42 protein-coding genes and 3 tRNA genes are annotated in these 45,967 nt (G+C 44.1%); 36 read left to right on the top strand and 9 right to left on the bottom strand.

Annotated features, from left to right (window positions below):
• Positions 1-8: 8 nt before the first annotated feature.
• From AB4375_RS16430 to AB4375_RS16420, 3 genes are all read left to right on the top strand, one after another.
• A tRNA-Gly gene (locus AB4375_RS16430) sits at positions 9-84 on the top strand.
• A gap of 51 nt (positions 85-135) precedes the next feature.
• Positions 136-212: transfer RNA gene (locus AB4375_RS16425), tRNA-Met, on the top strand.
• A 33-nt stretch (positions 213-245) separates the two neighbouring features.
• Positions 246-321 (top strand) — tRNA-Gly (locus AB4375_RS16420).
• Between the two features lie 632 nt (positions 322-953).
• Here the strand turns inward: AB4375_RS16420 and queG are convergent.
• A complete protein-coding gene (gene queG, locus AB4375_RS16415; RefSeq protein WP_372052028.1) occupies positions 954-2,132 on the bottom strand; it encodes a tRNA epoxyqueuosine(34) reductase QueG in 1,179 nt (392 codons plus the stop codon).
• A gap of 240 nt (positions 2,133-2,372) precedes the next feature.
• Between queG and tsaE the strand changes: the two genes are divergently transcribed.
• The 8 genes from tsaE (at position 2,373) to hflC (ending at position 11,884) form a co-directional block, all read left to right on the top strand.
• The gene (gene tsaE / locus AB4375_RS16410; protein WP_004735870.1) at positions 2,373-2,837 is read left to right on the top strand and encodes a tRNA (adenosine(37)-N6)-threonylcarbamoyltransferase complex ATPase subunit type 1 TsaE; all 465 of its coding nucleotides are present in this window, start codon (positions 2,373-2,375) and stop codon (positions 2,835-2,837) included.
• On the top strand, positions 2,831-4,546 hold the full coding sequence (locus AB4375_RS16405) for an N-acetylmuramoyl-L-alanine amidase (protein WP_372052027.1): 1,716 nt from the start codon (positions 2,831-2,833) through the stop codon (positions 4,544-4,546). The genes tsaE and AB4375_RS16405 overlap by 7 nt, the downstream gene beginning before the upstream one ends.
• A 102-nt stretch (positions 4,547-4,648) precedes the next feature.
• Positions 4,649-6,835 carry a DNA mismatch repair endonuclease MutL gene (gene mutL, locus AB4375_RS16400; protein WP_372052026.1) on the top strand — a complete coding sequence of 729 codons (2,187 nt, stop codon included), beginning with the start codon at positions 4,649-4,651 and terminating at the stop codon, positions 6,833-6,835.
• A 97-nt stretch (positions 6,836-6,932) separates the two neighbouring features.
• Complete coding sequence (gene miaA / locus AB4375_RS16395) at positions 6,933-7,865, top strand: tRNA (adenosine(37)-N6)-dimethylallyltransferase MiaA (RefSeq protein WP_017059926.1); 933 nt, start codon at positions 6,933-6,935, stop codon at positions 7,863-7,865.
• 193 nt (positions 7,866-8,058) lie between these two features.
• A complete protein-coding gene (gene hfq, locus AB4375_RS16390; protein WP_017059927.1) occupies positions 8,059-8,322 on the top strand; it encodes an RNA chaperone Hfq in 264 nt (87 codons plus the stop codon).
• Between the two features lie 44 nt (positions 8,323-8,366).
• Complete coding sequence (hflX, locus tag AB4375_RS16385) at positions 8,367-9,674, top strand: ribosome rescue GTPase HflX (protein ID WP_017059928.1); 1,308 nt, start codon at positions 8,367-8,369, stop codon at positions 9,672-9,674.
• 27 nt (positions 9,675-9,701) lie between these two features.
• Complete coding sequence (gene hflK / locus AB4375_RS16380; RefSeq protein ID WP_372052024.1) at positions 9,702-10,904, top strand: FtsH protease activity modulator HflK; 1,203 nt, start codon at positions 9,702-9,704, stop codon at positions 10,902-10,904.
• 2 nt (positions 10,905-10,906) lie between these two features.
• Positions 10,907-11,884, top strand: coding sequence for a protease modulator HflC (gene hflC, locus AB4375_RS16375; RefSeq protein ID WP_017059930.1), 978 nt, complete (start codon positions 10,907-10,909; stop codon positions 11,882-11,884).
• Between the two features lie 189 nt (positions 11,885-12,073).
• Here the strand turns inward: hflC and AB4375_RS16370 are convergent, their stop codons facing one another.
• Positions 12,074-12,262 (bottom strand): DUF2065 domain-containing protein, encoded by a 189-nt coding sequence (locus tag AB4375_RS16370; protein ID WP_010434105.1) that lies wholly within the window; start codon positions 12,260-12,262, stop codon positions 12,074-12,076.
• A 172-nt stretch (positions 12,263-12,434) separates the two neighbouring features.
• On the opposite strand from AB4375_RS16370, the gene AB4375_RS16365 reads away from it, so the two are divergent.
• Together AB4375_RS16365 and motX are read left to right on the top strand one after the other, a co-directional pair.
• Positions 12,435-13,751, top strand: coding sequence for an adenylosuccinate synthase (locus AB4375_RS16365; RefSeq protein ID WP_010434108.1), 1,317 nt, complete (start codon positions 12,435-12,437; stop codon positions 13,749-13,751).
• A gap of 298 nt (positions 13,752-14,049) precedes the next feature.
• Entirely contained in the window at positions 14,050-14,685 is a 636-nt protein-coding gene (gene motX / locus AB4375_RS16360; RefSeq protein WP_017063177.1) for a flagellar protein MotX, read from the top strand.
• A 143-nt stretch (positions 14,686-14,828) separates the two neighbouring features.
• Here motX and AB4375_RS16355 read toward each other — a convergent pair whose 3' ends face one another.
• Positions 14,829-16,238 (bottom strand): amidohydrolase, encoded by a 1,410-nt coding sequence (locus AB4375_RS16355; RefSeq protein WP_136979333.1) that lies wholly within the window; start codon positions 16,236-16,238, stop codon positions 14,829-14,831.
• A gap of 247 nt (positions 16,239-16,485) precedes the next feature.
• On the opposite strand from AB4375_RS16355, the gene rnr reads away from it, so the two are divergent.
• From rnr to rplI, 5 genes are all read left to right on the top strand, one after another.
• Positions 16,486-18,987 (top strand): ribonuclease R, encoded by a 2,502-nt coding sequence (gene rnr, locus AB4375_RS16350; RefSeq protein WP_017063179.1) that lies wholly within the window; start codon positions 16,486-16,488, stop codon positions 18,985-18,987.
• 186 nt (positions 18,988-19,173) lie between these two features.
• Positions 19,174-19,914: a 23S rRNA (guanosine(2251)-2'-O)-methyltransferase RlmB gene (rlmB, locus tag AB4375_RS16345; protein WP_017063180.1), complete on the top strand. Its 741-nt coding sequence runs from the start codon at positions 19,174-19,176 to the stop codon at positions 19,912-19,914.
• Between the two features lie 277 nt (positions 19,915-20,191).
• Positions 20,192-20,581: a 30S ribosomal protein S6 gene (gene rpsF, locus AB4375_RS16340; protein ID WP_004741278.1), complete on the top strand. Its 390-nt coding sequence runs from the start codon at positions 20,192-20,194 to the stop codon at positions 20,579-20,581.
• 112 nt (positions 20,582-20,693) lie between these two features.
• Positions 20,694-20,921 carry a 30S ribosomal protein S18 gene (rpsR, locus tag AB4375_RS16335; protein WP_000090472.1) on the top strand — a complete coding sequence of 76 codons (228 nt, stop codon included), beginning with the start codon at positions 20,694-20,696 and terminating at the stop codon, positions 20,919-20,921.
• Between the two features lie 38 nt (positions 20,922-20,959).
• Positions 20,960-21,412: a 50S ribosomal protein L9 gene (gene rplI / locus AB4375_RS16330; RefSeq protein ID WP_372052023.1), complete on the top strand. Its 453-nt coding sequence runs from the start codon at positions 20,960-20,962 to the stop codon at positions 21,410-21,412.
• 179 nt (positions 21,413-21,591) lie between these two features.
• Here rplI and AB4375_RS16325 read toward each other — a convergent pair whose 3' ends face one another.
• Positions 21,592-22,494: a DUF481 domain-containing protein gene (locus AB4375_RS16325; protein ID WP_372052022.1), complete on the bottom strand. Its 903-nt coding sequence runs from the start codon at positions 22,492-22,494 to the stop codon at positions 21,592-21,594.
• A gap of 176 nt (positions 22,495-22,670) precedes the next feature.
• Here AB4375_RS16325 and AB4375_RS16320 point away from each other — a divergent pair, with 176 nt between their 5' ends.
• Genes AB4375_RS16320 through AB4375_RS16310 form a run of 3 tightly spaced genes read left to right on the top strand, consistent with a single transcriptional unit; the run spans position 22,671 to position 26,383 of the window.
• Positions 22,671-24,062: a replicative DNA helicase gene (locus AB4375_RS16320; protein ID WP_372052021.1), complete on the top strand. Its 1,392-nt coding sequence runs from the start codon at positions 22,671-22,673 to the stop codon at positions 24,060-24,062.
• 6 nt (positions 24,063-24,068) lie between these two features.
• Positions 24,069-25,154 carry an alanine racemase gene (gene alr, locus AB4375_RS16315; protein ID WP_017069039.1) on the top strand — a complete coding sequence of 362 codons (1,086 nt, stop codon included), beginning with the start codon at positions 24,069-24,071 and terminating at the stop codon, positions 25,152-25,154.
• A gap of 23 nt (positions 25,155-25,177) precedes the next feature.
• Entirely contained in the window at positions 25,178-26,383 is a 1,206-nt protein-coding gene (locus AB4375_RS16310; RefSeq protein ID WP_372052019.1) for a BamA/TamA family outer membrane protein, read from the top strand.
• A gap of 117 nt (positions 26,384-26,500) precedes the next feature.
• Here the strand turns inward: AB4375_RS16310 and AB4375_RS16305 are convergent, their stop codons facing one another.
• Complete coding sequence (locus AB4375_RS16305) at positions 26,501-26,920, bottom strand: secondary thiamine-phosphate synthase enzyme YjbQ (protein WP_017059938.1); 420 nt, start codon at positions 26,918-26,920, stop codon at positions 26,501-26,503.
• A 326-nt stretch (positions 26,921-27,246) separates the two neighbouring features.
• On the opposite strand from AB4375_RS16305, the gene pgi reads away from it, so the two are divergent.
• Complete coding sequence (gene pgi, locus AB4375_RS16300) at positions 27,247-28,899, top strand: glucose-6-phosphate isomerase (RefSeq protein WP_017065622.1); 1,653 nt, start codon at positions 27,247-27,249, stop codon at positions 28,897-28,899.
• A 153-nt stretch (positions 28,900-29,052) separates the two neighbouring features.
• Here the strand turns inward: pgi and AB4375_RS16295 are convergent, their stop codons facing one another.
• On the bottom strand, positions 29,053-29,514 hold the full coding sequence (locus AB4375_RS16295) for a chemotaxis protein CheX (protein WP_017059940.1): 462 nt from the start codon (positions 29,512-29,514) through the stop codon (positions 29,053-29,055).
• A 17-nt stretch (positions 29,515-29,531) separates the two neighbouring features.
• Entirely contained in the window at positions 29,532-29,990 is a 459-nt protein-coding gene (gene zur, locus AB4375_RS16290) for a zinc uptake transcriptional repressor Zur (protein ID WP_017059941.1), read from the bottom strand.
• A 433-nt stretch (positions 29,991-30,423) separates the two neighbouring features.
• Between zur and AB4375_RS16285 the strand changes: the two genes are divergently transcribed.
• From AB4375_RS16285 to AB4375_RS16255, 7 genes are all read left to right on the top strand, one after another.
• Positions 30,424-30,633 (top strand): hypothetical protein, encoded by a 210-nt coding sequence (locus AB4375_RS16285; RefSeq protein ID WP_017059942.1) that lies wholly within the window; start codon positions 30,424-30,426, stop codon positions 30,631-30,633.
• A 24-nt stretch (positions 30,634-30,657) separates the two neighbouring features.
• Positions 30,658-31,812, top strand: a complete 1,155-nt coding sequence (locus AB4375_RS16280) for a hypothetical protein (RefSeq protein ID WP_102394619.1) — start codon at positions 30,658-30,660, stop codon at positions 31,810-31,812.
• Positions 31,813-32,028: 216 nt separating this feature from the next.
• Complete coding sequence (locus tag AB4375_RS16275; RefSeq protein WP_372052018.1) at positions 32,029-33,504, top strand: glycerophosphodiester phosphodiesterase; 1,476 nt, start codon at positions 32,029-32,031, stop codon at positions 33,502-33,504.
• A 43-nt stretch (positions 33,505-33,547) separates the two neighbouring features.
• Positions 33,548-35,911, top strand: coding sequence for a hypothetical protein (locus AB4375_RS16270; RefSeq protein ID WP_372052017.1), 2,364 nt, complete (start codon positions 33,548-33,550; stop codon positions 35,909-35,911).
• A gap of 85 nt (positions 35,912-35,996) precedes the next feature.
• Entirely contained in the window at positions 35,997-36,128 is a 132-nt protein-coding gene (locus tag AB4375_RS16265) for a hypothetical protein (protein WP_017059946.1), read from the top strand.
• Positions 36,128-36,289 carry a hypothetical protein gene (locus AB4375_RS16260; RefSeq protein WP_372052015.1) on the top strand — a complete coding sequence of 54 codons (162 nt, stop codon included), beginning with the start codon at positions 36,128-36,130 and terminating at the stop codon, positions 36,287-36,289. Before AB4375_RS16265 ends, AB4375_RS16260 begins: the two co-directional genes overlap by 1 nt.
• Positions 36,290-36,443: 154 nt before the next feature.
• Positions 36,444-37,427 (top strand): hypothetical protein, encoded by a 984-nt coding sequence (locus AB4375_RS16255; protein ID WP_372052014.1) that lies wholly within the window; start codon positions 36,444-36,446, stop codon positions 37,425-37,427.
• 3 nt (positions 37,428-37,430) lie between these two features.
• On the opposite strand, the gene AB4375_RS16250 is transcribed toward AB4375_RS16255, so the two are convergent.
• Positions 37,431-38,498 (bottom strand): tyrosine-type recombinase/integrase, encoded by a 1,068-nt coding sequence (locus AB4375_RS16250; RefSeq protein WP_372052013.1) that lies wholly within the window; start codon positions 38,496-38,498, stop codon positions 37,431-37,433.
• A 104-nt stretch (positions 38,499-38,602) separates the two neighbouring features.
• Between AB4375_RS16250 and dusA the strand changes: the two genes are divergently transcribed.
• The 7 genes from dusA to AB4375_RS16215 all read left to right on the top strand — a co-directional run bounded on the left by dusA (position 38,603) and on the right by AB4375_RS16215 (position 45,747).
• The gene (gene dusA / locus AB4375_RS16245) at positions 38,603-39,607 is read left to right on the top strand and encodes a tRNA dihydrouridine(20/20a) synthase DusA (protein WP_019822275.1); all 1,005 of its coding nucleotides are present in this window, start codon (positions 38,603-38,605) and stop codon (positions 39,605-39,607) included.
• A 206-nt stretch (positions 39,608-39,813) separates the two neighbouring features.
• Positions 39,814-40,035, top strand: coding sequence for an envelope stress response protein PspG (gene pspG, locus AB4375_RS16240; RefSeq protein WP_372052011.1), 222 nt, complete (start codon positions 39,814-39,816; stop codon positions 40,033-40,035).
• A 135-nt stretch (positions 40,036-40,170) separates the two neighbouring features.
• A complete protein-coding gene (locus AB4375_RS16235) occupies positions 40,171-40,839 on the top strand; it encodes a TIGR04219 family outer membrane beta-barrel protein (protein WP_136974911.1) in 669 nt (222 codons plus the stop codon).
• Between the two features lie 192 nt (positions 40,840-41,031).
• Positions 41,032-41,262, top strand: a complete 231-nt coding sequence (locus tag AB4375_RS16230; RefSeq protein WP_004735813.1) for a hypothetical protein — start codon at positions 41,032-41,034, stop codon at positions 41,260-41,262.
• Positions 41,263-41,385: 123 nt separating this feature from the next.
• Entirely contained in the window at positions 41,386-43,251 is a 1,866-nt protein-coding gene (locus AB4375_RS16225; RefSeq protein WP_372052010.1) for an assimilatory sulfite reductase (NADPH) flavoprotein subunit, read from the top strand.
• On the top strand, positions 43,251-44,978 hold the full coding sequence (gene cysI, locus AB4375_RS16220; protein WP_372052008.1) for an assimilatory sulfite reductase (NADPH) hemoprotein subunit: 1,728 nt from the start codon (positions 43,251-43,253) through the stop codon (positions 44,976-44,978). The genes AB4375_RS16225 and cysI overlap by 1 nt, the downstream gene beginning before the upstream one ends.
• The gene (locus AB4375_RS16215; protein WP_372052006.1) at positions 44,971-45,747 is read left to right on the top strand and encodes a phosphoadenylyl-sulfate reductase; all 777 of its coding nucleotides are present in this window, start codon (positions 44,971-44,973) and stop codon (positions 45,745-45,747) included. Before cysI ends, AB4375_RS16215 begins: the two co-directional genes overlap by 8 nt.
• A 12-nt stretch (positions 45,748-45,759) precedes the next feature.
• On the opposite strand, the gene AB4375_RS16210 is transcribed toward AB4375_RS16215, so the two are convergent.
• The coding region (locus tag AB4375_RS16210) for a hypothetical protein (RefSeq protein WP_206361182.1) at positions 45,760-45,967 on the bottom strand (208 nt) is incomplete at its 5' end.

Here is a 45,967-nt window from a genome sequence, read left to right as displayed (position 1 = left end):
TAACTAATGCGATACTAGCTCAGTTGGTAGAGCGCAACCTTGCCAAGGTTGAGGTCATCGGTTCGAACCCGATGTATCGCTCCAAATTCTCTCTTTTTAGAGAACAGAGTCATTAACTTAAATAATGCATCCGGACGCGGGATGGAGCAGTTTGGTAGCTCGTCGGGCTCATAACCCGAAGGTCGTCGGTTCAAATCCGGCTCCCGCAACCACATTACAGTTAAGCGCGATAGCGGTTAACTAATGCGATACTAGCTCAGTTGGTAGAGCGCAACCTTGCCAAGGTTGAGGTCATCGGTTCGAACCCGATGTATCGCTCCACTTTCTTCTAAAAAAGCTATTAAGACTCTTTAAACCACCGTGTTTTTCTTTAGATCACAGAGTTTAAAGGCGACCACAAAGGTCACGCTCTTTCTTTAATGCTGCGAAGCATAATCCCCCAAAAAAGCAAATGATCCTCCATCATGGTGGATATTTTTTTGTCTTAAATTTTTCTTAGCAACTGAAATGCTAGTAAATATCAGGTCTCTGAAGCAGACACTTGAGGTTTTTCACATCTATAAACAGACTTATCCACAAAATGTTAGGTGTGGATAACTTGGTTGATAAAGTTGTTTCAGGCTTAATTCTTTACCTATCCCTAAAAGATCTTTCTTGTTTTCAATATATTATATGAATTGCAGCGATCGTAACTTGTTGTTTTTTATCAAGTTAGATGCCTATCTTGGGTTTAATAAAAGATCGTTAACTTGTTGTTTTTTGATCTTAATCATTTATCGGTACTGTGTTTAACTTTGCTCGGGTGTCGGAAGTTTACGAGAGTTCTGAATTTTTTCCACATTGTTAGAATTGAGAACAAGGTCAAACATTGTTCTAAAATTATGTGCAACGAGTTGTCTTAAATATTGGACTATCGATGTGGGTGTCGCTGTCAATCGTTGATACCAAAAGGGCTAGGCGTCTCTTGGTAGTCCTTTCTCTACTATACGTATCAGTCTGTGCTTTTTGGTGGAGATTTTGCTGTTACTTTTTTGCACACAGCTATTTTTCTGCGTAGAGCTATCTTCTTGCACACTGCTAGCGTTGGGTAACTGCTGTAGTTGTTTATTCAAAGCCCACTCAATATGCACATCAAGCATTTCGTTTTTGCCTTGATGAGACTCCAGGGTTTCAATAATGCGTTGTTGAAATGGTGCATTGCCCATCGCAACAAAGATATTGCGTAACCACTGGGTGTGGCCGATACGTCTGATTGCTGAGCCTTCCATTTTCTTTAGGAAGGTTGCTTCGTCCCAACTTGAAAGTGAAACCAGATCGGCTTCTTGGAAATCTTCTCTGCGGTGAAAGTCTGTTTGCTCTGTGAGTTCGGCATGACGATTCCACGGGCAAACTAACTGACAATCATCGCAACCGTAGATACGGTTACCAATGGCATCTCTATACTCTTCAGGGATCACACCATCATATTCAATGGTTAAGTACGAAATACATTTGCGCGCATCAACCACGCCATCAGCAATAATGGCACCCGTTGGGCAAGAAGTGATACATGCGGTGCATTTGCCGCACTCATCAACATTGGGTTCATCCGTGGGAAGAGGGATGTTAACTAACAGCTCCCCTAGAAAGAACCAAGAGCCAGCGTCTTTATCAAGAATTAATGAGTGTTTACCTGTCCAGCCCAACCCTGCTTTTTGAGCGAGTGGTCTTTCCAAAATGGGCGCTGAATCGACGAAAGGGCGTGAGTCTAAACCCTCGACCTCTTTTTCAATTCTTTGTCCTAGCTTTTTCAACTGGTTACGGAACAATTTGTGATAGTCGCGGCCTAAAGAATAGCGGCTGATGTAGGCTTGAGTGGTATCGCTTAGGTTAGAGGCGAACTGAGCTTCTGGTGGTAGGTAGTTCATTCGAGCGCTGATCACTCGAATTGTGCCTGGGTGAAGTTCATCAGGACGTGCACGCATCATCCCATGTCGAGCCATCCAATCCATTTCGCCGTGGTTGCCAGCATCTAGCCATGCTTGAAGAGGGGCTTCGTGTTCACTTAAATCAACATCGCAGATGCCAACTTTTTGAAAGCCCAGCTCTTTTCCCCAGATTTTAATTTTTTCAGCAAGATGGTCTAGATTCATGGCTTATTTCTTATTTTCTCTGTTTTACAATTAGAGATAAGGCTAATTAAAATTAGGTTCGGCAAAAATGGGGGCGGATCTTAACGGATCTTAGTGGTGTTGACCAGAACAGACGCGTTTTGAGCAGTATTTTTCATAGAACTTACACTTGAGTGCTTGTCTCCCAAAAGCATCACGGTTTACTATTCTTGTTCTTTTGATTTTTATATAGTCAACGATCGATTTTTAGAGAACGTATTCATGAGCACGAAACAATTTACTTTGAAAGATGAACAAGCAACGATTCAATTAGGAACGGAGCTTTCTAATCTTTGCTCACAGCAGACGACTATTTATCTGCATGGTGATCTTGGCGCAGGCAAAACGACCTTTAGTCGTGGCTTTGTAAAAGCGCTTGGCCATCAAGGAAATGTAAAGAGCCCAACGTATACTCTAGTTGAACCTTATCAACTTGCAGATTGGCAGGTGTACCACTTTGACCTTTATCGCCTAGCCGATCCTGAAGAGTTAGAGTTTATGGGAATTCGTGACTACTTTACTCCGGATGCTATCTGTTTGGTTGAATGGCCTGAGAAAGGTTATGGGATGCTACCAGAAGCCGATTTGGATATTGATATTCGTTACCAAGACGATCACCGTATTGTTTCTTTAACCGCTAATAGTGAATACGGACAGCGCTTACTTAGTCAGTTGGAGTTATGTTGATTTCTAAACGCCTTATTTCAACAGTGGCCATGATGGCTGCTGTTTTTTCTATACTGTTTTCTTCACTTGTTTCTGCAAACTCACTGAAAAGTTTAAGGGTTTGGCCTTCTCCAGAAGGAACTCGTGTGGTTATCGACTTAAAATCAGAAGCGGACTTTAGCTATTTCACCCTGAGTAGCCCGAGTCGCTTAGTGGTTGATTTAAAAAATACCAGTCTTGCGACTAAGTTACCGGTCGAGGTGAAAGACAGCCCTGTTCTATCTAAGATTCGTAAGAGCTCACCGCCAGACAAAAACACCTATCGCTTGGTTTTTGAGTTAAAGCAGTCGTCTAAAGCAGAATTATTCAAACTGAGCCCGACCCCAGGTGGTCAGTATGGACACCGTTTGGTGATCGACTTACCTCATGGTGAGGCAAGTAAAGCGACATCGACACCGAGTAAGCCAACGGTAAGTAAGAACATTAATCAGGTTAAGCGCCAGAAAGATATTCTAATTGTGATTGATCCTGGCCACGGTGGTGAAGACCCAGGTTCGATTGGTCCTACGCGTAAATACGAAAAAGACGCGACTCTGAGTATTTCTAAGAAGTTAGCAGCTCAACTGAATGCGGTCCCGGGGATCAAAACTCGTATGACTCGTAATGCTGATTACTTTGTGAACCTGAATCGACGTGTTGCGATTGCTCGAGAGAATGAAGCTCACCTGTTGATCTCTATTCACGCCGACGCCTTTACGACGCCTCAACCAAGAGGTGGTTCAGTGTTTGTATTGAACACTCGACGCGCAAATACAGAGATCTCTCGTTGGATTGAGAATAAAGAGAAACAGTCTGAATTGCTTGGTGGTAGCGGTGCAGCGTTCACAAGCAATATTGATGATAAGAACGTAAACCAAACCCTGCTTGATTTGCAGTTTAGCCACTCTCAAAAAGAGGGCTACAAACTGGCAACGGCAATTCTGTCTGAAATGGGTAAGGTTGCGAAACTGCACAATAGCAAGCCGATTAACACCAGCTTAGCAGTATTACGTTCACCACAGATCCCATCAGTACTGGTAGAGACAGGTTTTATTTCGAATCCGACGGAAGAGAAGCTTCTTTTCCAACGTTCGCACCAAGATAAATTGGCACGAGCAGTGACTAAAGCGGTGGTTAAGTATTTGAAGGCTAACCCGCCTGAAGGGATTATCTTGTCTAACGCAACGTCATCAACGGGCAGCGTGAGCCAACATAAAGTCTCTCGTGGTGAGTCTTTGTCTGTGATTGCGAGCAAGTATGGTACGTCGACACAGACGTTGATGAAGTTCAACAATCTGAAATCGAGCAGCCTAGCAATTGGCCAAGTACTTAAGATTCCAGGCAGTGCTTCAACTTCATCATCAAGCAGTGCGGTTAAAACGAAGACCATCACTCACACGGTTAAGTCTGGAGAGTACCTAGGTAAGATCGCCAGCCGCTATAAAGTGTCGGTGGCTGATATTAAACGTGAGAACCGTTTGAAATCAGAGACGGTGAGAGTAGGCCAAAAGTTACGTATTACGGTTGAAGTTAAAGATGTTCCTCTGCGCAAACACAAAGTTGCAAGAGGTGATTACCTTGGCAAGATAGCTTCGAAATATGGCGTGAGCGTCAACAGCATTCGCCAAGCGAATAAGCTAAGATCTGACAGTCTAGCTATCGGCCAAGTGTTGATTATTCCTCACAAGTAGTCTTGGGAATGCTAAACAGCTTCAGGTATATCAATGATAAAAAATAAGAACTAGTGCAAACGTAGCAGCGTTTCCATCAATGGCAGTAAGGTAGCTATAAATATGACGATCAAAATACTGCCAGCTCGGTTAGCTAACCAAATCGCAGCGGGTGAGGTGGTAGAAAGACCCGCTTCTGTTGTAAAAGAGTTGGTTGAGAACAGTTTGGATTCGGGTGCCACTCGTATCGATATTGATATCGAGAAAGGTGGCGCCAAGATGATCCGCGTTCGTGACAATGGTAAAGGCATCGTAAAAGATGAGCTTGCCTTGGCACTGAGTCGTCATGCTACCTCCAAAATCCACACTCTTGATGACCTAGAGGCGATCGTCAGCCTCGGTTTCCGTGGTGAAGCGCTGGCGAGTATTAGCTCGGTTGCGCGCTTGACCATGACTTCACGCCCTGCCACTCAAGATCAAGCTTGGGCAGCACACAGTGAAGGTCGTGATATGCAGGTAAAACTGCAGCCAGCAGCACACCCAATTGGTACTTCGGTTGAGGTGTTGGATCTGTTCTTCAATACGCCAGCACGCCGCAAATTCTTACGCACCGAGAAAACTGAATTCACCCATATTGATGAGTTGCTTAAACGCATCGCATTGAGTCGTTTTGATGTGACGATCAACCTTCGTCATAACGGCAAGATGATTCGTCAGTACCGCGCTGCCAAGACAGAAGTTCAAGCAGAAAAGCGCATCGCTGCGGTATGTGGCAATCCTTTTGTTCGCCATATGCTTAAGATCGAACTTGAGCACCAAGGCTTAAAACTTCATGGCTGGATCACCACGCCAGAAGGAGCAAGACAACAAAGCGACCTACAATACTGCTATGTGAATGGTCGTATGATGCGTGACAAGCTGATCAATCATGCGATTCGTCAAAGCTACGAAACCAGCCTGCGTCCAGACCAATTCGCGACGTATGTGTTGTTCATTGAACTCGACCCACATCAGGTGGACGTGAATGTCCACCCTGCAAAACATGAAGTGCGTTTTCATCAAGCGCGCCTTGTGCATGACTTTATTTACCAAGCATTGAGTGATGGTTTAGCACAGAGCAAGCAGATCGATGCTGCACCAATCAATCAGTCGGCTTTTCATCAGTCAGAAGTGATTCATCATCAGCAAGATAGTACGAGCTCTGCAGTTGATGGTGTTGCAAGTTTCGCTGAGCCAGAAAGCGTAATGCTTAGCCGTTCGGATCAAACCCAAGTTTCGGATAGGGTGCGACACGCTATTGAGCAAACGCCTTCCTACCCGAGAAAAGCAGAATCAGAGCACGCTTTTGATAAGCCTCAACACAGCGTTAATGATGGTGGGCGACACTATGCTCCATCAACCAGCTCAAGTTCATCTGCTGGCCGAAGCTCGGCTACTAGTGACAGCAGTTTTACCGGTTCCTCTCGCCAAGAGTGGATAGAGTCTCGACCTGAACCTAAAAAAGAGAAAGAGCCACACCAACATCATGGTGAACCCGCGCCATCTAAGCGAGAAGTGAAAGCCTATAAAGAGCTTCTGAAAACGCCAGATTTTGATGAGCAAGTTGTACAGCCTTCACTTTCTCAAGAGCATGTGGCACCAGTAGAAACCAGAGACAACTTAGAAAATAAAGAAAATAAAGAAGCTAAGCCTGCTCAACAGAATCCTGTTCATTTAAAGCCAAGAGCACCTGTAACGGACTTGGGCAAAGCGGTCTCGATTGTGGAACGTCAGTATCTGGTAATGGGCAATAAGAACGGCAGTGTGCTGGTTTCCTTGGCTAAGGCTGAGTTATTGCGTGTTGTTGGTCAGCTTGATACTCGAGGTGGTGCGTTAAAAAGCCAACCACTATTGGTGCCTTTATCGATTAAGCTGGGTAGTGAACTTGTCGAAGTTGCTAAGGCGCTGAGTCAAACTCTGGCATTACTGGGGATTGAGCTTAAGGCGCGAAACAGCGAGGCGGTAATGGTGATGGGCGTGCCTTCTCCTTTAAGGCAGCAAAACTTACAAATTTTGATCCCAGATCTGTTATCTTACGCGGCTTCAATAAATGCCCAGGGTGCAGTGAAGCAACCTAATGACATGTTGTCAGCTTTGGTTAACTGGATCGGGATTCAAACCGCACAAGTAAAAAGCGACTACACTTTATCTGAAGCGGTTCAACTAGTTGGGGAACTAGAACAACTTTGGCATGGTCTACTTCCATTAGATGATCCAGAGTTTGTTAATCCTATCGACTTTTCAGCGACTATAGCCGCGTTTACGGTTTAATTTTTTCGCGACGACCTTTGTCTTTTTAGCTGAATACGTCGCGACACAAAGCCCTTTGCTAAAAAGCGCTAAAACAGAGAAGCAAATACAAAATATCATGACTGAAAAATTACCTTTAGCGTTGTTTTTAATGGGCCCAACGGCGTCAGGAAAAACAGATTTAGCTATCCGCTTACGTCAGAAATACCCTGTAGAGATCATCAGCGTCGATTCGGCATTGATCTACAAAGACATGGATATTGGTACCGCTAAACCGGATGCGGAAGAGCTTGAGCTCGCGCCTCATCGCTTGATTGATATTTTGGATCCAAGCGAAGCGTATTCTGCGGCAGATTTTCGTCGTGATGCGATCAATGAAATGAATAAGATTGTAGCGGAAGGCAAAATCCCGTTACTTGTTGGTGGCACAATGCTGTACTACAAAGCATTGTTGGAAGGTTTATCGCCATTACCAGCCGCGGATCAAGAGATTCGTAAGCAGATTGAAGCGGAATCTATCGAACAAGGTTGGCAGGCATTGCACGATCAATTAAGAGAGATAGATCCCGTATCCGCTGAAAGAATACACCCAAATGATCCACAAAGGCTTTCAAGGGCATTGGAAGTTTACCGAATTTCGGGTAAAACATTAACAGAGCTAACTCAAACGAAAGGCGATAGCCTGCCATTTCGTGTAAAACAATTTGCAATAGCTCCCAAGGAAAGGACTGAACTCCATCGCCGCATTGAGCTGCGTTTCGAGAAGATGATAGAAGCTGGGTTTGAAGATGAAATGAAGGCGTTGTACGCCAGAGAAGATCTTCACCCTGAACTGCCATCGATCCGATGCGTTGGTTATAGGCAGATGTGGGATTATTTAGACGGTAATTGTGATTTAGACGAAGCGGTTTTCCGTGGTGTCTGTGCAACCCGTCAGTTGGCCAAGCGACAAATCACCTGGTTGCGCAGTTGGGATGATTTAACTTGGTTAGATAGCGAAAACATTGATCAAGCGTTAGAAACTCTTTCAGATGCAATAGCATCTGATTAGTATTGCTGTGTATAATGTGATCGCTTTTGCGTGAATATACTCTGGAAAGGATCCGTTATTGAGGCTTTTAAAAAATCACAGCCTTTCAATAACAACGGAGTTTTTTTATTCATTTAGCTCAGATGCAAAGGCCGCACCTTTTTGTGCACCACTAGCTAAATAATTACAACAAAATACAAATAAGGAAAATAAAATGGCTAAGGGGCAATCGCTACAAGACCCATTCCTAAATGCACTCCGTCGTGAGCGCATTCCAGTCTCTATCTATCTTGTTAACGGCATTAAGCTGCAAGGTCAGATCGAGTCTTTCGATCAATTCGTGATCTTATTGAAGAACACAGTAAACCAAATGGTTTACAAGCATGCGATTTCTACTGTGGTACCTGCTCGCGCAGTTAGTCACCACAGCGGCGAGCAACGCACGCCATCTGATCGTCCAGAGAAGACTGAAGATTAATCGTTCAATTTGTACAGCTTGCGCTGTAATAAGGAGTTGGTTGCTTGTTTGACCGTTATGAATCCGGCGAGCGAGCCGTACTTGTTCATATCAACTTCACGCAAGAGGGAGAATGGGAAGATCTAAGCGAATGTGAAATGCTGGTCTCCTCAGCGGGGGTAGAAACGCTACAAGTGATTACTGGTAGCCGACAATCCCCACTCCCTAAATACTACGTTGGAGAAGGTAAAGCCCTAGAAATCGCACAAGCTGTTCAGCTAACCGGTGCTGAAATTGTGATTTTTAACCACTCCCTCTCCCCTGCCCAAGAGCGCAACCTCGAGCAATTGTGTAAATGTCGTGTGATTGATCGCACGGGTTTGATCTTAGATATTTTTGCACAACGTGCGCGAACTCATGAAGGTAAGCTACAAGTTGAGCTCGCTCAGCTTCGTCATATCTCTACCCGATTGATTCGTGGTTGGACTCACCTTGAAAGGCAGAAAGGTGGTATTGGTCTTCGTGGTCCAGGTGAAACTCAACTGGAAACCGATCGACGTTTGTTGCGTGACCGTATAAAGGCAATACTACGTCGTTTAGCGAAAGTTGCTAAACAGCGTGAACAAGGACGACGTGCTCGTAATCGAGCTGAAATCCCAACAATTTCTTTGGTTGGTTATACCAACGCAGGGAAATCAACACTTTTCAATCGCATCACAAGTGCTGGTGTTTATGCGGCAGACCAACTGTTTGCAACCCTAGACCCAACACTACGTAAGATTGATTTGGCAGATGTCGGGCCTGCAATTCTCGCAGATACCGTAGGTTTTATCCGTCATCTACCACACGACTTGGTCGCTGCGTTCAAGGCAACATTACAAGAGACGCAGGAAGCTGACATTTTGTTACATGTTGTTGATGCCAGTGATGACCGTTTTCGTGAGAACATTCAGGCTGTTCATGAAGTATTAGAAGAAATCGATGCTCATGAAGTGCCAACCCTTGTAGTCATGAACAAAATTGACTGCATGGAAGACCAAAAACCTCGAATTGAAAGAGACGAAGAGGGCGCACCTCGCGCTGTTTGGGTTTCTGCAATGGAAGGAGAAGGTATTGAACTGCTGTTTGAAGCTTTAACTGAGCGTTTAGCTAGCCAGATGGTTCAATTCCGGTTGTGTATTCCACATCAACATCAGGGCCGTATTCGCAGCTTATTCTTCGAGATGAAATGTATTCAACAGGAAGAGTATGATGAAAATGGTAACTTGTTGATAGATATCCGAATGCAACAAATAGATTGGTCTAAACTTGAAAAAAGAGAAGGGGCGCTCTTAGGTGACTTTATCGTTACCAAAGAGACTGCTACAGTATAACGTCATATCAAATGATGGAGCTTTCTAATGGCGTGGAATGAGCCTGGAAATAACAACAACGGCGATAATAACGGCCGCGATAATGACCCTTGGGGTAATAAAAATAATCGCGGCGGCCGAGATCAAGGACCGCCAGATCTAGACGAAGTGTTTAGTAAACTAAGTCAAAAGTTAGGTGGCAAGTTTGGTAAAAAAGGTGGCAACAGCAACGGACCATCTATTGGTGGTGGCGGTGCAATTGGCTTTGGTGTCATTGCCGTTATTGCTATTGCTATCTGGTTCTTCGCTGGTTTCTACACTGTTGGCGAAGCAGAAAGAGCAGTAGTACTTCGACTGGGTCAGTTCGACCGTATCGAAGAACCTGGTCTTAACTGGCACCCACGCTTCATCGATGAAATCAGTGATGAGCAACTAGTAAACGTTCAAGCGATTCGTTCTCTACGTGCTGCTGGCACGATGCTAACGAAAGATGAAAACGTTGTGACCGTTGAAATGGGTGTTCAATACCGTGTTTCTGACCCATACAAGTACTTGTATCGTGTAACGAATGCAGACGACAGTTTACGCCAAGCAACCGATTCTGCGCTTCGTGCGGTAATTGGTGACTCACTAATGGATAGTATCCTGACAAGTGGTCGTCAGCAGATTCGTCAAAGCACTCAAGAAACGTTGAACCGTATTATTGATAGCTACGATATGGGTATTCTGATTGTTGATGTGAACTTCCAGTCAGCACGTCCACCTGAGCAAGTGAAAGATGCATTTGATGATGCTATCGCGGCTCGTGAGGATGAAGAGCGTTTTGAACGTGAAGCTGAAGCTTACCGAAATGACATTCTTCCAAAAGCAACAGGTCGTGCTGAGCGTTTGAAGAAAGAAGCGGTGGGTTACTCAGAGCGCACAGTTAATGGTGCTCTAGGTCAAGTTGCTCAATTCGAGAAACTGCTACCTGAATACCAAGCTGCTCCTGAAGTAACACGTAACCGTATGTACCTAGATACAATGGAAAAAGTGTACTCAAGCACATCGAAAGTCCTGATTGATTCTGAATCAAGCGGTAACTTGCTATACCTACCAATTGATAAGCTAGGCGCACAAGGTGGTTCTCAGTCGGGCTCTCGCCCTGCAAAAGCATCATCAACTTACGATCAAATTGAGTTAGAAACTCAAGCGGATCCAAAGCCTAGCACTCAAACTCGTTCAGACAGTTCACGCCAAGGGAGATACTAATAATGCGTAAATTAATGATCCCTGTATTAGTTGTGACGATTGCCCTTCTATTGATGTCAGTGTTTGTGATTCAAGAAGGTGAGCGTGGCATGGTAATTCGTTTTGGTCGAGTTCTCGATGACAACGGCGTATCACGAATCTATGAACCAGGTCTGCACTTTAAACTACCGATGTTTGATCGCGTAAAAGTACTTGATGCTCGTATTCAAACGATGGATGGCCGTTCTGACCGTTTCGTAACATCAGAGAAAAAAGACGTTCTAATTGATACTTACGCAAAATGGCGTATTGCTGATTTTGGACGTTTCTATCTGAGTACCGGTGGCGGTAATATCATGACGGCAGAAGCACTTCTTGAGCGTAAAGTGACAGATGTTCTTCGTTCTGAAATTGGTTCTCGTGAAATTAAGCAGATCGTGTCAGGCCCTCGTAACAAGGACATCCTGCCAGACTCTGCTGATAGCGAAGTCGTCACAACGGTAGCGGCTGCAGAAGCACTAGAAGTTGATGGCGAACGCGATAAGATCATGGAAAACGTTTTGTCTGGAACGGCAGAAAGTGCGATGGCTGATTTAGGTGTTGAAGTTGTTGATTTTCGTATGAAGAAGATTAACCTTCCTGACGAAATCAGTGAATCTATCTACCGCCGTATGCGTGCAGAACGTGAATCGGTTGCTCGTAGACACCGTTCTCAAGGTCGTGAGAAAGCGGAAGTTATCCGTGCTCAAGCTGAGCTAGAAGTGGCAACAGTTCTTGCTGAAGCTGACCGTACAGCTCGAATCACTCGTGGTGATGCGGATGCAGAAGCAGCGAAGATCTACTCTGATGCGTTCAGCAAAGATCCTGAGTTCTACGGCTTCATGCGTTCATTGCAAGCTTATGAGACATCATTTAGCGATAAGAGCGACATTCTAGTACTGGATCCGAAGACTGACTTCTTCCAATACATGAATCAAGCAAGCGGCGCTCCAGCAAAATAAGCTGATGCGTTAGCGAATGCTTAGCTTAATAAGCAAAATACGTTAAAACTTAAAAGGCTCCCATTGTGGGAGCCTTTTTGTTTTCTATGACTTCTTTCAGGAGGAGACATGTTTGTGGATTCACTATTGGGGCGCGAGGGAAGGCGCTTAACAGAGTGGTACTTATAAACAGATTAGTACTTATAGAAACTAACGGTAGGTCATGAAAGCGATAACCGCTCCAGCCACCACAAGACAGCCTCCAATGCGGCGCAGTTGCGTGTCTGGTTGCTCGCTCAGTTGCGCGACCATGTTTCTCCAGCCATTGGGTGCAATCAAGGGGCCGAGCCCTTCCACAATAAGTACGAGCCCAATAGCGAGCCAAATTGATTGAGACATGGTTCTGCCTTTTGTCTGTAAAAAAGCAATGATATCAGTATCTTTACACATCTGCCCCCAGTTATGGCGGGTTTATTTTTGTACAGCGTTAACGTTTATGAACAAAAAGTGACTGCAAGAAGTGTGATTCAGTGCTAGAATCCATTTTTAATTAGCAACAGAAATTGGAAAGATGGGAAATAACGTAGTCGTTCTAGGCACCCAATGGGGTGATGAAGGTAAAGGTAAAATCGTTGACCTTTTAACTGAAGATGCAAAATACGTGGTTCGCTACCAAGGCGGTCACAATGCAGGTCACACACTTGTAATTGACGGTGAAAAAACCGTTCTTCACTTAATTCCATCAGGCATCCTACGTAATAACGTTAAATGTGTTATTGGTAACGGTGTAGTATTATCGCCTGACGCACTTCTAAAAGAAATGAAGCCTCTTGAAGATCGCGGTATTCCAGTACGTGAACGTCTTTTCATCTCTGAAGCTTGTCCTCTAATTCTTCCGTACCACATTGCAATCGACAACGCGCGTGAAATCGCTCGTGGCGCTAAAGCTATCGGTACAACGGGTCGTGGTATCGGTCCTGCTTACGAAGATAAAGTTGCTCGTCGCGGTCTACGCGTTGGCGACCTTTTCGATAAAGAAGCATTTGCTGAGAAGCTAAAAGAAGTGATGGAATTCCACAACTTCCAACTAGAGCACTTCTACAAAGCTGAAACAGTAAGCTACGAAGAAGTTCTTGAGCAAGCGATGAGCTACGCAGACATGTTAACTGCGATGGTTATCGACGTAACTGACGAACTAGACGCAGCACGTAAGCGCGGCGACAAGATCATGTTCGAAGGTGCTCAAGGTACGCTACTAGATATCGACCACGGTACTTACCCATACGTAACGTCTTCTAACACGACTGCTGGTGGTGTTGCTGCAGGTTCTGGTTTCGGTCCTCGTCACATCGGTTACATCCTTGGTATTACTAAGGCTTACTGTACTCGTGTTGGTTCAGGTCCATTCCCTACTGAGCTATACGATGGCCTTGAGAAGCAAGACCCAGTTGGTAAACACCTAGGCGATGTTGGTCACGAGTTTGGCGCAACAACTGGTCGTCTACGTCGTACTGGTTGGTTCGATGCTGTTGCTATGCGTCGTGCAATCCAAATCAACTCTCTATCTGGTATGTGTCTAACTAAACTAGACGTTCTAGATGGCCTAGAAGAACTAAAAATCTGTACTGGTTACAAGATGAAAGATGGTTCTATCCTAGAAGTTTCTCCAATGGCTGCTGAGTCATTCGAAGAAGCGACGCCAATCTACGAAACAATGCCTGGTTGGTCTGAAAACACATTTGGTGCTAAATCTATCGACGCGCTTCCACAAGCTGCTCTAGATTACATCAAGCGTATCGAAGACCTAACTGGCGTTCCAATTGATATCGTATCAACTGGCCCAGATCGTAACGAAACTATCATCAAGGTTCACCCATACGGCGCATAATGCCTGCTGAGTGATTACCAGGCACGAACAGTGCTTTGATAATAAAATAGTTTTCTAAAAGCCGACTTTATTAAGTCGGCTTTTTAATACCTGCAATTTAGCCGTTCACTCTTTGATGGTGATCTTTTAAGCGTCATCAGGCAAAATATTGCCCATTAGCGGCAAGTTTTGTCTAAAGCCGTCGGGGTTATTGCCGATACAGATATCATGGAAAGTGAAGTTCACCCTGTTTTGTGCGTGTAGAAATCCTCTGCACCCCTCAATAGATAACTTTAGCGAAAGATAATAGAGTGCAGGTATGAAGCTACGAATTGTGGCAGCTTCATTAATAATGGCGCTGAGCTCACCCTTGAGTCATGCTAATTTGGCTGATGTGGGAGAGCCCGTTCCAATATATACAGAAGCTGAGCTGATTAATTTAATCGAAAATAATCAACATCTAGAGCGAGTGAAAGCTGATAAGTGCCAGTTAGTTGAAGATATCGTTGCTCGTGCAACGCGTATTAGCTTGCCTTCTTATGAGTTTTTATACGGTGATATGTTGGCTTGGGGTGTGTGTGTTCCACAAGATGTAGAGCTTGGCCTTTACTATATGGAAAACGCGGCACATCAAGGTTTACCCGCTGCATTAGAGCAGTTAGGTCGTTATTACTCTCGTGGTACTTTGGTACAACAAGATCAAGAGCGTGCGATTCCGTATCTACGTGAAGCGGCCTCTATGGGCAACTTAAGTGCGAGCATTCACTTAGCGGAACTCTTGTTACGTGACTACGGTAGCCCATTGGATTATGAAGATGCTTACCGTTGGTTGTATAACTCGGTAACCGCAGATCAAAGACAACACAGACGTATCACTGTGCTTCGTAGCGGTCTGGAACAGAGAATGCCAGACAATATTATTGCTCGAGCAAAACGTCGAGACGTGTTCTGGTAAGACAGATTATTGAATGAGCAATGATGATTAATGACTGCACTCGTTAATCATCTAAAAAACTCGTATTAAAAAGGCCTCGCTGAGATTCATCAGCGAGGCCTTTTTTGATCTGAACGGAAAACCGTTTATCTAATTCGGTAGCGTTATTGAACCACCTCACCAGACTCAATCACCGTTTCACGAACAGCCTTGGTGAAATCGAGTGCTTCTTGACGAATCTTATCTTCGTCTACCGTTAGCATGTCGCGATCTTGCATGATGATCTTGCCATCAACGATGGAGTGACGAACATTGCCTGAGTTAGCTGAGTACACCAGTGCTGAGTATGGGTTGTAGACTGGAACCATGTTTGGCGCCTTAGTATCGATCACTATGATGTCGGCGAGTTTACCTGCTTCAAGAGAGCCGATCTTATCTTCCATGTGCAGCGCTTTTGCTGCGCCCATGGTCGCCATGTCGATCACTTTGATCGGCGGCATCGCAGCACGATCTTTGTTAACTAGCTTGTGAACCTTAGCGACTTGGTTGAACTCATCAATGGTGCTCAGTGTGTTACCAGACATTGGGCCATCAGTACCTAAACCGATACGCACGTTCTCGTCATACATCTTAAGGGCAGGTGATACACCTTTTGCTGACTTGATGTTAGCACTCATGTTATGAGCCACACCCATATCCGATTTCTTCACCAGTTCGATATCATGTTCGTCAACGAGGATCATGTGTGCACCCACCAAGTTCTTGTTGAGTGCGCCAATGCTGTCCATGTATTGAACCGGGGACAATCCATCAGAACGCTCTGCGATTTTCTCTTCTTCACGGTGTGATTCTGCAAGGTGAATCATTACTGGAACATCTAATTCTAGGGATAGTTTAGATATTTTCTGAAGGATCTCTGTGGTGTTGGTGTAAGGCGCATGCGGGGCAAACGCTGGTGTGATGCGTGGGTGATCTTTGTATTCTTCAATGAAGTTCAACGCGTACTTAATGCCTTCTTCGGCGTTGGCCGCATCGGCGACTGGGAACTTAATCACCGTTTCACCTAGGATGGCACGCATACCGATCTTATCGACGGTTTTTGCGACTTCATCTTCGAAGTAGTACATGTCGGCGTAAGTGGTCACACCGCCTTTCACCATTTCAACGTTACCTAGGTTGGCACCAATGCGTACCATGTCTCGCGATACTAGCTTCTTCTCTAGCGGGAAGATGTAGCGGTGTAGGCGATCTGGCACATCATCGGCCAACGAACGAAAAACTGTCATTGATACATGAGTATGGGTATTGATGAGACCTGGCATAACGATATCGCCATCAACGTCTAACACTTGCTTAGCTTGGTACTGCTTCTCTAGCGAAGCATCACCAACCGCAATGATTTTGTTGTCTTTGACGACAACAGTACCGCTTTCATAAACCGTTTTGTCTTGGTTCATGGTTAGAACCATCGCATCGGTAATCATCAGGTCAGCCTTTTCCATTGCCGAACTTGCGAATGGGAACAGCGCTAGGCTCGCCATAGCTGAAGCCAATAAAGTGCGTTTTAGTTTCATATCATACCCAGAACAGGAGTTGGTAAAGTGCGTGGATAATAGTGTATTTCATTCATGGCGCAAACGTTTGTTTTATCGTTTGCTTGAAATTTTGATGATAATCCACGTCTATGAAGCGATGTTTCACAAAGTGAAGATATGTATCAATCTGAGGTTATTTGAGTGTTTTCTAAAGCATATCTGTAGCTTACCCCTAGCATCAGATATACTAGGGGTATATACCTTCCTTGCTTAAGCAGGCCCGCCTATGTCAAAAAACACACCAACGTCAGAAAATACGACAGCGACAACCACTGTTGATCCTTTTGCCGACCGAGAGTCGAAAAATTACGATAACCCAGTACCAAGCCGAGAGTTCATTATTTCGTTTCTAACAGACGCGAATATTCCGATGAACCGCAACGATCTATTCGAAGCTTTGGGTCTTGCTGGAGAGGAACAATATGAAGGGCTGCGTCGTCGTTTACGTGCAATGGAGCGTGATGGACAGCTTATCTTTACTCGTCGTCAGTGCTACGCATTGCCTGAGAAGATGGAACTGATCAAAGGCTATGTGATTGGTCATAAAGACGGTCATGGTTGGGTTCGCCCAGACGGCAGTGTAGGTAAAGACAATGATATCGTGCTGCCGCATCATCAGATGAAAACCATCATGCACGGTGATTACGTATTGGTTCAGCCTACTGACAACAGTAAGCGTGGCCGTCGTGAAGGTCGCTTGGTTCGTGTGCTTGAAGAGCGTAAAACGCCACTTGTTGGTCGCTTCTTCCTAGAGTACGGCCATTCTTACGTTGTTGCTGATGATTCGCGTATTAGTCACGACATCCAGATCCCTACTGAGCATAAAGGCGGTGCTCGAATGGGTAATGTGGTTGTGATTGAAATTACGGATCGCGGTGGTCGTTCTCGTAACATGATGGGGAAAGTAACCGAAGTTCTTGGTGAAAACATGGCGCCGGGTATGGAAACGCAGATTGCGATCCGTACTCACCAGATCCCACAAGAGTGGCCTGAAGCGGTAGATAAGCAAATCGAAAACCTAGGTGAGCATGTTCCTGAAGAAGCAAAAGAAGGACGTGTAGACCTGCGTAAACTGCCATTGGTTACCATTGATGGTGAAGATGCGCGTGACTTCGATGATGCGGTTTACTGTGAAGCGAAGAAAGGCGGCGGCTGGCGTCTATGGGTAGCGATTGCTGACGTAAGTTACTACGTTCGCCCAGATACAGCGCTAGACAAAGAAGCGATTAACCGTGGTAACTCGGTATACTTCCCGTCACAAGTCGTGCCAATGCTGCCAGAAGTGCTTTCAAATGGTTTGTGTTCATTGAACCCTCAGGTAGACCGTTTATGTATGGTGTGTGAGATGACTATCTCAGACAAAGGTAAACTGTCAGGCTACAAGCACTACGAAGCGGTAATGAATTCTCATGCTCGTCTTACTTATAACAAAGTAGGCGCGATCTTAGATGGCAATGAAGAATTACGTGAGCGTTACGAACCTGAAGTACCACATCTTGAAGAGCTTCATAAGATGTATAAGGTGCTTAAGAAAACGCGTGACGAACGTGGTGCGATTGAATTTGAAACGGTAGAAACTAAGTTTATCTTCAATGCGGATCGTAAGATCGACCGTATTGAGCCAGTAATTCGTAACGATGCACACAAGATCATCGAAGAGTGTATGATTCTGGCGAACATCGCATCGGCATCTTACGTAGAGAAAGCGAAAGAGCCTGCTCTGTACCGTGTTCACGAAACTCCGGGCGAAGAGCGCTTAATGGGCTTCAAGAGCTTTTTAAGTGAATTAGGTTTAACACTGGAAGGTGGTCTGTCGCCATCACCAGTAGACTATGCACAACTGATGCAACAGATTAATGAACGTGAAGACCGTGAATTAATCCAAACTATGCTGCTACGCTCAATGAAGCAAGCGGTATACAACGCGGATAACGCGGGTCACTTTGGTTTAGCTCTTAAACGCTATGCTCACTTTACCTCGCCAATTCGTCGTTACCCAGATTTGCTATTGCACCGTGCGATTAAGTACCTTATTGCGAAAGAAGAAGGTCGTAACAGCGAACGTTGGACGCCAACTGGTGGTTACCACTACACTTTCGATGATATGGACTTCTACGGTGAGCAGTGTTCAATGACTGAACGTCGTGCTGATGACGCAACGCGTGAAGTAAACGACTGGTTGAAGTGTGAATACATGCAAGACCATGTCGGTGAGGTGATGGATGGTGTGATTGCCAACGTGACTGGTTTTGGCTTCTTTGTTCGTCTAACTGAACTGCACATTGATGGCTTGGTACACATCTCAGCGCTAGCGAATGATTACTACCAATTTGATGCTGTTGGTCAGCGTCTAGTGGGTGAAAGCTCAGGTAATATCTACCGCTTGGGTGATTCGGTTAAAGTGAAGGTTTCTGCGGTTAATTTAGAAACTCGCCAAATCGACTTTGACTTAGAAGACACTGATCGTCAGCCGCGTGGCAAAGGCAAAACAGCCAAGAAGCGTGCAGCAGAAGCGATGAAAAAGGCGAAAAGCAAGAAGCGCTCAGCAGTGAAGAGTAATAAGCCAGGTGTATCAGCGAAGCCTATGGTTGAGCCAACTAAGCGACCTGACGGAAGCAGCGAAGGCCCTGCTAAGAAGAAAAAGCCAGCGAATAAAACCGGTGCTGCTAAAGCTCGCGCTAAGAAAAAGCGTGCTGCAAGCCGTAAGCCAAAGGCTGATAACTCTTAAGACTGATAAATCTTAAGGCTAATAAGGCGCTCTGCTAATCAGGTTTAGCGCCTACTGATTTAGTGTGAAATGACTTTAATGCGAGAGTATCAGGCGTAAGACGCTACTCTCGAAATGAACAACACAGAGAGGGATGCATCGGCATTGATGTCATTCTTCTCTGAGCAATAAGAGTAACTTGAGACAATGAGTAACGAATTTATTTACGGTATTCACGCGGTGAAAGCCGTACTAGAAAAAGATCCTGCACGTTTTATCGAAGCGTATGTATTGAAAGGTCGCCAAGACGAGCGTCTTCTTCCATTACTGAACCAACTGCAACAGTTTGGTGTGTCGATTCAACAGATGGGTCGTAAGCCGTTGGATGAAAAAGCACAAGGTGCGAATCACCAAGGTCTTATTGCTAAGGTGAAGCCTGCTAAGCAGCTTAATGAAACTCACCTAGACGATATCCTAGCGCAGCACGAACAGCCTTTGCTGTTAGTTCTAGACGGCGTAACAGACCCTCATAACCTAGGCGCTTGTCTACGTAACGCGGATGCCGCAGGTGTCGCTGCTGTTATCGTACCTAAAGATCGCTCTTCGCCGTTAACAGCAACGGTAAGCAAGGTTGCATGTGGCGCAGCTGAAACGGTTCCTCTCGTGCGCGTAACCAACCTAGCTCGCACAATGCGTGCACTGCAAGAGCAGGGCGTATGGTTTGTGGGTACGGCAGGTGAAGCAACGCATGATATCTATCAAGCGAAGCTAACGGGTCCTCTTGCGGTAGTTATGGGTGCAGAAGGTGACGGTATGCGTCGTTTAACTCGTGAAACTTGCGATGATCTGATTAAGATTCCAATGGCAGGTAGCGTATCGAGCTTAAATGTTTCTGTGGCGTCGGGTATTTGCCTGTTCGAAGCGGTAAGACAGCGTTTAGCTCAGTAATGCGTTAACGCTGCTTTAAGTCTATGAATTTATTAGCGCTCACCACTTGCTGGTGGGCGTTTCTTTTTAGGCTGTTATAGCAAAATCCATCGGTTTGTCGGATGGCTAGATGGCGACAGAAAAACTGTTTCATTATTCACCAAATAGCGCTTGCCAATACCGGGTTCTTTCTATAACATTTGCCGTCCTTAAAACTCGGTCATTTATCTTTAGTTCCTTGCTTCCTCTGGACGACCGGGCCACTCGTGGAAGCTAATAATCCGTAAGGAGCAACCAAATGCGTCATTACGAAATCGTATTCATGGTTCACCCTGATCAAAGCGAGCAAGTTGCTGGCATGATCGAGCGTTACACTGGTTCTATCACTGAAGCTGGCGGTACTATCCACCGTCTAGAAGACTGGGGTCGTCGTCAAATGGCTTACCCAATCAACAAGCTTCACAAAGCTCACTACGTTCTTATGAACGTTGAAGCTGGTCAAGAAGTGATTGACGAGCTAGAAACTGCTTTCCGTTTCAACGATGCAGTTCTACGTAACATGATCATGCGCACTAAAGGCGCTGTGACTGAGCAATCTATTATGCTTAAGCAAAAAGAAGAGCGTGCAGAGCGTGCTCCTCGTCGCGAAGAGCGTACAGAAGCTAAACCAGAAGCAGCTGCTGAGTAATTCTTTTTTGGCTTAACGCCTTAAAAAATTCTCAACTTGTTTTAGGTCATTGATAGTTATTTCGATAATTGTGAAAGACCGCTTTACTAAATTTAAGATCAGGAGATAGCCCATGGCTCGTTTCTTCCGTCGTCGTAAATTCTGCCGTTTCACTGCAGAAGGCGTACAAGAGATTGACTACAAAGACGTAGCAACTCTTAAAAACTACATCACTGAAGCTGGTAAAATCGTACCTAGCCGTATCACTGGTACAAGCGCTAAGTACCAGCGTCAACTAGCTCGCGCTATCAAGCGTTCTCGTTACCTAGCTCTACTACCGTACACTGACAAGCATCAGTAATCGGTAATAGTTAATAATAGTTTAAGAGGACTAAGATAATGCAAGTTATTCTACTTGATAAGATCGGTAACCTAGGTGGCCTTGGCGACCAAGTAAACGTTAAATCTGGTTACGCTCGTAACTTCCTTATCCCACAGGGTAAAGCAGTTATGGCAACTAAAGACAACGTTGCTATGTTCGAAACTCGTCGTGCTGAACTAGAAGCTAAAGTTGCTGAGCAACTAGTTGCTGCTGAAGCTCGTGCAGAGAGCGTTAACACTCTAGAAGGCGTTACAATCGCTTCTAAAGCTGGTGACGAAGGTAAACTATTCGGTTCTATCGGTACTCGTGACATCGCTGACGCTATTACAGCGGCAGGTGTTGCAGTAGCTAAGAGCGAAGTACGCCTACCTGAAGGCGCTCTACGTAACATCGGCGAATTCGAAGTAAGCATCCAACTTCACTCTGAAGTTTTTGCTACTGCGAAAATCGCTATCGTTGCAGCTGAGTAATTTCAGTACCAAGACGAATTCTTTCTTTTGAAAGTTTTAAACACCAGCTTCGGCTGGTGTTTTTTTATGTCTGGAATATAGGAAAGTACAAGGAAGGGCTACAGTAGGTAAAAAGCTTACGGTGATCCATAAGCTGTTATTGCTGAACAAGTTGTTCTCAGGTTAGAGGTGGCCTAAGATTAGAACTGGAAGAGCAAGTTGATCGATAGAACAGAGTCTTGTTTGCTTAAGCCTTCAGGCACTTTATCGTGGTACTGGCGAGAGTGAGCGATCTTCAGCGCGATATTGTCAGTAATATCGTTGATGGCTTCTAACTCAGTATCAAACTTTAGGTTACTGTGACCAGAGACAAGCGTCACGTCTGCCTTGAGCTGCAAATTCTTCAACACCTGCCATGACGTATTCACGTTGCCACGGAAAATTGCCTCTTCAACAATCTCTGGGAAGATGATGTCATCATCATCAATCTCATCAAGGTTCGGTTCTTGGTAACGAAAACCTGGTCCCACTTCGACTTCCAACACAAACTCTTCGGTATTCGAAAACTGGTAACCCAGACCACTCGAAATTGTGTAGTCCTTAAAGTAAGCACTGTATCTCGAGTCGACTCCTTTGAAACTGCCGTAAAGGTAGGTTTTAGGGCTTAACTTGTAGTCACTCTGAGCTGAGTAAGTCGATTGCCTTTTATCTTCTTCGCCATCTTTGTAGAGGTTGTAGTATTTCCATTCACCACTGGTTCTATGACGGCCAGCCGTGTACTCACCGTTAAGGCGTGCGTTAAGCGCTCGTGAATCAGAGTTACCAGTATGCGACTGATATCCAAATTCGACTTCCGTTTTTAGCGGGCTCGGTAGTTCTGTATCACTTGTATCACTCGGTGCGATATCCAACTCTTTTTCTTCAGGTGTCGGTGCAACGACGATCGGCTCAGCTGTAGTTTCTGGTACTACTATAGAGTCGAGAATAGAATCAACAGAGGTATTAGCATCAACAGAGTCTTTAGCATCATCAGCTAAGGCCATCGGAGCGCTCAGGAGACCAGTGCTTAGAATACCAGTGCTCAGAGCCAATAATTTGGACACGCATACCTCTAGTTATACAGTGAGTGAATGGCAGGATCGTAATGCTACCCTTGGTTAATTCCGTCAGCAATAGGTAAATTCTTCCTGAAGAATAAAACAAACTCATAGGATCGGATTACAAACGGATGTTCTTGGGTATAATGAACGATCATTATTAGTTATTGAGTGTAGTCATAGTGGATACCAAAAGTCAGAAACCAGCCAACGATCAGGTGGACGCCATCAAGGTCCCGCCACATTCATTAGAAGCTGAGCAATCTGTTATTGGCGGTTTGTTATTAGATAACGAACGCTGGGATACAGTTGCCGAAAAGGTTGTGGCCAAAGACTTTTATAGCCGTCCTCACCGTCTGATCTTTGAAGCGGTAAAGGATATCCTTGAAGAAAGTTCTCCTCTGGATCTTATTACACTCTCTGAACATTTAGAGCTGCGTGAGCAACTTGAAGAAGTGGGTGGCTTTGCTTACCTTGCTGACTTAGCGAAAAACACACCAAGTGCCGCAAACATCAATGCGTATGCGGATATCGTAGCGCAACGTGCACTTGTTCGTAGCCTGATTGGTGTCGCGAATGAGATTGCTGATTCTGGTTATGACCCTCAAGGTCGTACTTCGGAAGAGCTGGTTGATCTTGCTGAAAGTAAAGTCTTCGCGATTGCCGAAGGCCGTGCAAGTGAAAACGAAGGTCCACAAAACGTTGATAGCATTCTAGAGAAGACGCTAGAACGTATCGAGATCCTATACAAAACGCCGCAAGATGGTGTGACAGGTGTCGATACTGGCTTCAACGACCTCAACAAGAAAACAGCAGGTCTACAAGGCTCTGACTTAATTATTGTTGCTGCTCGTCCATCGATGGGTAAAACCACATTTGCGATGAACTTGTGTGAAAACGCGGCGATGAAGCAAGACAAACCGGTTTTAATCTTCTCGCTAGAGATGCCAGCCGAACAGCTGATGATGCGTATGCTTGCGTCACTTTCTCGCGTAGACCAAACCAAGATTCGTACTGGTCAGCTAGATGATGAAGATTGGGCTCGTATCTCGTCGAGTATGGGTATTCTTATGGATAAGAAGAATATGTATATCGATGACAGCTCGGGTCTAACGCCAACAGAAGTGCGTTCTCGTGCTCGACGTATCGCTCGTGAACACGATGGTATCTCTATGATCATGATAGATTACCTTCAATTAATGCGTGTACCTTCGTTATCTGATAACCGTACTCTTGAAATCGCCGAGATTTCTCGCTCATTGAAAGCGTTAGCAAAAGAGCTCAACGTTCCGGTTGTGGCACTTTCTCAGCTTAACCGTTCCCTAGAGCAACGTGCTGATAAGCGCCCAGTAAACTCGGATTTGCGTGAATCAGGTTCGATTGAGCAAGATGCCGATTTGATCATGTTCATCTATCGTGATGAGGTTTATAACCCAGATAGTTCCTTGAAAGGCATTGCTGAGATCATCCTTGGTAAGCAACGTAACGGTCCGATCGGTTCGGTTCGTCTTACGTTCCAAGGCCAACACTCCCGATTTGATAACTATGCAGGCCCTGCATTTGATGATGAGTAATCGCTAATGACTTACATGAAAGCGGCGACGGCGAGCATTGACTTAAATGCGCTCGAACATAACCTGAACCAGATAAAGTCGAAGGCTCCTCAGTGCAAGGTCATGTCTGTTGTGAAAGCCAATGGCTACGGACACGGCTTACTGCATATAGCCAAGCATTCAAAAAGCTCTGATGCTTTTGGTGTGGCGCGTATTGAAGAAGCGTTACAACTTCGTGCTGGTGGCATTGTTAAACCTATTTTGTTGTTGGAAGGATTTTACTCTTCGGGCGATTTGCCAATCTTGGTGACCAATAACATTCAAACGGTGGTGCATTGTGAAGAGCAATTAAGCGCGCTAGAGAATGCGGATTTGGAAACACCCGTTGTGGTATGGCTAAAAGTCGACAGTGGTATGCACCGATTAGGTGTTCGCCCTGAGCAATACCAAAACTTTGTTGAGCGTTTGCATCAATGTGCGAATGTTGCCAAACCTCTACGTTACATGAGCCACTTCGGTTGTGCTGATGAACTGGATAGAGCAACCACCGTTGAACAGACAGAGCTTTTCTTGTCGCTTACTGAAGGTTGTGAAGGGGAGCGTTCACTTGCTGCCTCTGCGGGTTTACTCGCTTGGCCAGACAGCCACCTTGATTGGGTTCGTCCGGGAATCATATCTTACGGTGTCTCTCCGTTTGTTGATAAATCAGCGCAAGAGCTTGGATTTTTGCCTGTGATGACCTTGACCTCACACCTAATTGCCGTTCGCGATGTGAAAGCCGGTGAAAGTGTGGGTTATGGCGGAAACTGGACCTGTGAACGTGATACCAAGGTTGGTGTTATCGCAATTGGTTACGGCGATGGTTATCCTCGCACTGCACCTAACGGCACCCCAGTATTCGTTAATGGACGAAAAGTACCAATCGCAGGGCGTGTGTCCATGGACATGCTAACAGTTGATCTAGGCCCTGATGCGGCAGATAAAGTCGGCGATGAAGCGACTCTGTGGGGTAAAGATTTACCTTCAGAAGAAGTGGCTGAACATATCGGCACTATCGCTTACGAGTTAGTCACTAAGCTGACTTCGCGTGTTGCGATGGAATATGTGAAGTAATCATGGATCTTGATAAGTAAATTATGTTCAAGCGAACGACTCGAAGCTGGCTAATGTCTGCAATGACATTACTCGGTGTCAGCTTTTCTTCTTCCGCTGCGAGTGAAGAAAAAGATTCAGCTTTTGTCCCTTTCTACTTCAGCACCGAAACCATGGGTAACACCTTTGGGGTTGCGGGTGTCGCAAAGGGTGTTTGGCAACCTCAAGCCGCTCTGTTTGGTATGGCACTCTATTCAGACAAAGACAGTTACGTCGGTTTTCTATCGGCTTTTAACTATGCCTTGTCTGAGAACGTATTGTTTAGCACTCAGATGTATCAAGCGCGCTTCAACGACAACCCGTATTACATTGGTTCTCAAGGCGATAATGATTCATCTATCGATGACAAAACCATTGCTGATGGCTTAGAGCAAAACTATCAGTTTGAGTTTAAGTATTTGCTACCTTGGGGCAACGTTGCAGAACACGGTTTACTCGGTGCTTTTCAGCCAATCAAAGATGTGAGCTTTGCTTCGCCAATCGAATCGGGTGTCAGTTCGATTCTATTTACGCCTTTTTATACTGCTCGTGAGTTGGAAGGTTTAAATAATACCGAGGAGGCAACAGGCTTTAGTTTGGCGTTTGATTGGGATAACCGTGATAGCACACGCAACCCGACCAGAGGTTCTCACACTAACCTTGAGTTCACCACTGGCGCAGAGAGTTGGTCTAACGATGACTTGTGGCTTAAGTGGACCTTCCAAAATAGCCAGTACTTTGCTTTAGGTCCTTTAGGGGACTTATTCGATCAACAAGTTTTAGCATTTGATTTCTATACCGCTGACACGCCAACGTGGGATAACTGCTCTGGGCAAGATTGTGCTCGCCCACCAGAAACGGAGCAAGCTCGATTGGGTGGCTTGTATCGTTTACGAGGTTATACCGGAGGTCGTTATCACGGTCGCTCTGCAGTTCATTATTCTGCTGAGTACCGAGTACTTCCTGACTGGCAACCACTTGGCGATATCCCACTGATAAACTACTACGATTTGCCTTGGTGGCAATGGGTAGCGTTTGCTGAATTAGGGCGCGTTGCCGATGAGTACGACATCAAAACACTGCACTCGGACATGAAATGGAGCTTAGGTGGCGCGGTGCGTTTCCAAGTGGAAGGTATTGTTGTACGTGCTGAGTTGGCGCGAGGTGGTGACGAAGGGGCCTTTAGGGTTATGATAAACCAGCCCTTCTAAACCTTTCGGCCTACAGTAGGCCAAATACTATTTTTATAAGAGTGGTCGTGGAAACACATCACTCTTTTTTATTAACAAGATATTGTTTTTATTAAGGAGATCTTGTTTTCAAGCAGTCTACTCACCTTGCATCGTAGCAATCACAGTTCGGCTTCCACCACAATCTCGGTGCTCTCCTAAGTAAATACCCTGCCATGTTCCTAAAGCTAAACGACCATTGCTAATTGGTATTGTCACACTGGTGCCAAGTGTCGATGCTTTAATGTGGGCAGGCATGTCATCATCACCTTCATAGGTGTGTCTGTAGTAGGGCGCTCGCTCTGGGACAAACTTATTAAAGTGCGACTCCATATCGGTACGGACGGTAGGATCAGCGTTCTCGTTTAGCGTGAGGCTGGCAGAGGTATGTTGGATAAAAAGATGTAATAAACCAACAGATAGAGAATTGATATCGTGTATCTGTTGTTCAATTTCATCAGTAATGAGATGAAATCCACGCTTTCGTGCATTTAGGTGTATAGTCTTCTGAATCCACATACGCCATCCTTTATAATGTATTTGGAAAAAAAGTGGTTTAACGCTATCTTTTGAACTTGAATTTATCAGGTATCGCTCACATTTAATTATGTTAGAGCTAGAGTCTGTACCGATTCTTCTGTCAGGAAATCTAATCCTGATTTATCTCAAGGTACAGCTCTTCATATGCGGCATAATACGTCGTGAAAAAAAATTACAAAGAATCTTTCAGTGGTGACGCGGTTTGGTCATCACAGAAAAATATAAACTTTCGCCTAATCGGGGGTTCTATTCATCACCCAGGTGACGTTTAGAATAAAACCTACAGTAACATCGGGATAGATACCATGTTGAAAAATATCAACCCAACGCAAACACAAGCGTGGAAAGCTCTAACGGCACATTTTGAGTCTGCTCAAGATATGGATATGAAAGAGCTGTTTGCTCAAGATGCAAAGCGTTTCGAGAGCTTTTCTACTCGTTTCGGTTCTGACATCTTAGTGGATTACTCTAAGAACCTTATCGATGCTGAAACTATGCAGCACCTATTTGCTCTTGCGAACGAGACTGAAGTTAAGTCTGCAATCGAAGCAATGTTCGGTGGTGATGCAATCAACAAGACTGAAGGTCGTTCAGTACTTCACACTGCTCTACGTAACCGTAGCGACAAGCCAGTAATGGTTGACGGCAAAGACGTAATGCCAGCAGTTAACGCTGTACTAGCAAAAATGGAACTGTTCACACACCGCATCGTTTCTGGTGAGTGGAAAGGTTACACAGGTAAAGAGATCACTGATGTTGTAAACATCGGTATCGGCGGTTCGGATCTTGGTCCATACATGGTGACTGAAGCACTAACGCCATACAAAACTCGCCTAAACATGCACTTCGTTTCTAACGTAGATGGCACTCACATCGTTGAGACACTTAAGCCTCTTAACCCAGAAACAACGCTATTCTTAGTGGCATCTAAAACATTCACGACTCAAGAAACAATGACTAACGCGCACTCTGCACGTGATTGGTTCTTGGCTGAAGCGGGTGACAACGCACACGTAGCTAAACACTTCGCAGCACTATCAACTAACGCAACTGCGGTAGCTGAGTTTGGTATTGATACTGACAACATGTTCGAATTCTGGGACTGGGTTGGTGGTCGTTACTCACTATGGTCTGCAATCGGTCTTTCTATCTCACTATCTGTTGGCTTCGATAACTTCGTTGAGCTACTAGAAGGTGCTCACGAGATGGATAACCACTTTGCTTCAACTGAGTTTGAAAGCAACATTCCAGTAATCCTTGCGCTTATCGGTATTTGGTATAACAACTTCCACGGCGCTGAGTCAGAAGCAATTCTACCTTACGACCAGTACATGCACCGTTTTGCAGCTTACTTCCAGCAAGGCAACATGGAATCAAACGGTAAGTTTGTAGACCGTGAAGGCAACCCGGTAGAGTACCAAACAGGTCCTATCATCTGGGGCGAACCTGGTACAAACGGTCAGCATGCTTTCTACCAACTGATTCACCAAGGCACTAAGCTGATCCCATCAGACTTCATTGCTCCTGCTATCAGCCACAACCCAGCATCTGATCACCACCAGAAGCTAATGTCTAACTTCTTTGCTCAAACTGAAGCACTAGCATTCGGTAAGACAAAAGAGACAGTGGAAGCTGAATTCCTAGCGGCTGGCAAAACAGCTGAAGAAGTGGCTGAGCTTGTACCTTTCAAAGTATTTGAAGGTAACCGTCCAACGAACTCTATTCTTGTTAAGCAAATCAACCCTCGCTCTTTAGGTAACCTAATCGCGATGTACGAGCACAAGATCTTCGTTCAAGGCGTTATCTGGAACATCTTCAGCTTCGACCAATGGGGTGTAGAACTTGGTAAGCAACTAGCAAACCAAATTCTTCCAGAGCTTGCTGACGATGCTCAAGTAACGTCTCACGACAGCTCAACTAACGGTCTAATCAACGCATTTAAAGCGCTTAAAGCTTAATTGAGTTGATAGCACCAAAAAAACGCCAACCTTCGGGTTGGCGCTTTTGTATCTGTATAGCAAGCATTGGTTAAATCGCAGGTAATAAAAAAGGCTGGCATGATGCCAACCTTCTTTGATTTGATACTCAGTACTGCTAGAAATAAACAGCTGTTATTCGAAACAGATCTCGATGAAAGCATTACCCCATTGAGATGAGAAAGGCATGATGATGATTGCCCCATCACACTTGTGACGAATCGTATGACCTTTACCGGAAACCACGATTGGTGTTGCCATATCGAAGTCAAAACCGCTTTCCGCAAGAATACGTTTCGCACCGCCAGTCACCATGTTAGTGATTTCACCCACCATATCGGTCACTTCTTCGTTGAGGCCGTTTGGTCGTTCACCAAGCATGTTTTCCATGATTTCGAGAGCGAGACCTTCATCAAAGGTGATCGACATAGAGCCACGAGATTGTGTACCCACCATACCAATTAGGCCGGATACATCACCACGAGCGATTTCATCTTTCTTAACTCTCGGTTTTTGTGGCTTCAATTCTAGAGAAGCCATCGTTTTTAATACGTTCATCAAAGAAGCTAAAAACGGGTTTACAAATTCAGCGCGCATAATGTTCTTCTATAATCTTATTCTTTCATCTCGGAGGAGCAAGATTGGCAAATGCCATGCGATTCAATGACATGATTCGTCAATTGAAAGCCATGCTTCTCAGCGTTACTGGCGAGTAGGGTGACAAGCGCATCGTCCTGCAGTTCTATCACAGTGCCACATTTATCGCAGATCAGTAGTTGGGAGAAATGTTTGTTGGCATTGCAAGAGCAGCAGCATATGAAGCTATTGGTTGACTCAACTCTGTGAATGAAACCTTGCTCCAACAAGAAATCCAAAGCGCGATATACTGTAGGTGGCTTGGCTTGCGGTTCACTGACTTTCAACTGCTCTAATAATTCATAAGCACTGGAGGCTTTTTTATTAGAGAGGATGAGCTCAAACACTCGCTTTCTTTGAGGTGTTAATCTAACGCCTCGCGATGCGCATATCCCTTCAACTTGCTCTATTAATGTGTGGTCCAAATTTTTCACCATTCAATCGGACATCCCTAATCAAACCTTATTTCTAGGTTACTACGTTTTGGGAGCCAATGATTTCTATTAAAGTCAGGTACAGAGCGTATTGTGACCCACGACTTTGAATAAGACAAGGTAACTCAAAATGACAGTGTGACTCAAGGCATAACTGATTAATGAGGTTGAATTAGAGATCTGGTGAATGGGTTTATAAAAAAGTATGAGGTAAAGTTGATATGACATCTTCATTTGAGTTCAATTTAGCTCAATTAATTTTTCTTACAATAATGTGCTGTTTTAAATCACATTTCTTATCGCATATTGTTCCTTATTCGCTAAAATCGATGCCTAATATAGACTAGAAGAAGACTATTGACCCCTCCTGTCAACATGAGCTTGTCATGGTGTATTGGAGTTTTAGTCTTTAATTTCAAATTCTTGGAGTTAAGCTGTGGAGCAAGTAAACAAAGAATCATTTCTGAAACTGTTGTCCATCTATAATCAAAGAGAAAAACGTTATCAACAACGTTTGGATGACTTTAAGGCCATGAGGGATAAGCTTGAAGAAGTGGAAGAACCAAGAGTTAAAAAAAATGAGCTATACATCAAACTGGCTATAGCCGCAGCTATTATTTTAGTCATCGCCTTTATCTTTATTTAAGTCGTCAAATTGGAAGGGAATAAAATGAAAAAGCATTTTGACGCTTTGGCTAAAGCTTCATTAGAAAGTAGTCATCTTAACCTTGGTGAATGGTATGAAAGCTATGGTTTAGCACTGCACTTATTCAAGTCTGATAGCAAAATTTACACAAAGGCGATGAAAAAGCGAGACGGTCATAAAAAGCACATTGCAAAATATATTGAACCTAAGTTACTCACCACGGAAGGAGTAACTGAGGAGTTTAAAAAAATAATGCGTTGGAAGACCTTTGTTGAACGATGGGACGCATATTACGAACCTATTGCAAAGCCTCAAGATCGCGTGCATCACTTGTCTGCAGTATTGGAGGCTTTGTCCGATGAAGATGTTCCACGAGCTTTAATCGAAATCGATAATTTGCCGGTTGACTACTTGATCAACGATACTTTTTGGGGCGAGGTCATTCTCTTTATCGTTGCCGCAAGATCAGGAGATCAAGAGCAGGCCCGATCAATAACGCAAGGACTGTACAACATGGCGCAGAGCGATCACAACACAGCGTTACTTAGCCATTTGTTACCAGCTTTATGTAAGAAATATTTAGATGAAGAGTATTATCCATGGCAAATGAAGGCTCGTGTAGTGAACTGGAATGGAGAAACTTATCATTGTGTTCCGGTATTAATACACAACTTTGATGCTTTTGGTGGTCAAGAGTACATAAACCATACTCCTGTCAGACAACGTGCTCGCGTTGAAAGAAAACATAGCGTGGATTACGTGTATTCTACAGACCGTTATGGAAACCGAGGTCAAAGCATCGCGAGTGCGACTGCTAATGTTGGAATCGCCGTAGCGAGTGCGACAGGTAAAGTTATCGGCCATACTTTGCTTTTGGGCGCCGCAGGGGCGATATATCTAGCGTTAGCCGGTAAGATTCGAGTAAATCACTACAATAATTCCAATCATAAGATAGTCTTAAATCGTAAGACCGAGATGCCTGTCAATTCGTGTGGTTATATCGTGACTAAACAGAACAGTACTATTGAACCATGGCAGGATGAAGAGGGGAGCGAAAGCATAGACAATAGCTTTTCGTTTTTGAACTTCACAGATGGTTTGGCTTATCCATGTCGAAAGGGGTATGACATCCCAGATGAACAAGGGCTTATTCAATTATTATTTGATGAAATAATGTAATCATGATTTGTATTTATGAGTTTTTGAGCCTTTGCTTTCAATCAAATTAAACCATTAAATACGTCCACTCCAACAACATATCAACAATCGAAATCAATGGTTGGAGTCATCATATATTAGCACTTTGCGGTCTCCGTGCTTGGAGGCCGACTTTGTCGTGCTCAGCGTGTGAAACCCAGTTATGTCACATATAAGCTACCAACGGATAAGGATCTCATGTTTTCACCACCTTCACGTGTAACCACGCTTTCAAGAGGGCTGCTTGTCACTACTATTGCTCTTATTCAGGGATGTTCATCTACAGATAAAGTAACACCACCACAACCAACCTTGGAGCGAGGGCTTGGATTACCTGCAGATGCAAAACTAATCTCGAATCATAACTCAGCAGAGGGGCGAGAAATGTTTCGTGATATGCAGTTGGCGTTAAAATCGCGCAATCTTTATCAAACCATGGGAGGGGATATCTCTTACATCAAAGGACAGTGCCCTATTGATGTTATCGCCCACCGTGGCAGCTCTAATTATGCTGAAAACTCTCGTAATGCGATTCAAATGGCGGCGGTAAGTGGTTTTGATGGAGCAGAAATTGATGTGATGCTGACGCGTGATAAAGATTGGGTTGTACATCACGACATAGAAACAGGAAGAGCAACCGCTCGTAGTGATGGTAAGCGATATCGCGTGAGTCGTATGAAGAGTAGTGAGTGGAACTCTCTGAGTGGAAGGAGCCCTGACGGAACATTAGATGGGTATCGTCCCGCTTATTTCAATGAAGCCGTGAATGATTGGTACCATTACGCAACGATTGAACAACCCCTTAATATTGAAATAAAAACATCAGATGGCTCCATGGAAGATTTGTTTAAACTCGACGAAATGGCCAGACAAAGTCTCCCCTATAGAAACTATTTTTATTCATCAATGGATATGGACGTTCTGAAAAAAATGCGGGAAATCAATTCAAGTGTTTATCTTGGGTATGTATGGGAGCCTCATTCGGCGTCGGTTGCTCAGTTTAAGCGGGATGCAAAACGAGGCATGGGTTCTGATGATTATTATCAGAAAAATAAAAAGAATATCGATCGCGCCTTTGCTATGGAGGGGCGTTATCGTAAGCATAAGCCCAAACATTCCGCTAAAACGGTAAAACGAATACTTGGCCCCAATAGTGGATTACATGTTGATATAAGAAGTTACCGACAATATGCGACAATTTACAGCCGTGCGAAAGCGCAAGGCATGAAGGTGGTGACTTATACGATTAACGGAACGGATTACCACCAAGATCAATTGGTCTCGTTAGCTAAGGCAGGTCGACCTCTGCCAGATGAGGCGATCATGGATACCAGTAAGTTCTCTATTTGTCAGCAGCTTGCTCCACAGCTTGTCGTTCAATCAAATGGCTACCAACCCACAACGTTAGCAGGCGAAACCGTTGCTGGCCTACCCAATGACGCTGATTTTCACCGACTCTATGAACAAATAGATTACCTCAAAGATGGCCATTACATCACTAACCGAGGTCTCATTAGGAGTGTGTCATATTCCAAGCCTGCTAGCGTGAAAGGTGTGAAAAAAAGAACGCAAACAACGCAGAGCGCGAAGCCAGCAGTGCTGTTTGATATTCAAGATGAAGATTTAAATTTAAGTAACGATGCGATAACCATTTCGATGCCGACAGAAAAATGATGTTTGATGAGAACAGGGATAGACAAATTATGGAAGCGTTAAGATGAAACCAGTTCCTAGCCAGGACGTAATAACCACAAATAATAAGAAGCCGAAATGGTTGGCTGTTTTGTTGTTTTTTTGTTCACTTCTTTATCTTTTTCCTGAAGTCGCTTTCAACGCCAAGTTGGTTGAAATTGCGGGTGGAATCGATGTTAGTGATGCTCAATTACATAAAACGGAGCTATTTGGCCGAACCATCTCAGGGATCGGGGTGACTTTAATTGTTGCGGATTTTCTACTTAAAGGATGGCTGACCACGACGAAGTTTCGCGCTATTTCATCGTTGGTCGTGATTACAGCTTTGGTTTGGCCAACGGTTTTTTTTGGTCAAAAGGCGGTAATAGATAAATGGTTGATTGAACCGAGTAGTGCAAAGCAGAGACAGGAGGCTTTCTTTTCCTCTGTACTGCGATCTAGTTTAGCGATGAATGCGATTAATATCGAAGGGATCCCTTATAACTCAGAGGCGAGTACCGAGTCGTCAGAAATGACTTTTCTCGCTTTGATCGGTGGGTTGGTTTACAGCAATGATGCATTCTTAAGTCATATTGATGATAAGAAAGTTCAAATTTTGGATCGTTATATTCAAAATCGAGCAAACGCCAATTTCGATGAGCACTATGCGAACTATAAAGTATTACGGAGTGAAGTTCAGCAATCGTGGCATCAATATCAAAAACATGTTGGGGCGTATAATCAGACGGTAGAGTCTCGCCATCAAAAGGCCAATCAAGCGTGGGAAGAGGTCGAGTCGACCGTCGCGACGGGGTATCGTGATTATCAACAGGCGAGTAAGGCCTATTTAACGAGAGCAGAGGCGAGAGCACAAAGAGTTGCACAACCTATTTTTGACCTATTTGATGATAAAGAACGCTGTTATAAACGCAAAGGAAGCTCAAGAGCCAATTGTATCAGCCGCATTGAAGATCGCTATGAACGCTTATTAAAAGATAACTCGATTCCCCACCAACCGATGGATTATTGGTTAGAGAAAACCTTTCGACGAACGAAAGGTGAAACATCTTGGGGGGAAGCATTCGGTTCTCTAGGCTTATCAGTTATCCAAGCCGGTATTGAGCAGGCGACAGGGCAAGCTGGAGAAGCCATTCAAGATAAAACGTATACCAATAGTGTCGCTCATTACACACCACGAATACTGGCAGTGTGGCAAAAACAGTTCTTAAAAGAGACCGGTTATCCTATGGGAATCGACTCTATGTCGGAGTTTCGCTCCCACTCTACAACAGCAAGTAAGGTTCGTACTCAAGTTCATCGAAAGGGGATCCATTTAGACTCCAATTGGCAAATAAACCAAATTAGCGTGTTTAAAAATGCAGTCAGAAACAAAGTTATGAAGGACACCAAAGCTCGTTGGCATGCCGAGGCAAAGCAGCGGGGTTACGACATTGAACCGAACTTATCTTGGAATGATTTTCAAAAAGTAGCCGAAGTTCAGCAACAAATAAAGAATCGTATGGGCGAACGTTATTACGTCGAGCCCATGATGGCGACGTGGAATAATAAGCAATTTTACCAACAGGTTATTGTTCCAAATGTGAGGCGTGAGAGAGATTATTGGCTAGGTTATATTGAGGCGTCACGCGCTCAGTTTGCTGATGATGGCCCTTATGCTGAACAAGGCAAAGCGGCATTGCGTTCTATCATTGTGCCGCCAATATCAATGGGACTATCGCTATTTCTCGTTGTCCTAACGGTGTTTAAGCTGCCAGGAAAATTTATCGTGTTGATGAATTACCATAAACCACGGCCAGCACCGAACTTGAAGAGCAAGGCTCTGAATATAGGCAGCTCGTTTATCGTCATATTCGTTATTCTTGTTGTGCCTGTGAATGTATTTTCATCCAAGTACACTCAAACGGACTCAACGATTGGCTTTTTCTTAGAGCAAGTCAGTGACACACTATCTCCGTCGGCTTCTTATGCCGTTCGTTGGGTGATACATACTCAACCGTTGATTCATCCACTTGGCGCTCAAATAGACAAAAGTATGCGTATTACTGATGGGTTTTCTACCTCTTTGGAGCATTCGGTAGCGGAGTTGGATGGTGTTTTTGCTCGTTATTTAACTCAGCGTGCTGAGAGCGAACCGGTGAGTTCAGCTAAAAACAATAATGAAGCCCAAACGGAGTTTCCTATGTACATCAATTCAAATGCACAGAACCAACCGGGTTTTAAGGTTCGAATAATGAATATTAAGCCTAGGTACCAAGCCGGTATGCGATTGCCAGAGGGTAATTATGATGTTGAGCTCCGTGCCAATGGATACCAACCAAAGCGTTTATGGGTAAAGCACAGTAAAGGAAAAGCCTCTCACCGAATCGAACTTGAAAAGTTGGTTATTTAAGTCCGCGTCATAGAAAGTGAACAGAAGAAAATGATCTGCTCCTTCCACTAAAAAGGGTTTAGCGTTACTTGGCGCGGGAGCTGCTTTGGTAGCTGGTCACCCTGAACTTATCACCGCGAGCGTATCGGCAGACGGTGTTCAATTCGGTGGCATTATTGGCGCAAGTGCTCCCATAGTATTTGGCCTATGGGAAACCCTACGCAATGAGTTCAAGTAATGGCAGAATATCAAACACTAATAGTTGCAGTTGTCAGTGCCTTGTCGAGCGGTGTAGGTGTAGGGATTACACTCAAAACTGATGTTAAATGGCTGCGCTTGATGATGGAAAAGATGGATGAGCGTTTGACTCGGTTGGAAAATAAAAGCCCTAAGTCGTAGGGCTTTTTTGATTTAGGAACGTTGTTCTGACGTTTTCAGTTCTATCCAACCCTTAACCGAGTCTTTCATACTTATTTATACTACTGATGTATGAGTACTTTTTAGAAATGTGTTGTAGTAATATGTGTCTAGTTAAGTATTAAGGGATATCAAAATGAAAGAGCTGGTTTCAGCCTTGTCACAAGCAACAGCAAACAGACTTAAGGCGCCCATTTTAGGTGCGTTCATATTAGCTTGGTTGGCGTGGAATCATATCTATGTAATAGAGTTTTTCTTTAGTGAAAGCAAAGACAAGATAACGTTTGTTAAATCACTAGAGTTTCATTTGTTGTCTGATTTAGTCATTCCTGCAGTTATAGCGGTTTTATATACTTTTGGGTTGCCTTGGCTACAACACCAAGTCGATAAGTTGAAGTATAGCTTCATTGACGACAAACGTATTAGAGCAAAACATAGCCGAGATAAAAGTAAGTATGAAAGTCTTGGTGGGACTGCAAGAGCACAAGCGGAATGCAGTTTGGAATATCAAAAAGAAAAGTTAGGTCGAGATTTAGATCTGTGGGCAGAGCAACGTAATATTCTGAAAGGAAAAATAACTACTCTTAATGACGAAATTGCACACCAAACACAACTAAGACAAGACGCAGAAATTGCAACTAGTAATCTGCAATCTCAACTCGATTTTTCGAATGAAACCCAACAAAGTCAAGGCGAAGAACTTAAATCGCTAAAAGCTGAATTAGAAGACCTTCAAGAAAACAAAGAGAATCTTGAATCACACTATATTGAACTAAGACGTCAGACTAGAAACTTTAAGGGCATTTTGGAGCTGATTGCACAGTTGGATATCGACGAAACAAAAAGCTTGAGAGATCATTACTTAGATAACCCTAATTTCAGAGCACTAGCGCATGCAAAAGATATAAACAGCCCTGAGTATACGAATGAACTAGTTAAAAACGACCATGTAGTCAAAGCCGTGCTCGATAACCTCTTTAGCAGGAACGATGATAAGTTGAATGAAATACTTTCAAAAATGGGGTATGTGTATTCACCTAACCTCTCTTCACCTCAAATATCCATAAGTAGAGGAGAGCCTAGGCTACCACTTGACGATGTATATCAGTTGAAAGGCTAATTACTAAGCCCTTTTGTGTAACTTATGCGGAAATAATTGCGTGTATACTTGCCACAAAATGTTTAGATTTCTATGTCCAGTTACTTGGGCTACTTCTTCAATAGAGTAGCCCTTTTCAAATAACCGACTCGCTCCCTCTCTGCGTAAGTCGTGATACCTCAAATCTTCAATACCTAATTCGTTTCGTACTCGCTGAAAGCCTGCGCTGACACTTCGTGAATTGTATGGAAAAATCAGATCACCTTTATTTCGTTGCTTGAGTGCGATCTCGAATGATTCACCAAGTAACGGAACAATCATGTGATTGCCCTCTTTCTTCCTTGGGTCTTTTCTGTCTCTGACAAGTATTGTTTTATGTTCTTGGTTGAGATCTTCCCAACGCAGCTTGCACACTTCACCTATTCGCATACAAGTAAGAATGCTGAACTCAAGAATGTCGGTGAATGGGATTCGAGTTGTGCCGTTTGGCCGGAAAGACTCACGTTGTTCTAATCCAAGCTTTAAGAGTTTTAGTTCTTCAGAAGTTGGGCGACGTGTTCGTTTCTGACTCTTACCGACTAACCCCATATCAATCAGAACGGGTACGGCCTCATCAAATATCTGGTGATTGGTGTCGATGTTGAAGACAGGCTTAGACTTTTTCATTACAGAACGTAGGTAAGCAACATCATGATAAATCGTTGCGGGTTTGGCTCCTGCGCCTTTTCTATTTTTACAGTGCTCGATTAAGTCGCTAGTTCGTAGCTGATTACTCTCAATTTGGGCTATGTCGCAATCCCTAAGCATTTTAATAACGTAGCGTTTTGTTCGGCCTGTATTGTCCCAGAGATCACGCTCAGCCATGAATAAATCGAGGAGTACCAAAAGGGGGACTGTTTTTGGCTGATTGAGTACCCCTTGAGCTTCTAGTTCAGCTACCCTTTTTTTACCGAAAACTTTAGCGAGTGCTTTCTTTTTTAGAGTTTTGCTTTCCCTGTGTATAATGCGCGAATTCTTTTTAACGATGATTGTTACCTTGAACCTTGGTTCACCGCTTTTTAGCTTTCTGGTCTCGATGGTATAACTTGCCATTGTCCAACTCCTAAAGGGGTACTTGAGGGGTACTACAGGAAGTAATTCCGTTTAATTCTAGGTAATTCACTGTATGTTTGTACAGTATTAATTGAGACTGAATCATGACAAACACTAATAAAACCAGTAAATACGCTAGTAACCGACTTTCTGTTGCACCCATGCTCGATTGGACTGACCGCCACTGTCGTTACTTTCACCGTTTGCTTTCTCAGCAGACTCTTCTGTACACGGAAATGGTAACAACGGGCGCGATCTTACATGGTAAGGGCGACTTTCTTGAATATAACGAGCAAGAACATCCTCTTGCACTTCAACTCGGTGGTTCAAACCCGGTTGATCTTGCTGCTTGTGCCAAGCTTGCTGGTGAACGCGGTTATGATGAAGTGAATCTTAACGTAGGTTGCCCTTCAGACCGAGTTCAGAATGGTCGATTTGGTGCATGCTTGATGGCTGAGCCCGAGTTGGTGGCAGATTGTGTTTCAGCGATGAAAGAAGTCACTGATATTCCAATTACCGTGAAAACGCGTATCGGTATCGATGACCAAGACTCTTATGAGTTTCTAACTAAGTTTGTTTCGACGGTTTCTGAAAAAGGTGGCTGTGAGCAATTTACTATTCACGCGCGTAAAGCGTGGTTGAGTGGCCTTAGCCCGAAAGAGAACCGTGAGATCCCACCGCTAGATTACGATCGTGCATACCAAATCAAGAAAGATTTCTCTGATCTGGTGATTGCCGTGAATGGTGGCATTACGACTCTTGAGCAAACTAAGGAGCACTTGCAACACCTTGATGGTGTGATGATTGGTCGTGAGGCTTACCATAGCCCATTTATTTTGGCTGAAGTTGATCAACAGATCTTTGGTTTAGACACACCAATTAAGAAGCGCTCACAGGTTGTCGAAGAGATGTACCCGTACATCGAGCGTGAACTTTCAAATGGCGCAAGTTTAGGTCACATCTCTCGTCACATGCTTGGTTTGTTTCAAAGCATGCCTGGTGCAAGACAATGGCGTCGCTACATCAGTGAAAACGCACATAAGAAAGGTGCAGGTATTGAAGTGATGCAAACAGCATTGGCTAAGATCCCTAAAGAGCTAAATGTTTAAGCTCCCTCTAAGTTAAAAACTTAAGGTTAAATTCGCCACTAGAGGTTAAATTTACCACTATAAGTTTCCGAAAAGCCACGCATGAAGATGTGTGGCTTTTTATTTATCTGATAAATAAGGATTTTATAGGGTTGGCATACTTGGTATGGAAGCTGCAATGTTAGAAAGTAGGAAAGATAGGTCATTAACTCATTAGGGAGACCATTATGTTTGAATTAATATTTGTTCTTATTTTCGTTGCGACTCTACTTGTCACTGGTATTACGTTTATGACGGTATTGGCTGCAACCGGAGTGGCGTTATTAGTCATGTTGGTCTTAGGTATGATGGGGGCCGTGTTTAAGTTACTGCCTTGGTTGATCGTGATTGCAATCGGTGTGTGGTTTTTCAAAAACTTTGTACACAGTTCTAACCAAAGACGTTACTAAGATCATGGTGTCGTCAAATCTTTGATCGTCAGCGGTTTATCGTTTGAGAATTTAAGATGTGTGATAGAATTTTCCCCAATAATCTATGAATGTGCATACAATTAGCACAACGATATGGAATTGGAGCTATCTCAAATGAATAAAATGCCATTAATTGCTTTAGTGGGAATGCTATCTTTAAGCTCGGCAGTGTCTGCTGAAGAAGAGTTTTCTTACACGGCTAAAGTCGGTGCCGATATGTGGTGGGGAAGTACAAAGCTAAACGAAGTTAGACAAGATGATGACTCTAACTCACCTTCGTTGTATTTCGCATTTGAGCATAATGCCCCGATGCTACCAAACGCTAGCTTTCGCTATACTTCTGTTGATGCAGATTCATTGGCTTTCGATAAGTACGATTACACCTTCTATTACACGTTGTTAGATCACAAGCTGATGAACTTCGATGCGGGTGTGACGTTTACTCAGTATTCAAACTCGAATTACATCGAACCGAAAACGGGTGGCGCTCAAACAAGCTTTGATGAATTCACTTGGAGCTTCTACGGCAACGCAGAGATCAACGTTCCTGAGACCAATTTCGATATCATCGGTACGATGGAGTTCGGTGATAGCAGTGGTATTAAGAGCACGGATTTGATGGCAGGTGTTCAGTACCGAATTCCAGTATCAGAATCTGAAATTGCCCTGCGTGGTGGTTACCGTGTTATCGATTTAGATTCGGATGAGTTCTTTAGCTCAGAACTAGGCAAGAGCTTTGTCATGGTCGATGGTTGGTTTGCTGGTGCTGAAGTGCGCTTCTAGGCCATATAAAGCAAATTTAGAACGAATTTTAAGAACGCCACTTTATTAAGTGGCGTTTTTTTATATCTATTGATTATATCTTTCTGGAATTAGTTAGCACATTCATCACTTTCGACCATCCTTAATACAGAGAGCCAATTTGCGTCTATTCTTATAAGGTCTATGTAGTGAGGTCAAAGCAAGGGATGGAATATGACACTCAATGAATTACGAAATTTATATAGAGAAAACCTGTTAGTTGAAGCCATCATAGAGCCCTCAATTCAAGAAGGGTCTTGGGTTGTGGAGTTTCGTCATATGGGTGGTGGCTTTGTTCTGCTTACTGATGTTCATGGTGAAGAATGTCATTACGCGGATTTAGACTTGGCATCTAAATCGGCAATGGCGGTTGGCTTTCAGCAAGTACGCATTGAAAACCAGTAAGACAATTTACGTTTCAATCGGTTTTTACTTCCAAAAAGTTATAAAACATACTTTTCTATTCTTTCTTGTTATTAAAAGGAGTGGTTAATCTATCGTCACGCAATGATTAGGGATGTCGTGACCATGTCTTTAAATAAGAAAGAGTCTTCACAAAACAATAATGCACAGTCTGGGGCTAATGAGTTACCTGGGCTAGCAGCACCACTTAATGACCAACAATTGGGTCATCTTCAGCAAACTGTTTCTGAACTGTCTTCACAACAACTGGCATGGGTCAGTGGTTACCTTTGGGGAGTGAGCCAAGCTCAGCCTGTCGGTGCTGCTGCGCCAATCGCTCAAGCGGCCGCTGCAGTAGCGGCTAAGCCAGCGGGTAAGCTCAGCATTATCTTCGCTTCTCAAACCGGTAATGCGAAAGGCGTCGCTGAATCGCTAGAGGCAGAAGCAAAAGCCTTAGGTATTGCTGTCGAGCTTTTCGATGCAAGTGATTATAAAGGTAAGAACCTAGCCAAAGAGACACACGTCATTTTTGTGGCTTCAACCAATGGTGAGGGCGAAGCCCCTGATAACGCTATTGAGTTGCATGAATTCCTACAATCGAAGAAAGCGCCAAAATTATCAAACCTACAATACGGTGTGATTGGTTTAGGTGACTCAAGCTATGAGTTCTTCTGCCAAACGGCTAAAGACTTCGATAGCTTCCTCGCTAAGCTTGGTGCTAAATCGTTTGTCGACCGTCTTGATTGTGATGTTGATTACGAAGAATCAGCAACGGAATGGCGCGCTAAAGCGTTATCACAAGTTCAAGAAACGCTATCGACAGGTGCCGAGGCTGATATCGTTCAGTTACCAGTAGGCCAAGCAGCTGCCGGTCATTCGCAATACACCAAACAAAATCCATATACAGCGACACTATTAACCAGTCAAAAGATCACGGGTCGTGACTCGGGTAAAGATGTTCGTCATATCGAGATTGATCTTGATGAGTCGGGCATTACCTACCAACCCGGCGATGCGCTAGGCGTATGGTATGAAAACAGTTCAGAACTCGCAAATCAGATTCTTTCTAAGGTTGGGTTATCGGGTATCGAAAGTGTCGATGTCGATGGTGAGAATCTATCTATCCATAGTGCGCTAGTGAGTAAATTTGAGATTACCACTTCAAACCCTCAACTTGTGACTAAGTTTGCTGAGTTATCGGGCAGCAAGAAGTTAATCAAGCTGGTGGAAGATAAAGACAAGCTTCGTGAATACGCGGGTAATACTCAAGTTGTCGATGTTTTAGCTGAGAAGAAAACTAAGCTATCGGCTGATGAGTTAATTGGCCTGTTACGTAAGCTGACACCGCGTCTCTATTCTATTGCATCAAGCCAAGCAGAAGTAGATGAAGAAGTTCACTTGACGGTTGGTTTGGTTGAATACCAAAAAGGCGAAGAGTCTCGTTTAGGCGGAGCTTCTAGCTTCTTAGCTCAACGTCTTGAAGAAGGCGGTGAAGTGAAGGTGTTTGTTGAGAACAACAATAACTTCAAGCTGCCACAAGACGACAACACACCAATCATCATGGTCGGCCCGGGTACCGGTATCGCACCGTTCCGCAGTTTTGTTCAAGAGCGTGAAAACAATGATGCTGAAGGAAAAAGCTGGTTGTTCTTTGGTGACCGTACCTTTACTCAAGATTTCTTATACCAAGTTGAATGGCAAAAGTACCTCAAGTCTGGCGCGCTAACTAAGCTCGATGTTGCCTTTAGCCGTGACCAAAAAGAAAAGGTTTATGTTCAGGACCGTTTAATCGAACAAGCAGAGCAGGTGTGGCAATGGCTGCAAGAGGGCGCGTACCTCTATGTCTGTGGCGATGCGACTCGAATGGCTAAAGATGTTCATGAAGCGTTAGTTTCGATAGCGGAAAAGCATGGCAACCAGAGCCGCGAGCAAGCTGAACAATATATTAATGATTTACGTAAAGCGAAACGTTACCAAAGGGATGTGTACTAATGAGCAAGCAAGTAATAGAGCAAGAAGTGCTAGGTCAAGTACTTGGACCTTTGGCTGACAATGAGCGTCTTAAGCGTGAAAGTAATAACCTACGCGGTACGATTGAACAAGATCTCCAAGACCGCATAACAGGTGGCTTTACTGCTGATAACTTTCAGTTGATTCGTTTCCACGGTATGTATCAACAAGACGACCGTGATATTCGTAACGAACGTAACAAACAAAAGCTCGAACCGTTACATAACGTCATGCTTCGTGCTCGTATGCCTGGTGGCATCATTACCCCTAAGCAGTGGTTGGCGATTGATAAGTTCGCAGACGAAAGTACCTCTTACGGTTCAATTCGTCTAACAACTCGTCAAACGTTTCAGTTCCACGGTGTCTTGAAGCCGAACATTAAGTTGATGCACCAAACGCTAAATAGCATTGGCATTGATTCAATTGCGACAGCGGGTGATGTAAACCGAAATGTTCTATGTACGACAAACCCGGTTGAATCTGAACTTCATCAAGAAGCTTACGAGTGGGCGAAAAAGATCAGTGAACATCTATTACCGAAGACTCGTGCTTATGCAGAAATCTGGTTAGATGGTGAAAAACTAGAAACAACGGATGAAGAACCTATCCTTGGTAGCAACTACCTACCGCGTAAGTTCAAGACGACGGTTGTCATTCCTCCGCAAAATGATGTGGACGTCCATGCTAACGATCTTAACTTTGTTGCTATTGCTGAAGACGGAAAGCTGGTGGGCTTTAATGTGTTAGTCGGTGGCGGTCTTGCTATGACACATGGTGATACCTCTACTTATGCACGTAAAGCTGACGACTTTGGTTTTGTGCCATTAGATAAAACGTTAGATGTAGCAGCGGCGGTGGTAACGACTCAGCGTGACTGGGGTAACCGTTCAAACCGTAAGAATGCAAAAACCAAATACACACTAGACCGTGTTGGTATTGATGTATTCAAAGCAGAAGTAGAAAAGCGTGCAGGCGTAGAATTTTCTGAAAGCCGTCCTTATGAGTTTACTGGCCGTGGTGATCGCATTGGTTGGGCGGAAGGCATTGATGGTAAGCACCACTTGGCGTTATTCATCGAGAATGGTCGTTTACTTGATTTTCCGGGTAAAGCTCTGAAAACAGGTGTTGCTGAAATAGCGAAGATCCACAAAGGTGACTTCCGCATGACTGCAAACCAAAACCTAATTGTTGCGGGTGTGTCGACGAGTCAAAAGGCCAAGATTGAAAAACTGGCGCGTCAATATGGCTTGATGGATGATGCTGTTTCAGAGCAACGTAAAAACTCAATGGCGTGTGTGGCTTTCCCAACATGTCCTTTAGCAATGGCAGAAGCTGAGCGCTTTCTTCCTGAGTTTGTAACGGATGTTGAAGACATTCTGAAAAAACATGGATTACCAGAAGAAGATAACATCATCCTTCGAATCACAGGTTGTCCAAACGGTTGTGGTCGTGCAATGTTGGCTGAACTTGGTTTAGTGGGTAAGGCTCCGGGGCGTTACAACATGCACCTAGGTGGCAACAAGGCCGGAACTCGTATCCCTAAGATGTATAAAGAGAACATCACTTCAGCTCAGATCTTAGAAGAGATTGATTCGCTGGTGGGACGTTGGGCTACGGAACGTAACGACAATGAAGGGTTCGGTGATTTTACAATCCGAGCTGGCATCATCGAAGAGGTGATAATTTCAAAGAGGGATCTGCATGCATAATTCTGTCGCTTCAAAACTGAAGTTAGCAGAGCTACTCGCATTGACTAAGACGGAGCAAATACTTCGTCTTGGACAAATCAACGCAGAGTTAGAGCAGCTAACCGCATTAGAAAGAGTTAAGTGGGCTTTAGATAATTTAGAAGGGACACATGTTGTGTCTTCTAGTTTCGGAATCCAAGCAGCATTGATGTTGCACCTAGTGACCCAAGCAAAACCAAATATTCCGGTTATTTTGACTGACACAGGGTATCTATTTCCGGAGACCTATCGCTTTATTGATGAGTTAAGTCAGAAGTTGACTCTAAACCTTCAAGTCTTTCGCGCCCAACAGAGCCCTAATTGGCAAGAAGCGCAATATGGAAAACTTTGGGATCAAGGTATAGAAGGGATAGAGAAGTACAACAAGCTTAATAAAGTTGAACCGATGAGAAGAGCGTTGGATGAGCTCGAGGCTGGGACATGGTTTTCCGGTTTAAGAAGAGAGCAATCTCAATCGCGTGCAAATTTGCCAATCTTATCTATCCAAAATGGTGTGTTTAAATTTTTGCCGGTAATCGATTGGACGAATAAAGATGTTCACTATTACCTAGAAGAGCATGGTCTCGGTTATCACCCGCTTCGAGAGCAGGGTTACCTTTCTGTTGGAGATACACATACAACTAAGAAGTGGGAACCGGGTATGACTGAAGAGGAAACTCGTTTTAATGGGTTGAAACGCGAATGTGGTCTCCATGAAGATGATGGAGAGCAATATGGTTCTGGGATTTAGACTCGTTGCCATTTAAAAAGCTGCCATGAGGCAGCTTTTTTGTTTTCTAGGATGAAAATCAGAGCAATTGTGGATAAGTCTGTGGTTATTTTGTAAGTACTCTGTAGTTAAACTTGCACAAATAAGGCTTTGAGTGTTTATTCGCCATGTAATCGTTATTTTTGCATCTTTCTTTAATAAACACTTGCCAATGTGATGAACATCTCTATAATGCCGCCTC

This window comes from Vibrio sp. 10N.261.51.C6 (genome assembly GCF_041471785.1).
Taxonomy (GTDB): Bacteria; Pseudomonadota; Gammaproteobacteria; order Enterobacterales; family Vibrionaceae; genus Vibrio; species Vibrio crassostreae_C.
Note: the sequence above shows the minus strand (reverse complement) of the source record. Positions and strands in the feature narration are given on the sequence as shown.

Bases quoted from the DNA above. Each gene is read 5' to 3' on its own strand.
- hflC (WP_017059930.1), top strand. From the start codon at position 10,907: ATGCGTAAATTAATGATCCCTGTATTAGTTGTGACGATTGCCCTTCTA.
- AB4375_RS16255 (WP_372052014.1), top strand. From the start codon at position 36,444: ATGAAAGAGCTGGTTTCAGCCTTGTCACAAGCAACAGCAAACAGACTT.
- zur (WP_017059941.1), bottom strand. From the start codon at position 29,990: ATGGTGAAAAATTTGGACCACACATTAATAGAGCAAGTTGAAGGGATA.
- cysI (WP_372052008.1), top strand. From the start codon at position 43,251: ATGAGCAAGCAAGTAATAGAGCAAGAAGTGCTAGGTCAAGTACTTGGA.
- AB4375_RS16215 (WP_372052006.1), top strand. From the start codon at position 44,971: ATGCATAATTCTGTCGCTTCAAAACTGAAGTTAGCAGAGCTACTCGCA.
- AB4375_RS16370 (WP_010434105.1), bottom strand. From the start codon at position 12,262: ATGTCTCAATCAATTTGGCTCGCTATTGGGCTCGTACTTATTGTGGAA.
- rplI (WP_372052023.1), top strand. From the start codon at position 20,960: ATGCAAGTTATTCTACTTGATAAGATCGGTAACCTAGGTGGCCTTGGC.
- AB4375_RS16365 (WP_010434108.1), top strand. From the start codon at position 12,435: ATGGGAAATAACGTAGTCGTTCTAGGCACCCAATGGGGTGATGAAGGT.
- AB4375_RS16260 (WP_372052015.1), top strand. From the start codon at position 36,128: ATGGCAGAATATCAAACACTAATAGTTGCAGTTGTCAGTGCCTTGTCG.
- tsaE (WP_004735870.1), top strand. From the start codon at position 2,373: ATGAGCACGAAACAATTTACTTTGAAAGATGAACAAGCAACGATTCAA.
- rpsR (WP_000090472.1), top strand. From the start codon at position 20,694: ATGGCTCGTTTCTTCCGTCGTCGTAAATTCTGCCGTTTCACTGCAGAA.
- pgi (WP_017065622.1), top strand. From the start codon at position 27,247: ATGTTGAAAAATATCAACCCAACGCAAACACAAGCGTGGAAAGCTCTA.
- AB4375_RS16250 (WP_372052013.1), bottom strand. From the start codon at position 38,498: ATGGCAAGTTATACCATCGAGACCAGAAAGCTAAAAAGCGGTGAACCA.
- AB4375_RS16230 (WP_004735813.1), top strand. From the start codon at position 41,032: ATGACACTCAATGAATTACGAAATTTATATAGAGAAAACCTGTTAGTT.
- AB4375_RS16280 (WP_102394619.1), top strand. From the start codon at position 30,658: ATGAAAAAGCATTTTGACGCTTTGGCTAAAGCTTCATTAGAAAGTAGT.
- AB4375_RS16295 (WP_017059940.1), bottom strand. From the start codon at position 29,514: ATGCGCGCTGAATTTGTAAACCCGTTTTTAGCTTCTTTGATGAACGTA.
- AB4375_RS16270 (WP_372052017.1), top strand. From the start codon at position 33,548: ATGAAACCAGTTCCTAGCCAGGACGTAATAACCACAAATAATAAGAAG.
- miaA (WP_017059926.1), top strand. From the start codon at position 6,933: ATGACTGAAAAATTACCTTTAGCGTTGTTTTTAATGGGCCCAACGGCG.
- rpsF (WP_004741278.1), top strand. From the start codon at position 20,192: ATGCGTCATTACGAAATCGTATTCATGGTTCACCCTGATCAAAGCGAG.
- hfq (WP_017059927.1), top strand. From the start codon at position 8,059: ATGGCTAAGGGGCAATCGCTACAAGACCCATTCCTAAATGCACTCCGT.
- rnr (WP_017063179.1), top strand. From the start codon at position 16,486: ATGTCAAAAAACACACCAACGTCAGAAAATACGACAGCGACAACCACT.
- AB4375_RS16310 (WP_372052019.1), top strand. From the start codon at position 25,178: ATGTTCAAGCGAACGACTCGAAGCTGGCTAATGTCTGCAATGACATTA.
- AB4375_RS16275 (WP_372052018.1), top strand. From the start codon at position 32,029: ATGTTTTCACCACCTTCACGTGTAACCACGCTTTCAAGAGGGCTGCTT.
- AB4375_RS16405 (WP_372052027.1), top strand. From the start codon at position 2,831: ATGTTGATTTCTAAACGCCTTATTTCAACAGTGGCCATGATGGCTGCT.
- motX (WP_017063177.1), top strand. From the start codon at position 14,050: ATGAAGCTACGAATTGTGGCAGCTTCATTAATAATGGCGCTGAGCTCA.
- mutL (WP_372052026.1), top strand. From the start codon at position 4,649: ATGACGATCAAAATACTGCCAGCTCGGTTAGCTAACCAAATCGCAGCG.
- dusA (WP_019822275.1), top strand. From the start codon at position 38,603: ATGACAAACACTAATAAAACCAGTAAATACGCTAGTAACCGACTTTCT.
- hflK (WP_372052024.1), top strand. From the start codon at position 9,702: ATGGCGTGGAATGAGCCTGGAAATAACAACAACGGCGATAATAACGGC.
- rlmB (WP_017063180.1), top strand. From the start codon at position 19,174: ATGAGTAACGAATTTATTTACGGTATTCACGCGGTGAAAGCCGTACTA.
- alr (WP_017069039.1), top strand. From the start codon at position 24,069: ATGACTTACATGAAAGCGGCGACGGCGAGCATTGACTTAAATGCGCTC.
- AB4375_RS16225 (WP_372052010.1), top strand. From the start codon at position 41,386: ATGTCTTTAAATAAGAAAGAGTCTTCACAAAACAATAATGCACAGTCT.
- queG (WP_372052028.1), bottom strand. From the start codon at position 2,132: ATGAATCTAGACCATCTTGCTGAAAAAATTAAAATCTGGGGAAAAGAG.
- AB4375_RS16305 (WP_017059938.1), bottom strand. From the start codon at position 26,920: ATGTGGATTCAGAAGACTATACACCTAAATGCACGAAAGCGTGGATTT.
- AB4375_RS16235 (WP_136974911.1), top strand. From the start codon at position 40,171: ATGAATAAAATGCCATTAATTGCTTTAGTGGGAATGCTATCTTTAAGC.
- AB4375_RS16355 (WP_136979333.1), bottom strand. From the start codon at position 16,238: ATGAAACTAAAACGCACTTTATTGGCTTCAGCTATGGCGAGCCTAGCG.
- pspG (WP_372052011.1), top strand. From the start codon at position 39,814: ATGTTTGAATTAATATTTGTTCTTATTTTCGTTGCGACTCTACTTGTC.